The sequence below is a fragment of the Mucilaginibacter phenanthrenivorans genome, from assembly GCF_024721155.1.
In the GTDB taxonomy this organism is placed as follows: domain Bacteria; phylum Bacteroidota; class Bacteroidia; order Sphingobacteriales; family Sphingobacteriaceae; genus Mucilaginibacter; species Mucilaginibacter phenanthrenivorans.
On record NZ_JAHVAP010000008.1, the window covers coordinates 1 to 57671 of the forward strand.

At 41.5% G+C, this 57671-nt stretch carries 46 protein-coding genes (1 of these 46 running past the window's edge); 22 read left to right on the top strand and 24 right to left on the bottom strand.

The features are described from left to right. Positions 1-322 precede the first annotated feature (322 nt). From KXD93_RS19550 to trpS, 7 genes are all read right to left on the bottom strand, one after another. Positions 323-1690, bottom strand: coding sequence for an exonuclease domain-containing protein (locus tag KXD93_RS19550; protein WP_258139036.1), 1368 nt, complete (start codon positions 1688-1690; stop codon positions 323-325). Between the two features lie 195 nt (positions 1691-1885). Next, positions 1886-3739 (bottom strand): membrane protein insertase YidC, encoded by a 1854-nt coding sequence (yidC, locus tag KXD93_RS19555; protein ID WP_258139037.1) that lies wholly within the window; start codon positions 3737-3739, stop codon positions 1886-1888. A gap of 21 nt (positions 3740-3760) precedes the next feature. Further along, the gene (pyrG, locus tag KXD93_RS19560; protein WP_258139038.1) at positions 3761-5371 is read right to left on the bottom strand and encodes a CTP synthase; all 1611 of its coding nucleotides are present in this window, start codon (positions 5369-5371) and stop codon (positions 3761-3763) included. 202 nt (positions 5372-5573) lie between these two features. Continuing rightward, entirely contained in the window at positions 5574-6203 is a 630-nt protein-coding gene (locus KXD93_RS19565; RefSeq protein WP_258139039.1) for a hypothetical protein, read from the bottom strand. An 8-nt stretch (positions 6204-6211) separates the two neighbouring features. Continuing rightward, positions 6212-6946, bottom strand: coding sequence for a 3-deoxy-manno-octulosonate cytidylyltransferase (gene kdsB, locus KXD93_RS19570; protein WP_258139040.1), 735 nt, complete (start codon positions 6944-6946; stop codon positions 6212-6214). A gap of 124 nt (positions 6947-7070) precedes the next feature. Then, positions 7071-7685 (bottom strand): deoxynucleoside kinase, encoded by a 615-nt coding sequence (locus tag KXD93_RS19575; RefSeq protein WP_258139041.1) that lies wholly within the window; start codon positions 7683-7685, stop codon positions 7071-7073. 182 nt (positions 7686-7867) lie between these two features. Then, the gene (gene trpS, locus KXD93_RS19580) at positions 7868-8863 is read right to left on the bottom strand and encodes a tryptophan--tRNA ligase (RefSeq protein WP_258139042.1); all 996 of its coding nucleotides are present in this window, start codon (positions 8861-8863) and stop codon (positions 7868-7870) included. A gap of 37 nt (positions 8864-8900) precedes the next feature. Here trpS and KXD93_RS19585 point away from each other — a divergent pair, with 37 nt between their 5' ends. From KXD93_RS19585 to KXD93_RS19600, 4 genes are all read left to right on the top strand, one after another. Beyond that, entirely contained in the window at positions 8901-9629 is a 729-nt protein-coding gene (locus tag KXD93_RS19585) for a lysophospholipid acyltransferase family protein (RefSeq protein ID WP_258139043.1), read from the top strand. A 106-nt stretch (positions 9630-9735) separates the two neighbouring features. Continuing rightward, positions 9736-10467 carry a lysophospholipid acyltransferase family protein gene (locus KXD93_RS19590; protein ID WP_258139044.1) on the top strand — a complete coding sequence of 244 codons (732 nt, stop codon included), beginning with the start codon at positions 9736-9738 and terminating at the stop codon, positions 10465-10467. Continuing rightward, the gene (gene gatC / locus KXD93_RS19595; RefSeq protein WP_258139045.1) at positions 10464-10769 is read left to right on the top strand and encodes an Asp-tRNA(Asn)/Glu-tRNA(Gln) amidotransferase subunit GatC; all 306 of its coding nucleotides are present in this window, start codon (positions 10464-10466) and stop codon (positions 10767-10769) included. The genes KXD93_RS19590 and gatC overlap by 4 nt, the downstream gene beginning before the upstream one ends. A gap of 194 nt (positions 10770-10963) precedes the next feature. After that, positions 10964-11689, top strand: a complete 726-nt coding sequence (locus KXD93_RS19600; RefSeq protein ID WP_258139046.1) for an ABC transporter ATP-binding protein — start codon at positions 10964-10966, stop codon at positions 11687-11689. Between the two features lie 7 nt (positions 11690-11696). Here the strand turns inward: KXD93_RS19600 and KXD93_RS19605 are convergent, their stop codons facing one another. The 4 genes from KXD93_RS19605 to KXD93_RS19620 all read right to left on the bottom strand — a co-directional run bounded on the left by KXD93_RS19605 (position 11697) and on the right by KXD93_RS19620 (position 14808). Next, entirely contained in the window at positions 11697-12125 is a 429-nt protein-coding gene (locus KXD93_RS19605) for a hypothetical protein (protein ID WP_258139047.1), read from the bottom strand. Positions 12126-12240: 115 nt separating this feature from the next. Further along, positions 12241-12864, bottom strand: coding sequence for a hypothetical protein (locus KXD93_RS19610; RefSeq protein WP_258139048.1), 624 nt, complete (start codon positions 12862-12864; stop codon positions 12241-12243). Positions 12865-12921: 57 nt separating this feature from the next. Beyond that, on the bottom strand, positions 12922-13701 hold the full coding sequence (locus tag KXD93_RS19615; protein ID WP_258139049.1) for a hypothetical protein: 780 nt from the start codon (positions 13699-13701) through the stop codon (positions 12922-12924). 117 nt (positions 13702-13818) lie between these two features. Beyond that, on the bottom strand, positions 13819-14808 hold the full coding sequence (locus KXD93_RS19620; protein WP_258139050.1) for a chitinase: 990 nt from the start codon (positions 14806-14808) through the stop codon (positions 13819-13821). A gap of 180 nt (positions 14809-14988) precedes the next feature. Between KXD93_RS19620 and KXD93_RS19625 the strand changes: the two genes are divergently transcribed. The 3 genes from KXD93_RS19625 (at position 14989) to KXD93_RS19635 (ending at position 16260) form a co-directional block, all read left to right on the top strand. Beyond that, the gene (locus tag KXD93_RS19625) at positions 14989-15540 is read left to right on the top strand and encodes a cob(I)yrinic acid a,c-diamide adenosyltransferase (protein WP_258139051.1); all 552 of its coding nucleotides are present in this window, start codon (positions 14989-14991) and stop codon (positions 15538-15540) included. A 233-nt stretch (positions 15541-15773) separates the two neighbouring features. Further along, the gene (locus KXD93_RS19630; RefSeq protein ID WP_002996718.1) at positions 15774-15995 is read left to right on the top strand and encodes a DUF2795 domain-containing protein; all 222 of its coding nucleotides are present in this window, start codon (positions 15774-15776) and stop codon (positions 15993-15995) included. Positions 15996-16110: 115 nt separating this feature from the next. After that, the gene (locus KXD93_RS19635) at positions 16111-16260 is read left to right on the top strand and encodes a lmo0937 family membrane protein (RefSeq protein ID WP_143167258.1); all 150 of its coding nucleotides are present in this window, start codon (positions 16111-16113) and stop codon (positions 16258-16260) included. 73 nt (positions 16261-16333) lie between these two features. Here KXD93_RS19635 and KXD93_RS19640 read toward each other — a convergent pair whose 3' ends face one another. Both KXD93_RS19640 and queA read right to left on the bottom strand, forming a co-directional pair. Next, complete coding sequence (locus tag KXD93_RS19640) at positions 16334-17020, bottom strand: 2-C-methyl-D-erythritol 4-phosphate cytidylyltransferase (protein WP_258139052.1); 687 nt, start codon at positions 17018-17020, stop codon at positions 16334-16336. Positions 17021-17136: 116 nt separating this feature from the next. After that, complete coding sequence (queA, locus tag KXD93_RS19645; protein ID WP_258139053.1) at positions 17137-18186, bottom strand: tRNA preQ1(34) S-adenosylmethionine ribosyltransferase-isomerase QueA; 1050 nt, start codon at positions 18184-18186, stop codon at positions 17137-17139. A 282-nt stretch (positions 18187-18468) separates the two neighbouring features. Between queA and KXD93_RS19650 the strand changes: the two genes are divergently transcribed. Next, the gene (locus tag KXD93_RS19650) at positions 18469-19716 is read left to right on the top strand and encodes an ABC transporter permease (protein WP_258139054.1); all 1248 of its coding nucleotides are present in this window, start codon (positions 18469-18471) and stop codon (positions 19714-19716) included. Between the two features lie 101 nt (positions 19717-19817). Here the strand turns inward: KXD93_RS19650 and KXD93_RS19655 are convergent, their stop codons facing one another. Beyond that, on the bottom strand, positions 19818-23141 hold the full coding sequence (locus tag KXD93_RS19655; protein WP_258139055.1) for a PAS domain-containing hybrid sensor histidine kinase/response regulator: 3324 nt from the start codon (positions 23139-23141) through the stop codon (positions 19818-19820). A gap of 107 nt (positions 23142-23248) precedes the next feature. Here KXD93_RS19655 and KXD93_RS19660 point away from each other — a divergent pair, with 107 nt between their 5' ends. Further along, positions 23249-24535 carry a citrate synthase gene (locus KXD93_RS19660; RefSeq protein ID WP_258139056.1) on the top strand — a complete coding sequence of 429 codons (1287 nt, stop codon included), beginning with the start codon at positions 23249-23251 and terminating at the stop codon, positions 24533-24535. Between the two features lie 206 nt (positions 24536-24741). Here KXD93_RS19660 and KXD93_RS19665 read toward each other — a convergent pair whose 3' ends face one another. From KXD93_RS19665 to KXD93_RS19675, 3 genes are all read right to left on the bottom strand, one after another. After that, positions 24742-25791, bottom strand: coding sequence for a SusE domain-containing protein (locus KXD93_RS19665; protein WP_258139057.1), 1050 nt, complete (start codon positions 25789-25791; stop codon positions 24742-24744). Between the two features lie 79 nt (positions 25792-25870). Continuing rightward, positions 25871-27466 (bottom strand): RagB/SusD family nutrient uptake outer membrane protein, encoded by a 1596-nt coding sequence (locus KXD93_RS19670; protein WP_258139058.1) that lies wholly within the window; start codon positions 27464-27466, stop codon positions 25871-25873. 28 nt (positions 27467-27494) lie between these two features. Then, positions 27495-30464 carry a SusC/RagA family TonB-linked outer membrane protein gene (locus KXD93_RS19675; RefSeq protein ID WP_258139059.1) on the bottom strand — a complete coding sequence of 990 codons (2970 nt, stop codon included), beginning with the start codon at positions 30462-30464 and terminating at the stop codon, positions 27495-27497. Positions 30465-30810: 346 nt separating this feature from the next. On the opposite strand from KXD93_RS19675, the gene KXD93_RS19680 reads away from it, so the two are divergent. After that, a complete protein-coding gene (locus tag KXD93_RS19680; protein ID WP_258139060.1) occupies positions 30811-31947 on the top strand; it encodes an alpha/beta hydrolase in 1137 nt (378 codons plus the stop codon). 96 nt (positions 31948-32043) lie between these two features. Here KXD93_RS19680 and KXD93_RS19685 read toward each other — a convergent pair whose 3' ends face one another. After that, positions 32044-35280 carry an amidohydrolase family protein gene (locus KXD93_RS19685; RefSeq protein ID WP_258139061.1) on the bottom strand — a complete coding sequence of 1079 codons (3237 nt, stop codon included), beginning with the start codon at positions 35278-35280 and terminating at the stop codon, positions 32044-32046. A 151-nt stretch (positions 35281-35431) separates the two neighbouring features. On the opposite strand from KXD93_RS19685, the gene KXD93_RS19690 reads away from it, so the two are divergent. Then, complete coding sequence (locus KXD93_RS19690) at positions 35432-37327, top strand: RecQ family ATP-dependent DNA helicase (protein ID WP_258139062.1); 1896 nt, start codon at positions 35432-35434, stop codon at positions 37325-37327. Between the two features lie 425 nt (positions 37328-37752). Beyond that, the gene (locus KXD93_RS19695) at positions 37753-38355 is read left to right on the top strand and encodes a GIN domain-containing protein (protein ID WP_258139063.1); all 603 of its coding nucleotides are present in this window, start codon (positions 37753-37755) and stop codon (positions 38353-38355) included. Between the two features lie 130 nt (positions 38356-38485). Here the strand turns inward: KXD93_RS19695 and KXD93_RS19700 are convergent, their stop codons facing one another. After that, complete coding sequence (locus KXD93_RS19700) at positions 38486-39364, bottom strand: DUF6515 family protein (protein ID WP_258139064.1); 879 nt, start codon at positions 39362-39364, stop codon at positions 38486-38488. A gap of 187 nt (positions 39365-39551) precedes the next feature. Further along, the gene (locus tag KXD93_RS19705) at positions 39552-40070 is read right to left on the bottom strand and encodes a DUF892 family protein (protein ID WP_258139065.1); all 519 of its coding nucleotides are present in this window, start codon (positions 40068-40070) and stop codon (positions 39552-39554) included. A gap of 345 nt (positions 40071-40415) precedes the next feature. Between KXD93_RS19705 and KXD93_RS19710 the strand changes: the two genes are divergently transcribed. After that, positions 40416-41021: a GIN domain-containing protein gene (locus KXD93_RS19710; protein WP_258139066.1), complete on the top strand. Its 606-nt coding sequence runs from the start codon at positions 40416-40418 to the stop codon at positions 41019-41021. A 90-nt stretch (positions 41022-41111) separates the two neighbouring features. On the opposite strand, the gene KXD93_RS19715 is transcribed toward KXD93_RS19710, so the two are convergent. Then, positions 41112-42590, bottom strand: coding sequence for a gluconokinase (locus tag KXD93_RS19715; protein ID WP_258139067.1), 1479 nt, complete (start codon positions 42588-42590; stop codon positions 41112-41114). A 363-nt stretch (positions 42591-42953) separates the two neighbouring features. On the opposite strand from KXD93_RS19715, the gene KXD93_RS19720 reads away from it, so the two are divergent. From KXD93_RS19720 to KXD93_RS19755, 8 genes are all read left to right on the top strand, one after another. Next, positions 42954-43562: a GIN domain-containing protein gene (locus KXD93_RS19720; protein WP_258139068.1), complete on the top strand. Its 609-nt coding sequence runs from the start codon at positions 42954-42956 to the stop codon at positions 43560-43562. Between the two features lie 104 nt (positions 43563-43666). After that, complete coding sequence (locus KXD93_RS19725; protein WP_258139069.1) at positions 43667-44395, top strand: head GIN domain-containing protein; 729 nt, start codon at positions 43667-43669, stop codon at positions 44393-44395. A gap of 103 nt (positions 44396-44498) precedes the next feature. Beyond that, entirely contained in the window at positions 44499-44948 is a 450-nt protein-coding gene (locus tag KXD93_RS19730) for a VOC family protein (RefSeq protein ID WP_258139070.1), read from the top strand. A 128-nt stretch (positions 44949-45076) separates the two neighbouring features. Further along, the gene (locus KXD93_RS19735) at positions 45077-46036 is read left to right on the top strand and encodes a c-type cytochrome (protein ID WP_258139071.1); all 960 of its coding nucleotides are present in this window, start codon (positions 45077-45079) and stop codon (positions 46034-46036) included. Positions 46037-46603: 567 nt separating this feature from the next. Further along, entirely contained in the window at positions 46604-47956 is a 1353-nt protein-coding gene (tig, locus tag KXD93_RS19740) for a trigger factor (RefSeq protein ID WP_258139072.1), read from the top strand. Between the two features lie 344 nt (positions 47957-48300). Further along, complete coding sequence (locus tag KXD93_RS19745; protein WP_258139073.1) at positions 48301-49038, top strand: ATP-dependent Clp protease proteolytic subunit; 738 nt, start codon at positions 48301-48303, stop codon at positions 49036-49038. A gap of 124 nt (positions 49039-49162) precedes the next feature. Beyond that, positions 49163-50401: an ATP-dependent Clp protease ATP-binding subunit ClpX gene (clpX, locus tag KXD93_RS19750; protein ID WP_258139074.1), complete on the top strand. Its 1239-nt coding sequence runs from the start codon at positions 49163-49165 to the stop codon at positions 50399-50401. Between the two features lie 116 nt (positions 50402-50517). Next, complete coding sequence (locus tag KXD93_RS19755) at positions 50518-51378, top strand: AMP nucleosidase (RefSeq protein ID WP_258139075.1); 861 nt, start codon at positions 50518-50520, stop codon at positions 51376-51378. Positions 51379-51457: 79 nt separating this feature from the next. Here the strand turns inward: KXD93_RS19755 and KXD93_RS19760 are convergent, their stop codons facing one another. Genes KXD93_RS19760 through KXD93_RS19770 form a run of 3 tightly spaced genes read right to left on the bottom strand, consistent with a single transcriptional unit; the run spans position 51458 to position 57191 of the window. Continuing rightward, positions 51458-52528, bottom strand: a complete 1071-nt coding sequence (locus tag KXD93_RS19760; RefSeq protein ID WP_258139076.1) for a phosphatidylinositol-specific phospholipase C1-like protein — start codon at positions 52526-52528, stop codon at positions 51458-51460. Positions 52529-52538: 10 nt separating this feature from the next. After that, complete coding sequence (locus KXD93_RS19765; RefSeq protein WP_258139077.1) at positions 52539-54131, bottom strand: RagB/SusD family nutrient uptake outer membrane protein; 1593 nt, start codon at positions 54129-54131, stop codon at positions 52539-52541. A 21-nt stretch (positions 54132-54152) separates the two neighbouring features. Beyond that, positions 54153-57191, bottom strand: coding sequence for a SusC/RagA family TonB-linked outer membrane protein (locus tag KXD93_RS19770; RefSeq protein ID WP_258139078.1), 3039 nt, complete (start codon positions 57189-57191; stop codon positions 54153-54155). A gap of 416 nt (positions 57192-57607) precedes the next feature. On the opposite strand from KXD93_RS19770, the gene KXD93_RS19775 reads away from it, so the two are divergent. Next, positions 57608-57671: the beginning of a pyridoxal-phosphate dependent enzyme gene (locus KXD93_RS19775; protein WP_258139079.1), read on the top strand. 1295 nt of this gene lie beyond the right edge of the window; only the first 64 of its 1359 coding nucleotides appear in the window; its start codon is at positions 57608-57610; its stop codon lies beyond the right edge, outside the window.

The following is a 57671-nucleotide window of genomic DNA, read 5'->3' on the forward strand; positions in this document are numbered from 1 at the left end:
CCTGCGTTAATCAAAATCGAGCATACGAAAATAATTATCATAAATTACTTGCATAGATCATAGAAATCGAAGTTTTTAAAACTTCGTAAGTTTTAGGAGTTCAATTCATTTAATAGAGATATTACATCTTTCAACTCAATCTTCACTTCCTGGTACAATTTAATTTCTTTAAAAGATTTCTTCAAGTTATTAAAAAGACGCTGCTCAGCCTTATTAAGTGGACGATTCTCCTCCTTGGTATTGGCGTTTAATTTCTTCATCATTTGAGTATTATACATTCAAATTTACGAAGTTTTAAAAACTTCGTAAATTGATAGTTTCTTCACCCGGCAAACACCATCTTCCTGTCCGGATATTTTACCGCATAACTATCAACCATATTCCTGATATAATCATTGCCCGGATACGGGGTAAGGTGGTTTTTAAGCTGATCAAGGGTGTCAGCATTAAAATAGTGAGAGATATAACCCATGCCGTAAAACTTCCCTTTTTCAACTAGAAGGCAGCTGTGTTCATCATCTGTTCTGCCGGCATCGCGGATGGCAAAGGTTGGTAGCGCTTTGTTCAACTCACTAATCGCCATGTACACTTTTTGGTTATAATCATCAACCGACTCATGGCCCTCACACGCGCAGTGAGCAATCTTCGCCCTGGTACATTCGGCAATGGTGCTTTGGATGAAACACAATTTAGGACAAAGTTCAAATGTATCTATCAGCTTTAGTAAAATACTACGGCCCTCAAACAGTGTATTGCAACTGTAGATGGAGCCGGTCATTTTGCGGTGTTTATCAACCGCCAGGCGCAAATAGCCACGCTGGTCCTCGAAGGCATACAAACTGTAAGTCTGTTCAAAGCGTTTGAGCGACCGGTTATACTTAGGCCACAGGCGTTTTATCTCAACAGCCTCCAATACAAAGGCAACCAGCTCGGTACCACAAACCTGGAACGTTATGTTATGGATATTACGCAAAAACTCCTGTCGCTGTACTCCGGGGTTATTACCGGTGAAATGGCTGCAAACGCGTTTCTTCAAATTTTTAGCCTTGCCTACATAAATAACCTTTCCTTTTTGATCATGAAAGTAATATACACCCGGTGATTGCGGCAATGCATCCACATCTTGTTTGGGTAAATTGGCAGGCAGTACTTGCTCCTTCGAGTTTTGTTTTAAGGCCTGCGGGATGTGGTTTCCCTTATCCTGTTGCAACAACAGTGTGAAGATCTTAGCGGTAGCCTCCGCATCACCGGCTGCGCGGTGGCGGCTTTCGTTTTCAATCCCTAAATGACGGCACAGCTTGCCAAGGCCATAGGAGGGAAGCCCCGGCATTATTTTACGCCCAAGCCGTACGGTACACAATTTATTGCATTGTAACTCGTAACCCACCGCTGCTAAATGATGGCGCACAAACGAGTGATCGAAGTTTACGTTATGGGCTACAAAGATCTTATTGTTAAGCAGGTGGTATATGTCGTGTGCTACATCTTCAAATGGTGGCGCATTTTCCACCATCTCATTTGTTATGCCAGTTAATGCACTGATATAGATCGGGATGTCACGGCGCGGATTAACAAGGGTTGAATAGCGCTCAATTACCTTTTTACCATTGTGTATGCAAATAGCTATCTCGGTAATGCCGTTTCCGCTGGCATGCCCCCCTGTTGTCTCGATATCTACAATTGCATACATGGATGTAAATGTAGAAACTTTTTGCTAATAAAATTAGTTAAATTTTAAAGTTCATAGTTGATGGTTCATAGATCATGGTTTTAGAAGCATATTTTATTATTTGTGCAAAAAAAGGCCAAAATCCTTTCAACGATTTCGGCCTTTTCTATTTAATATCTGGCTATGATCTATGAACCATCAACCATGAACTACTCCTTACTTCTTCTTAGCCGGAGGCAATTGTTGCTGTTGCTTCTGGCGCATCATTTCTTCCATGCGTGCCTGGAAACCACCTGTTTTCTTTTTAGGATCCTCCGGTTTCTTTTTGTTTTCCTGGATCTGGGCGTGGATCTTTTTATCGTCAACCATTAAACGGATAATGTATTGCTGTAAAAAGGTCAGCATATTTGCTAAAAAGTAGTAGTAGTTTAAGCCTGATGGATAGCTGTTCAGCGCACCAAGGAAAATGATAGGGGTAATGTACCCAATGTATTTCATCTGGCCGGTTGCACCCGAGATTTGGTTATTGAAATAAGTATATATGAGCGTCGATATCGTCATCAACACGCACATTAAGCTTAGGTGGTTACCAATGAACGGAATATTTGTACCGAAAGTAATAAACGAATCGTAGGTCGATAAGTCATGCATCCATAGGAAGCCTTGTCCGCGGAGTTCAAACAAACTCGGGAAAAAGCGGAAGAATGCAAACACAATAGGCATCTGGATCAACAACGGCAAACATCCGCCTAATGGATTTACCCCTGCCTTTTTATAGAGCTTGAGATATTCCTGCTGTAACAATGTAGGATTGTCCTCGCCAACCTTTGCCTTTATCTCATCCATCTCCGGCTTCAGCACACGCATTTTGGCCATTGAAAGGTATGATTTGTAGGTAAGCGGCGAAAGGAATAATTTAAGTGCAAGCGTTAATGCTAATATAATTAAGCCATAATTGCTGGTGAATTTGCTCAGGAAGTTAAATACCGGCAATACAGAAAACTTGTTGATATAAGCAAGGAATCCCCAGCCCATATAAACTTGTTTTTCTAAATGATAGCCCTGTGTTTTCAGGAAGTTGTATTTGTTAGGACCGAAATAAAACTCCATCGGGTAGGTGCCGTCGGCGCTTTTAGGGATCACTAAACCGGCAGTCATTTGTTTGATGTTGGTGGTGTCGGTAACATCAGTATTCACCGCTAAGTTCGATTTGGTGAAACCTTCCTTTGCAATCAGCACGCCCGAGAAGAAGTGAGCCTCAAAGGAAACCCATTGCATCTTTTTGTCTGCTATTTCTTTTTGGTCATCCTTACCTTCGCTCAGGTAATCAACATCATTATCTGTATTTAAATAATAAACGGTTGTATACCTGCGTTCCTGGTCTAAATCTTTTTCCTGCCTGCGCATACTGGCGGTCCAGTTAACGTTAAGGGCGTTACTGTTGGCAATCACCTGCTCCAGCCCGGTTGTTTTAACTGTTAAGCCCACTTTATAACCTGTGCCGTTTAATGAGTAGATGTAATCTACATACTGGGTTGCGCTATAATTTAAACGCATGGTAATGCTTGACGAATCCTTATCGGCAACCTGCAGATTGCCTGAAGTAGGCGTAAAGTAAAGCTTGTCGGTATTGATGCTGTTGCTACCTGCGGTGAACGTTAAACCAAAGCGGTTTTTATCGCCATCAAATAAAATCAGCGGCTTTTTGTTGAACGTTTTGTAATCCTTCAATTCAACCGAGTAAACCTTACCACCCTGTGTGCTCAGCTTTACAATAATGTCCTTATTTTCAAGCGTAACGAACTTTTGCGTGCCAACAGTAGTTGCACCAAATGGCATTTTTAACAAGGCGGAGTCAACTGGCTTGTTCGCTTCAGCCTTTGCCTTTGATGTGTCAACGTATTTTGCTGTAGTTATAGCGGGCGATTTGATTTGCCCTCTCTTGATAGAATCAGCATGCGCCTTTATTCTTTCTTTTTTGATTTCAGCTTCATTGGGCCTCATAAAAAAGAATGAGGCACCCATGATGATCATGATCAGGAATAATCCTGTAAACGTATTTTTATCCATTTCTAAGTATCGTACAAATATCTACTGCTTGCGGGCATACGCCATCGAAGCGGCGACAAAGTTAATAAAAAGTGGATGCGGATTTGCAACTGTTGATTTTAATTCCGGGTGAAATTGTGCCCCCACAAAAAACGGGTGATTTTTTAGCTCAACTATCTCAACTAAATTATTTTCAGGGTTAAAACCGGTTGGCAATAGACCTGCGTTTTCATAGTCCTTCAGGTAATCGTTATTGAATTCATAACGATGTCTGTGGCGTTCGCTTATGCGGGTTTTACCATAGAATTTTTCGGCTTTACTTCCCTTTTTAAGTTCGCAACCATATGCGCCAAGACGCATGGTGCCGCCTTTGTTAACCACCTTCTTTTGCTCCTCCATCATATTGATAACCGGATGCGGAGTTTCCGGGTTCATTTCGGTGCTGCTTGCATTCTTAAGGCCAAGCACATTGCGACCAAATTCAACCACGGCGCATTGCATACCCAGGCAGATGCCGAAGAACGGAATGTTATTTTCACGTACATAACGGATCGCCTCTATTTTACCTTCAAAACCACGCTCACCGAAACCTGGCGCAACAAGCACACCGTGCAGCCCCTTCAAACGTTCAACAGCGTTGCCGGGCGTTAACATCTCAGATGGAATATATTCTACTTTTACCTTTGATTCATTTGTTGCACCGGCATGGATGAATGATTCAACTATTGATTTATAAGCATCAGGTAATTCAACATATTTACCAACTAAACCAATTCGTACTTCTGAGGTTGGATTTTTCAGGCGGCCCAAAAAGCTTTTCCAGTTTACCAATTCAGGTTCAACTTTATGAGGCAGTTTTAATTTGGTAAGTACTGTTTTGTCCAGTTGTTCCTTAAGCATCAGCAATGGTACATCATATATAGATGGCGCATCAATTGATTCAATAACTGCATTTATATTAACATTACAGAACAAGGCTATCTTTTTGCGGATGTCGGTATTTAAATGATGTTCGGTACGGCAAACCAATATATCAGGCTGGATGCCGTATTCCAATAACATTTTAACGGAGTGCTGGGTTGGCTTAGTTTTTAATTCGCCCGCAGCGGCCAGGAAAGGAATCAGCGTTAAATGGATCACCAGTGAATTACCGGAGCCTACTTCCCATCTGAACTGTCTTACTGCTTCAATATATGGTAATGACTCAATATCGCCTACGGTTCCGCCTAATTCGGTTATTACAATATCATAATCACCACTTTCGCCAAGGATGCGGAAATTTCTTTTTATTTCGTCGGTAATGTGAGGTACTACCTGTACAGTTTTGCCAAGGAATTTACCTTCACGCTCCATGTTGATCACATTCTGGTAAATGCGGCCGGTGGTAATATTATTTGCCTTTGATGTCGGGGTGTTTAAAAAACGCTCGTAGTGACCAAGATCCAAATCGGTTTCGGCACCGTCTTCGGTAACATAGCATTCGCCATGCTCATAGGGATTCAATGTTCCAGGATCGATGTTAATATAAGGGTCGAATTTTTGGATGGTTACACGATAACCGCGCGATTGGAGTAATTTAGCTAAGGAGGCTGATATAATGCCCTTCCCTAATGACGAGGTAACGCCACCCGTAACAAAGATATATTTAGTCATGATTTTTGTGTGCTTGGCCCGGTTTTAAGGCCGGAACAAATTGTTTGTGTACGGGATACAAAAGTAAGAAAATTATTGGAGTTTGGGTTGGAGAAGTTGTAATTGTTGAAAAGGTTGTAAGTGTTGAAAGAGTGATTTGAAAAATAAATTTATAAGCAGGAATCCCGTAGAATATAACAACCCAACAAATACTGTATATTCATCAGTTTCCGTTAGGATTAAAGCCTTCTGATTCAGGTTCTGGTTTCACATCCTCATAAAGTACTTTTCCTGTATTATATAAATGAATAAGATTTCTGATTCGTTCAAAGCTGAAACTATTTTCAGCCATGTATTTATCATAAACAGTTTTATTGTCTTTAATCATTTCTTTAAAATCATCTTTACGGGCCTGTCTTGATCTTGAGGAAAAAAGGCTGCTGGTTTTTAATTCATTTACCGTATCGGAACCTTTGCTAACATAATAAACTTTTGAAGAATAACCTGCCTGCCCATTAAATCCTGTGGATGTGTATATCATTTCATAAAGGTTTATCTTTCCCTTTTCAATGAGCGGTAAAAATCCAAAGTGCTGGTTTGCTGCAACAACAACAGCGCGATATGCCACTTTTTTCCTTGTTATACAATATTCTCTAATTTCTTCAGGCAATATTTTTTTAGACTCGGCCATACCATCTTTTTTGTATTTAGCAGCTCCCATAAAGGGGATGGTAATTTTACAGGCAATTGAGTCGTCAGCATTGGTAATTATATAATCTTGCTGTGCCTGTGCCACATGCGTTAAAGCAATTAACCAAGTGAAAATAAATGCTTTTGTAATAAGAGGTTTCATAAATGGGGTTATTCAATATGTCTTAATTTCTCTAAATCTTCCGGCGCATCTATTGCATGAGTTTCCAACTCAGTTTCTGCAACTTTTATGCGATAACCGTTCTCTATCCAGCGGAGTTGTTCCAGACTTTCTGCTTTTTCGAGCGATGATACAGGTAGTTTGGTGACCTCCTGTAAAACATCGGCACGGTATCCGTAAATGCCGATATGTTTAAAGTAAGTGAAATGGCTCAGCCAGTTTTGTTGTTCCTGTCCCCGGATGTGTGGTAGCGGCGAACGTGAAAAGTAAACGGCCTCGGATAGTTTATTAACAACAACTTTTGGCGAGTTCACATTGAATAACTCCTGTTCAGTCAGTACTTTTTTTACTAAAGTGGCAAGTTGGGTATCGGGATTATTAAAGCAAGCTGCCAGTTTGCTAATTTGCTCCGGGTCGATATAGGGCTCATCCCCCTGGATATTAATAACTACGTTGTATTGCGGGTGCTGTAATGCTACCTCCGCGCAACGGTCGGTACCGCTTTGGTGATCTGGCGAGGTCATTATGGCCACACCGCCAAAGTGCAGCACATGGTCGTAAATGCGGGTGTCATCGGTAGCAACAATAACTTCGGTTAGATGAATACACTTTTTTGCCTGCTCGTAAACCCTTTGGATCATGCTCCTGCCGGCAATATCCACCAACGGCTTACCCGGAAAACGGGAAGATGCGAAGCGGGCCGGAATGATGCCAAGGATTTGCATGGATTGATTACCGATGATAATAAATAATTGTCATTGCGAGGAACGAAGCAATCGCGAACTGTACAAGTCCGTCCTGTATAGCATGCGATTGCTTCGTTCCTCGCAATGACATGATGGTGTTACCCTAAAATAACCCGTTCAATTCCCTCTCCACCAACTGAACAATAGTCGCCAAATCTTCGGTGTTATTGGCAAAGTCTATATTATCCTTATCAATGATTAGCAGCTTGCCCAGTTTGTAGCCCTTGATCCATTTATCATACTTGTCATTCAGTTTTGATAAATAATCAAGCCTGATGCCGCTTTCATATTCACGGCCGCGGCGCTGGATGTTATTAACTAATGTTGGGACTGATGCCTTCAGATAGATCAGCAGATCAGGCGGTTTTATAAATTCAGTGATGTTGGCGAATATAGCAGCGTAGTTTTCATAATCGCGGGTAGTCATCAAACCCATATCGTGCAGGTTTTCTGCAAAAATATAGGCGTCCTCGTAAATGGTACGGTCCTGGATCAGGTTGTGACCATTTTTTTGGATGTCGATGATCTGGCGATAGCGTGCGTTTAAAAAGTAAATCTGCAGGTTAAAGCTCCAGCGCTTCATGTCGCTGTAAAAATCTTCCAGGTATGGGTTATTATCAACGGCTTCATATAGAGGGTCCCAGCCGTAATTTTTCGCCATTAATTCGGTAAGGGTAGTTTTACCGGCGCCTATATTTCCTACAATAGCAATGTGCATTTTTAGCTTGATAGTTAATGGTTCAAAATTGTTAGTTCATGGTTCATAGCTGTTGATCTGGTAAATCCATCTATGTCCTCCTGAACGTAACCCGGCCTAAGATACATTATGGACAACTAACTATCAACTATGAATTGCTTTTTTTACAGCCGTGAACCATGGTCCATGAACTGTGAACGAAATCAAAAGTTTTTAAAGCCTATAAGTTCCCTAACTTCTTTAATAGTCCGTTGCGCACTTTCTCTTGCTTTAATAGCGCCGTGCTTAGCAACCTGGCGTAAATACTGTGAATCGCCGGCAATATCATTTATTTTTTCGCGGATAGGTGCGGTGGCTATAATGATATCTTCAGCAAGCTGTTTTTTTAGATCGCCGTAACGGATCTGGCAGGTGTTGTACAGGTTGTCGAAATGCTCGTAAGTATCAACTGATGAAACAACTTTTATAATATCGAACAGGTTCTGGATCTCTACAGGTTTTTCCTGGTTCTCGGTTGTCGGCCCGCCATCGGTAACGGCGCGCATTACCTTCTTACGAATAGCCTCAGGTGAATCAGAAAGGTAAACCGCATTGCCTTCGCCTTCCGATTTGCCCATTTTACCCTTACCGTCAAGCCCGGGGATCTTTACCAGGTTGTCGCTAAAGTTGAAAGCGTAAGGCTCTGGGAAATAATCCTTGTTATACAGCCTGTTAAAGCGGTTGCCGAAAGTACGGGCCATTTCCAGGTGTTGTTCCTGGTCCTTACCAACAGGCACTTTGGTGGCTTTGTGGATCAAAATATCGGCAGCCATTAAAACCGGGTAGGTTAATAAGCCTGCATTAACATTATCAGGGTTTGCGCGTACCTTATCCTTAAACGAAGTAGCGCGTTCCAACTCGCCTAAATAGGCGTTCATATTTAAATAAAGATACAGTTCAGCAGTTTCGGGCACGTCTGATTGTATGTAAATAGTGGCCCTTTCAGGGTCGATGCCCGCAGCAAGGTACTCTATCAACACCTGTTTAATATTACCGTGCAGGTCGGCAGGGGTAGGGTGCGTAGTTAACGAATGCAGATCCGCAATAAAAAAATAGCAGTTATATTCATGCTGCATCTTCACGAAGTTTTGTATAGCCCCGTAGTAATTTCCTAAGTGTAAGTTCCCGGTTGAACGAATTCCACTAACAACAGTTTCCATGGCGCGAAAGTAAGTAATTTTTATATTTTTGATGGTGATGAAATTGATCTTAAAGAAGGTGCATGTTTATTTATATGTGCTCAGCGTAGCCTTATCCTACTTTTTTTTCTGGCCGCTTTTTAAATATTTCTCTATAAAACCAGGCCGCTACCGCAACATGAACAGGCTTCGCCGTTATTGGGCAATCATCAGCTCCGGCCTTGTTGGATTCTTTTATCGTTTTGAATATGAGGAGGCTATCGACTGGAATAAGACCTACATTGTTTGTCCTAACCACACCTCAAACCTGGATATTTCGGCCATGTGTGTTTTGGTAAACAGCAATTGCAGCTTTATGGGGAAGGAAGAGTTGAAGGACGGATTGGTTACCGGCTTGTTTTTTCGATCGGTGGATATTCCTGTAAATCGCGATAGCAAAATGTCGTCATACCGGGCTTTTAAAAAGGCAACCCAAAAGTTAAAAGAAGGCACTACACTGATCATTTTTCCCGAAGGGAAGATCAGCGACGATTACCCACCTACGTTACATGAGTTTAAGAATGGCCCGTTCCGGCTGGCTATTGATCATAAAATACCAATTATTCCGGTTTCCTCATCAAACACGTGGATGCACCTTTGGGATGACGGAACTAAATACGGCACCCGCCCCGGAATCTGTAAATTTCACGTTCATAAACCAATAGAAACGGCCAATCTTACAGTTGATGACGAAGAGAAATTAAAGGACCTGGTATATGGAATTATAAGTAAAGCTTTGGTTTATTGAGTTGATTAGGTTGGGTTAAGTTGAATAAGTTCTGAAAATAGCGAACTCAATCTAACCTATTCAACTTATTAAACTCAATCCAACTTTTTCCTTAAATTCGCCCACCATGAAACTCGTTTTAAAAAGGATCCATACCCACTTTTACAGGTATAGTGTAGCCCTCTTTTTTTTATTGGTTTGGCCAATTCTGTTTTTTCTCTCGCGTAAGCAAACCCATTATAAATATATCAATGGCTTTAGGCGGTTCATTATTTTTTGCAGCACGCTTATTTCCGGGATCTTTTTTAATGTAGATTACGAAGTTCCTATTGACTGGAAACGTACCTATATAATAGTGGGGAACCATACTTCCAACCTCGACGTTTCCGCAATAAACCTGGCAGCTAAAAATAACCATTGCTTTATTGGCAAAGAGGAACTGCTGAGTAACCTGGTACTCGGCTTCTTTTTCAGAACGATAGATATTACTGTGAACCGGGAAAGCAAAATGTCATCATTCCGGGCTTTTAAAACCGCTGCCGAGAGGATTAAAAACGGGGTAAGTGTAGTGATCTTCCCGGAGGCCACCATTCCGGAGGACTATCCGCCGACTTTGCATCCATTTAAAAACGGCGCGTTCCGCCTTGCAATTGAATTGAAGGTTCCTATAATCCCGATAACTTCGCTTGATACCTGGAAGGTTTTATGGGATACCGGCAGTGAATATGGCAGCAGGCCGGGGATTTGTGATATATTTGTACACAAACCAATCGAAACTGCGCATTTAACGGTAGATGATGCCGATACCCTGCGCGACCAGGTTTACGATATTATTAAACAAAAATTGGCGACAGCATGACCATTGACCAGGAAACAGTAGATAAGATAGCCCATCTTGCGCGCCTTGAGTTGAGCGGCGACGAAACGCAGGAAATGATAAAGGATATGAGCAAGATCCTTGATTTTATGGCTAAACTGAACGAAATAAATACAACCGGCGTTGAACCGCTTGTTTACATGACGAATGAAGTAAATGTTTTGCGTGAGGATGTGGTAAGGCAGGAAATAACCCACCAGGAAGCCCTGCAAAATGCCCCGAAGCATGATGATGACTACTTTTTAGTAGCAAAGGTGATCGATTTGAAGTCCGAAAGTCAGTAACGTCGGAAACGACGGGAAGTCAGTAAAGTCCGAAAGACTGATGCTAAATCTAATTAAGAAGTCCAATAGTTTATATTAAATTTCTAATTTTTAGCCGGTTAAACAAATAATCTTCCGGACTTTCGGAGTTTTTCGACTTTCGGACTAAAAAACTGTAACAAAACCTACCTCATTGCAGTCAAATCAGAAAAAATATGACACCACTTATCACCCTTAAGGATATAGGACGTAAATATGTTATCGGTACAGAAATAATTCATGCCTTAAAGTCTGTTACGTTAACTATAAATAAAGGGGAGTTCGTAGCATTGATGGGGCCATCCGGGTCAGGAAAATCAACACTGATGAATATTTTGGGCTGCCTGGACACACCATCAAAGGGAGAATATATTTTAAATGGCATCAACGTAAGCCATATGACGGACAATGAACTGGCCGAAGTAAGAAATACCGAGATTGGCTTCGTATTCCAGACATTTAACCTGCTGCCCCGCAACACGGCGCTTGACAACGTGGCGTTGCCATTGGTATACGCAGGGATTAACAAGGAAACCAGGAAGGCCCGTGCTAAGGTAAGCCTGGAAAATGTGGGTTTAGGCAACCGTATGGATCATAAACCAAATGAATTATCCGGAGGTCAGCGCCAGCGTGTAGCCGTTGCCCGTGCCCTTATCAATAACCCCTCAATTATTTTGGCCGATGAGCCTACAGGTAACCTGGATACCAAAACCTCGATCGAAATAATGGGGCTAGTGGAGGATATTCACGCAAAGGGAAATACCATTATTTTAGTAACACACGAAGAAGACATTGCCTTGCACGCCCACCGCATTGTACGCATGCGTGATGGCCTCGTGGAGAATGATTACGCCAATACCAATATCCAAACGGTTGACAGGCATAGTATTCCAGCGGTGTAACAATTGTTTATTCCAGCTTTAGTCTGAACACAAAACGGTTATGCTGAGCGTCAAAATAATAAAAGTCAAGATAATTCTTATTAGCTATTTTAGCTTGATTCAAAATCTCGTTTAAGGGTATTTTTATCGGCTTGAAAGTGCCCTTACTTTTTGACAGTAATATTCTTTTTCTATTTTTATCTAACAAATATAAGCCTGTTTCGCACTCAGAACATGGTGTGTCGTCACCATAAGAAAAACTTAAAATATCATTTGGTTTGATCTTGCTTCTTTTAATGGTTATCGGTGGATTTTTATCCTGTTGATTATATAGTGCAATAGTTTTGTTATTGTAGAGTATATGCCAGAAGTCTGTGGTATCGACAATGGTTTTTGCCAACCCCGAAAACGGTAAGGATATTACTAAGCCAATAATAAATAATGTAAATTTTTTCATTTCCAGTTATTTCATTCCCGTTGCTTCAGATTTCCATTATCCACCTACTCCCAGTACAAAGTGAAGCCTATGAGTTTGGCAGTTTTAAAGCGAACATCAGACCATTTTATCATATTTACCAGCAATGTGAGCAGATTCTTGTAATAAATTCAGCCATGTGAATTGTTTTTTCGGGAGAAACGGGATCGTAGTCGCCTATAATAAGTGAGTGCTCAACCACTTCGATCATGAAATTATCCATCCGTACATCCATTACCGCATTTCTGAAATTCCGATCAATGGCACGGGTTGCCTTTTCCCGGTCGTTGATTAACACATAAAAAGTATCGCTAAAGGGCTTATCCTCATCAAAGTCGAGCTCAACTGGGTGAACCAGTTCAATAATCTTATCAGCCAGTGTTTCACGACGAATTAATACCCGGCCAAAATCGTTTTTCAAATAGGCGAGCGCCCAAACCTGGTATTTAGGGATCTCAGCTATGCCTTGCCTGCCCGCCACCCGCGACACGGTTTCAACAAAAAGAATGTAACAATCATTATTATTATCCTGTTTAATAACAAATGAGCCCCGGATGTTTATGCTGACATAACCCCGGAAAACCTCGAATTGCTCAAGCTGGAAATTTATATCGTAAGTTAACTGAATTCCAAATTTTGCCTTCAACGCTGTGTAGGTATCATTATACCAGTCAATTGTATCCGATGTTAGCGCAATTGTATCAAAAGGGGAGTTGTCCATTAAAAATTTAGTGTTTCTCAAAAATACTTAATGAATGTTAATAAACAAAAGACATGCTTATTTCCACCATTGTATCTCTCCCGGTTTTTTAGCATCCTTGTTTGCAGCCATTTCAGTAGCCAGGCCCTGCCAACCGTTTTTTAAATATTTTGCGTTAGGCGAAAAATCACCCGCGCCGATATCAAGGTCGCCACTATTTGGGATTCTGAAATCGCCCCAGTTACAGCGCTGGATCAATCTTTCATTATAGGAACGCCACTCGCCAATAAACTGGTTGTTAGTAAAGCTATCTGAAGCGGAATCTATATCATCATATTTTGCGTTGCCATCCTTGTCAACATAGAATTTTGATATGAATACCCCCTTAAATTTTCCTGAATGCCTTTGTTTTTTATCTTCAGAAAATGAATAATCGCCAACTATAACAAATTGCCCCTTTATCCCCGTGTTTTTATACATGTCATCAACTCCGTTTGAGGTCACTTTGCGCTTCCTGATGTTTGAGATGGTGACGGAGCCCCGAAATTCTTCTATATTGGTTTTAACCATCGATTTACCATATACATAGTAAGTATCGGCTAATACATTGCTTTTTGTGACCGATATAAACTTAATGCGGATTCGCTCATAAGTATTGCCGATAAAACCATAAACAATAGCATTGTCGGTCTGGGTAAATAGTTTTGAAAAATCAAAACGGATAAGTTGCCCCTTCAGTTCGGGTGGGGCAAGGTCCTGGGCCTGAAGTTGCTTTTTTTTAAACAATTGGGGCTCTGATTGCCCAAAGGCAAAAAAACAATAAGCAAGCAGGATGAAGGTAAATAAGGTGTTTTTCATGCTTAGGTAGTTAGAAGTTACACGATTTACAAATTCAATTCTGAAGTTAAATACTATCCCCCTTTTAAAATTGGGATAAAAGAGCCTTAGCCTTGCGCTTAGGTGCTACTAAGTTAATTAAAAAGGCTTCATTTTTCCGCATGAACAGGCACAATTTGCGTCAGAAATCCCAAGTTCCTTTAAAAAATGCTGGTAGAATCCTATCCGGTCGGTCATGCTAAAGATATTTTCGCCTTTATTACATTCTACTTCGCCATTTATAATATTGATGGTCATGCCAAAGCCGGGCACACGGTTTGCAGCCTTATCGGCGGCGTTGGGTTGCCATTTACCAATCATTACGTCGTGCGCAGATGGTTTGGCGGTTTGGGGCGTCATCCAAAAATAGATTGCTGTTTTAAAAGCTGCAACCGGGTCTGTCTCTACCAGTTCAGGATTATTCAATAATATTTTTTTATCGCCGAAAATACAATCAGACGCATAGCCGTAATTGCCATTGTAGCTAATTTGCAGCGGTCCGCGGCCATAATATTTCTTTCCGGGCACGGCAGGGTAGGCGTCATTATCAGAAATATAGGGCAGCGATGTATTGTTTTCATGGATGAACATTAAACCATCGTCGTATTTGCCATTTTCACCATGACGGGTTTCATGTGCTATATTGGCAAAAAATGCGGCTAATTCCTTTTTGTTGGTTTGCAGGTCCTTTTCGGCGCAGAAGTTTCCGTAATTTATCACATAGGTGCTATCTGGTTTCTTTTTGGCCCAATCCTCGTTCCAATCTTCATCCTGGCGGATAGTAGTTGATTTACCGGTACTTTTATCGGTGCGGATGAACTGGTAGATGGAAATACCACGCCGGGTTACCTTAACGCTTACCTGGCCCAATTCGTTTATAGCCTTTACAAAGGCTGTATAGGTATAAAACTTATCTCGTTGCGGAAATAGTGCGTTGAACTGCGACTCGCTTAAAAAGCTGGTTACGGGAGTTCTGGGAGCCGCAACGCTATCAGCTGTTTTGGGATTGGTTGTCCCGGCACAATTTAAACCGGCGAATAATATTACAGCAAGTAAAAATGGGGATATACTATAGAGGGATTTTTTCACGGTATTATTTTTAATACTCAAAGTTGGGAATAAAATTTATATAACGCTCAAAAGGGTGTAGTGTTTCCTTTTATGAAACTATGTAAAATTTAAACCCAAAATGAAAACATCCCGAATCAAAGTCATAAATTCGATCCCGGTGATTATCGGGACGAACATCCGATATCCGATTTCAAAGAAATGAAGATATATACAAAAACGGGAGATAAAGGCCTTACATCATTAATTGGTGGCACGCGCGTGGCAAAGTATCACATCCGCATTGAAAGCTATGGCACGGTTGATGAACTTAATTCTTATATTGGCTTAATAAGCGACCAGGAAATTTCGGCGCATGATAAAAAGATCCTAAAGGAAATACAGGACAGATTGTTTACTGTTGGTGCATCCCTGGCAGCCGATCCGGAAAAATCAAAAATGGTGATACCAGATCTTCATATCGAAGATATTGAATTGCTTGAGCAGGAAATGGATAAAATGAATGAAACCCTGCCGGAGTTGAGGCATTTTATTTTGCCGGGTGGCAGCAATACCATATCTTATTGCCATATTGCACGCTGTGTATGCCGCAGGGCTGAAAGGATAACGGTCCATCTTGCTGAGGAAAGTAAGGTTGATGAAAAAGTGACTATCTATTTAAACAGGCTAAGCGATTACCTGTTTACACTGGCAAGGAAGATAGGGCATGAAAATAACGTGCCTGAAAATAAATGGATGCCAAGGAGTTCATAGTTAATGGTTGATAGTTCATGGGTGGAAAGAAAAAAGTTAGTAGCGTAGGGTGAATTGCGATGATCCATGAACAGCAGGCCATGAAATACACCATACAATTGCCATTTTTACTATGAACTATGAACCATTAACCATGAACTGAAATTAAATGAGAAAAAATATTGATAATCGAATAAAAAATATTATACTTTTGCGAAAAAGTAAATTTACCGAACAAAAATAAATTATAGAATATGTATTGGACACTTGAATTGGCATCACACCTTGAAGATGCGCCCTGGCCTGCAACAAAAGATGAATTGATTGACTACGCTATCCGTTCCGGAGCGCCTGTTGAGGTTATTGAAAACTTACAGGCATTGGAGGATGACGGTGAGCCATACGAGAATATTGAAGAGATATGGCCTGATTACCCTACAAAAGATGACTTCTTTTTTAACGAAGACGAGTACTAAAGTGCTTGTAAACAGCTAAAAACCTTGCTCAGCAGGGTTTTTTTGTTGGCGCCCCTTTTTGGAATGGTTTTGGTTAATGTGAAAATGTAACATTATCAACTAAAACTTTTACAAAATGAGAAGCTTACTTTATTTAATCGCAGTTATCCTGGTAATAGGATGGATCTTTGGATTTTTTGTTTACCCGGTTGGCGGGGGACTTATCCACGTTCTTTTAGTAATAGCTGTAATTGCCTTGCTTTTAGGGATAATCAGAAGGGCATAGTTCTTTTAGTTCATAGTTGATGGTTCATAGTTTATGGTAGAAAAGATTTAATCCAGCTATGAACTATGAACCATTAACTATGAACTTTCTTCAAAATCACCTCCGCAATAGCCAAATCTTCAGGGAATGTGATCTTAATGTTTTGATGACTCCCTTCAACCAGGTTTATTTTTAACCCTATCTCTTCAATTACACTGGCATCGTCAGTAAATTTTGCTTTGTACGGCTGCAGGTACGCTTTTTTTATTTGTGCCGATTGAAATGTTTGTGGCGTTTGTACCAGGTAAACATGATCTCGGATTAAGCTTTTCGAGTTTTCGTTCTCCACTAGTCTCACCGAATCTCGGCTTTTAACAGCCACCACTGCGTTGCCGTGTTCAGCAGCATGTTTGTACGATTTTTCAATAATGTTAGCGCTGATCAAAGGCCTTACCGCGTCGTGCACCGCTATTAGTGCATCTTCATCATTGCTTATTAAATCCAGTCCGTTTTTTACTGAATGGAAGCGGGTTTCGCCGCCGGTGACCAATGAATGTGGGATGGTGAAATTATACTCAACACAAAGCTGTTGCCAGTAATCATGGTATTCAGCCGGAAGCACTAAAATGATGACTGGCTTTAGCGCCGATCCATAAAAAGCTTCAATGGTATGCATTATAACGGGTTTATCGCCAAGGAGTAGGAATTGTTTAGGTACAGCAGCCTGCATCCGGGTTCCCGAACCACCTGCCACTATTATTGCATAAGATTTAAAAGTCATTGACATTATCGTTCAAAGCTAAAAATCAATCGGGATTAAACATGAAAAAGCCCCTTTTAATTTAAAGAGGCTTCTTGTATTTAAAAAATCCGAAATCGAAAATTCGACTTCCGAAATTATATGATCAGCATGGCATCGCCATAGCTGTAAAAACGGTATTTTTCTTTAACCGCAACTTCGTAAGCGTTCATTACGTTTTCGTAACCGCCAAAAGCACTAACCATCATCAATAAGGTTGATTCCGGTGTGTGGAAGTTGGTGATCATTGAATTGGCAATGCTGAAATCGTATGGCGGGAAAATGAATTTGCTGGTCCAGTCGTTTGCTGATTTCAAGGTTTTATTTGCAGATACTGCTGATTCAATAGCACGCATTGAAGTGGTGCCTACCGCACAGATCCTGCTTTTACGTTCAATTCCCCTGTTTACAATATTTGCCTGCTTTTCCTCGATAATAAATTGCTCCGAATCCATTTTGTGCTTGGTCAGATCCTCAACCTCTACAGGGCGGAAAGTGCCTAAGCCAACGTGAAGCGTAACTTCTGCAAATTCAACGCCTTTAAGTTCAAGGCGCTTCATTAGCTCACGGCTAAAGTGCAAACCTGCTGTAGGCGCCGCAACCGCACCTTCGTGCTTTGCGAAAATAGTTTGGTAACGCTCTTTGTCTTCGCTTGTTGCCTTGCGTTTGATGTATTTTGGTAGCGGTGTTTCGCCAAGGATCTCGACATTTTTGCGGAATTCCTCATCGGTGCCGTCAAACAAAAAGCGAATAGTGCGGCCACGTGAAGTAGTATTGTCAACAACTTCAGCAATTAGCAGGTCGTCATCGCCAAAATATAGTTTATTGCCTACGCGGATCTTGCGTGCCGGGTCAACCAATACATCCCATAAACGCAGTTCTTTATTTAGTTCACGTAATAAGAAAACTTCGATAGTTGCACCGGTCTTTTCCTTATTACCATACATCCGGGCCGGGAATACTTTGGTGTTATTAAGGATCATTACATCCTTGTCATCAAAATAATCCAAAACATCTTTAAATATTTTGTGCTCAATTTTGCCTGAATCGCGGTGTAAGACCATTAATCGTGCTTCGTCGCGAATTCCGGCAGGGGTGTGGGCAACCAGTGATTCGGGCAGGTTGAACTTAAATTGAGATAATTTCATGTTAAATGATATGAATTTTCAAGGGCGCAAATGTACGGAATTATTTTTGATTTTACCGATTGTAAAAATGATTGCACCGATTGAGTATAAAACGATTACGTAGAATAAAATAACTATTGCATTGGTTGATTATAAATTACACAGATTTTTAATAATAGTTTGCAATGTTGTAACTTAATTACAATTGGATGGTCTAAAAGTATCGAATGTTGACTACTAATCAATAATCGCTGTCCCGATGACTTTCGGGGTGAATGCTAAAATCTGTGTAATCACAATACTATGCTGTTTTTAAAACTTTTCAGGGAGAGCTTTTTATTTGCCTACGATGCCTTAAGGCAAAATAAGCTGCGCACCTTTTTGTCATTACTTGGGGTTACCATTGGGATTTTTACCATTATTTCTGTTTTTTCGGCGGTCGATACTTTGAAAAATAATCTGCAAAAGAGTGTTAACAAGTTGGGTAATAACAGTATTTATATTCAAAAGTGGCCTTGGGTAAATAACGAGGATTCACCCTGGTGGAAATACCTGCAGCGCCCTGATCCGAAACTTCGCGAGTTTGAAGAATTGCAAAGACGCAGTCAAACCGCTATAGCAGTTTCCTACGAGATAGATATTGATAACCGGATAGTTAAATACCAGAGCCATACCGTAGATGGTGCACAAATAAGCGCAGCATCACAGGATCATGATAAAACCTTTAATTTTGATTTTGAAGACGGCAGGTATTTTACCGAATTAGAATCAAGGTCCGGTAGTCCGGTTACCGTTATAGGGCACAGTATAGCTGAAGATCTTTTCCCCGATGGTGGGGCCGTTGGTAAACAGCTGAAGATAATGGGCCGTAACCTTATGGTTATTGGCGTGTTTAAAAAGGAGGGCCAGGATATTTTAGGGATCTCCAGCGATAAGCAGATCTTATTACCATTGAATTTTGCCAAAAATGTTATTGATGTTCAAAGTGGCAACTACGGCCCTAACATAGTGGTTCGCGGAAAACCGGGAATAACTGATGTTGAGGTTGAAAGCGAGGTAAGGGGTATAATGCGCTCACTGCGACGGTTGAGACCCGATGTTGAGGATAATTTTGCTTTAAATAAAACAACCATTCTTTCAAACCAGCTCGATATAGTTTTTGGTGTACTTAAAAAGGTAGGGTTTATTATCGGTCTTTTTTCAATACTCGTAGGCGGTTTTGGCATTGCAAATATTATGTTTGTTTCTGTTAAGGAACGCACCAATATCATTGGGATTCAAAAATCATTGGGTGCAAAAAACTACTTCATCTTATTGCAGTTTTTAATTGAGTCGGTGGTTTTATGCCTGATGGGGGGCATAATAGGTCTCTCAATGGTGTTTGGGGCAACTGCCGCCGTTAAAGCGGCTGCTGACATACAGGTTGTACTTGATATATCGAACATCATTTTTGGTGTGAGCCTCTCGATAGGCATTGGAATTATAGCTGGTATCATTCCGGCATATTTTGCAGCCAGGCTTGATCCTGTTGAGGCAATAAGGAGTAATTGAGGGAGTCAGTAAAGTCTGAAAGATTGTAAAAGTTGTTACGGTTTATTTTTAATATAAGACCTTTACAACTTTTACAACAACTACAACCTTTAAAGCATAAATCAATCAACCACTTTCTCAACCGGATTATAATACCCGGAAACCTTCTCATATAAAGTATCAGGTACAAATGGCTTGGTTAAGTAGTTACACATGCCTGCCGCCAGTGCTTTGTTACGCGTTTCGGGCATAGCATCTGCTGTAAGGGCTATAACGGGTGTATCAGCGTTTGTTTTTCTTATGAGCCTGGTAGTTTCAAAGCCGTCCATTACCGGCATTTGCAGGTCCATTATGATAAGGTCGTAATGGGTGGCAGCAGCCATTTCAATTGCCAACTCGCCGCTTATTGCTTCGTCAACTTCCACGTGCCATTTCTTCAGAAATTTTGATGCTATCATCAAGTTCATCTTGTTGTCATCAACAACCAGCACCCGCATTCCCTGCAGGCTGCGCCCGATGTTGGTGTTGGCCGCCGGTGATAGCATGTTGTTATTTTTATCTTCCTGTTTAGCTATATGAAACGCAATTGAAAACGAAAATTGTGTTCCCTTGTCCAATTCACTTATCACTTCAATATTGCTTTGGTGAAGCTCAATCAGTCGTTTGGTAATGGCGAGGCCTAACCCTGTGCCTCCGTAATCATTTTCATGGGTTTGCGATTCCTGCATAAACGGATCGAAAATTGAGGCGAGGCTTTGTGCCGATATCCCTATCCCTGTGTCGGTAACAGTAAATCTAACGGTAACCTGCTCCCCGCGGATGGCTTCCTTTTCCAGTTGAATGCTTACCTTTCCTTCATGTGTAAACTTAACTGCATTGCTTAACAGGTTATTCAGCACCTGGCCGAGACGCACCTGGTCGCCGATCAAATATTCCGGGATGCTGGAGTCTATAATCAGGTCGATCTCGAGGTCCTTTTCTGCTGCCCTTGCATAAAACGATTGTTTTATTTTCTGCGCCAGGTTAAAAACACTGAATGGTAATGGATTTAGCGCCAGTTTTCCAGCTTCAATTTTATTATAGTCTAAGATATCGTTAATGATCGCCAACAGGTTCTCGCCCGAGAATTTGAGGATATTTAAATATTCAAGCTGTTCCGGCAATGGGTTTTCGCTCAGCAAAAGGTTGGTTGTACCAATTACAGCATTCATCGGCGTCCTGATCTCGTGGCTCATGATGGACAAAAATTCCGATTTAAAATGCGACGATTTTTCGGCCTCTTCTTTCGCCGAGATCAAAGCCTGGGTGGCCCTTTGCCTTAGCGTGATATCCTCTCCAATACTGGTAACTTCCCTTATCGTCCCGTTTTCGTCATAGCTTACAGTATTTTGCCAGTTGATGTTGCGTACCTCGCCATTTCGGCATATCACAGAACTGATGTATTGCGCCTCAAAGCTTCCGTTGATGAACCACCTTGCCAATCCGTGTCTTTGATCCTCTGGTAAAAATTTTTCTAACCAGTTTAAGCCTAGTATTTCATTCTGATCATAGCCTAATATATGTGCCATGAATTTATTGCAGAATATAAGGGTCCCTTTTTTATCAACTGATATTGCCGGCATTTTGATGGTTTCCAGTACCAGTTTATACTTATTTTCGGTACGGAGGTAATCTATTTCGGCTTGCTTCCGGTCTGTTATATCTTGTATGGTGCCGATAACCTTGCGCACTACGCCATCGTCGCGGCGCAATAGCTTACCAATAATAATGCTCAGGTACTTTATGTTTCCCTTTGGCGTAATTATTCTGTATTCGTACGAAGTGTGGGTAATATTTGAAATATCCTTTAAATGCTGTTTCAGAATATGCCTGTCGTTGGGATGGGCGTACTTTACTAATAACTTAATGATGCTGCCCTCGGTAATGGTTTCCGGGTTAACTTCAAAAATATTGTTGATCTCATCGCTCCAGGTTAGCTTGTTTAGAGCTATGTCCCACTTCCAGTTGCCTATTTTGGCAATAAGCTGTGCTTCTACCAGTTCAGCCTGGCTTCTTTTTATCTTTTTTTCGGATAATTTAACTTCGGTGATATCCTGCAAAATTCCAATAATGCGTTTTACACTACCATCGCCAGCCCTCAGGAATTCGCCCTTCAAAATCTTAATATACTTTAATGATCCTGATGGCGTAATCAGCTTATGTTCAAATTCTTTGTTATCAATTTTATGAATATTGGTTAGGTAGTTGTATGCCTCCTCCCGGTCATCAGGATGTACCAGGCCTAAATAATATTCAAATTTTTCAACGTTTTCCGGGATGCTGCCAATTTCTAAAATGTTTAATAAGCTTTCTGATAAAAATGTTTCCCGTGTTATTATATCAAAATACCAGTTGCCAATTTTGGCAATTGATTGAGCCTCGAGCAACAGCGTTTCGTTCTCCTTTAGCGCATCAGCATATTTTTTCTGTTCGGATATATCAGTTACCGATGCCGAAACGCGCGATGTGTAATTTCCGTTGCGGTCATACACCGGAACTAGTTTTGCGACAAACCACCGACCGGTACCGAAATCGGAAGGATAAGTTATAGAAACAGGTTTGTGATGTTCAATAACATAGTCCATTGCATCGTCAAACTTTTTGGCTTTTTCAGGGCCTAAAACATCTACCAGCCTTTTACCTATACACAATTCGGGATCAATTACCCGTCCCTCTACCCGGCTGAACCAGGTATTAAGGCAAATTTTATTTTCGTCGAACTCGAAAATTATATCATTCAATGAATTTATAAGTGCGTCGAGTTTTTTGCCGCTCTGGCGCAATTTTTCTCCGCTGGTCAATAAGCTTTTATTCAGCTCGTTTACATTACCTAAAGCCTTTTTAAACCTGTGGTTATAGGCCATCCTAACCAGGAACGACACGTACGCAATAAACGTGAATGCCGTCAGCATGGTTGCCAGTATCGTAACGGATATGTGCGGTGCTGCTGAAGTGATATAAGCGGTTGAGGTGATCAGCAGGTTAAGCGCACAAAGTGCAATAAACTCCCATCGCTTTTTACAAAGCAACGTAAGCACTATAAAGATGGCTACCGAACTGAATAAGTATACGTGTTCAAACCCATTCAGGCTGAGCAGGATACCGTTGTTGATTATTAGAAAAGATACGATGGTGAGATACCGGCTGGCAGTACTGAAAAAACGTTTGGTATAAAATGAAAGGAGCAGGGCCACTAAACAAATTGCACTATTTATTGCACGCAGCCAAAGAGGATCGAACGATTTATAGAAACACAAGTAGTGAAGCGCGGGGCTGGTAATCAGCAGGCCTGTTAGCAATAACTGGCAAACAGTATTATCGTTTTGTATAAATGGTAATAACCTGCTTTTAAGTGGCATATTAGCCTGTTTTTTTAATGAATTATAGATAGTGGTTGTAAATGGCATCAAGGTTCGGTTAAAGATATTGCATGAAAATTTTACAAAATGTCAATTATCTTAAGGGCTATTAATACGCAGATTTCGTTACATTTGTTGCAAATAAATATTTTCCTATGTCGGAGACAGCACAATTAAAGATTGGCGATAAAACTTATGATCTTCCCGTTATTGAGGGTACCGAGGGTGAAAAAGCAATTGATATTTCAAAATTACGCGACCAAAGCGGTTATGTTACCTTTGATACCGGCTATAAAAACACAGGCGCAACCAAAAGCGCAATTACATTTTTAGATGGTGAATTAGGCATTTTAAAATATCGTGGCTACCCGATAGAGCAGCTTGCCGAAAAATCGAGCTTTATTGAAGTTGCCTATTTACTTATACATGGCGAACTGCCAAGTGAAAAGGAGTTAAGCAATTTTCAGTACGAAATAAGCCGTCATACCCTGGTACACGAGGATATGAAGAAGTTTTTTGACGGTTTTCCGTCAAAGGCACACCCTATGGGTCAGCTGTCTTCGCTGGTTTGTGCGTTGTCTGCATTTTATCCGGAATCACTAAAATCAGTACAAACCGAGGAAGAGCTTCATTTAAGCATTATAAAAATGCTTGCAAAAATGGCTACCGTAGTTTCATGGATCTATAAGAAGTCATTGGGACATCCGCTGATCTATCCGCAAAATAAATACGATTATGTTACCAATTTTCTGCACATGACCTTTGGTCAGCGTACGGAAGATATTCAGATAGACCCGGTAATTGTAAGTGCGATGAACACATTGCTGATATTACATGCCGACCATGAACAAAATTGTTCAACTTCTACGGTACGTATCGTGGGATCGTCTGAATCTAATATTTATGCTTCTGTTTCTGCCGGTATTTCTGCATTATGGGGCCCGTTGCATGGCGGCGCAAACCAGGCAGTAATTGAGATGTTGGAAAAGATCAAAGAGGATGGGGGAGATACCGACAAATGGATCGCCAAGGCCAAGGATAAAAACGATCCTTTCCGTTTAATGGGATTTGGTCACCGCGTATACAAAAACTTCGATCCGCGTGCCAAGATCATTAAAAAGGCATGTGATGATATTTTAGAGAAACTGGGTATTGATGACGAAGTGCTGGAGATAGCAAAGAAGCTGGAAGAAGTAGCCTTGAAGGATCCGTATTTTGTTGAGCGTAAGCTTTACCCGAATGTTGATTTTTATTCGGGCATTATATACCGCGCACTTGGTTTCCCTACCGATATGTTTACCGTACTGTTTGCACTGGGCCGCCTGCCGGGCTGGATTGCACAATGGAAGGAAATGAAAGAAAACAAGGAGCCTATTGGCCGCCCGCGCCAGATTTACGTAGGCGCTGTAAATAGGGAATACGTTGATATAAAGAACAGGTAATTTCCCTTAATTTATAAACATGATGGTTCATAGTTTGCGAAGGTAAATTGTGAACCATTTTTGTTTTTTGAGGATTACATCAATTTTTTGAAAGGATATCTAGCTTAAGCTAATGATCAATGCGTTTATTTTCAATTGATAATCGTAAGTAATAAAAAAGACCCGCTGGTTTTCACCAGGCGGGTCTCTCAATCAAACTCTCCGTACTATTGTTTAATTAGCCTGTATATATAATATGCAGGATGACTTAGGTCTAAAGTTATTTTATAAGTACCTGTTTCGGCTACAGGGATATTTTCTCCGCCGTATTTCAAAACTCCGTTTGCAGGTTTGTTGTCGCCGAGATTTATATCCCATGCATCATTTGCTCTGAATTTTACAAATAATCCACCTGTAAGAGTTACAGTGGCTGACCAAACCTTATTGGTTGAGTCATAGGTAAGCGGCGTACTGCTGTTCCAGCCGTTTGGCGTAGCATCACCAATTATACCCCATGCTGTTTTGGTTACAGACCAGGTTTTGGCATTAAGATCGCCCTTCAATAAAAAATATCCGGTTGAAGGAACTTTAAGATTGCCGGCACCACCGTCAGTACTTAAAGAGCCTGCACCGCCATCGCCATAGTTGGTGTGATTCCAATCCGGATCACTAGTATATTTAAATTCCAACGAACCAGCGTCACTAAAGTTCACATAACCTTCATAAGTTTTATCATCTTTAACCGAAGATATTCTTTCAGCGGTAGGCGGGGACCACCCCTGGTACGCTCCGGGCACGTAAAGAGACGGATATGTAATAATAGAAGCATATGGCGTAACTGTAATAGTAAGAACATTTGAATATGCGGCGCTAACGTTTGTTCCCAATTCGGATTTTATACGTGCTTCAACTTCAGCAGTTGTTCCGGGAATTAACCCCATGTTAACTAATGCATTATTAAAGTCTGAAACTTTGTAATCAAATGACTTACCGCTCACACTAACATTAGTAGCTTTTGCAAAATTGTCACCTTTTACATCAACTTGTAAAGTGTAAGTTATTGCGGCTTTGTAACCGTAACTACTTGGGGTAAAATTGAAGGATAACGCAACATTATCAGCGTTTGCGCTGGTCAATACCACATTGTCTGCCGTCGCTGTTAGCGCACCGGGTTTGCCGTTAGTTGCCACAACTTTTGTTTCATCCTTTTTACAGGACGACAGCATAAGCAGTAATATACCGCTAAATGCTAAAAATTTTGTAAAAATAGTTTTCATATTCCTTTTTGATATTTATTAAATCATTTAAACAATAATCAAGCAAGGACAATAATAATCGCCCTTGCTTACGCATTTCTTATTTGTAACCTGGATTTTGAATCAAAGTTGGATTGTTAACTAAATCGGTTGAAGGAATTGGCATTAGGTTCAGGTCAGATGAAACACCTTTACCATCCTTAACTCCGCCTTTCCACGCCCATAGGTAGCTGGCATCAGTGAACTTGCCAAAACGGATTAAATCAGTCCTTCGTTGCATTTCGAATAGCAGTTCACGACCGCGTTCATCCAAAATGAATTGAAGATTTAAATTGCCGGAAGTAATATTACCCGAATTACTGCCATCATAAGCACGGGTACGCACAAGGTTAACATAGTTGAGGGCCGTAGCTAAATCTCCACCTGATCCTCCACGTAATACTGCTTCAGCATAAATAAGGTATACGTCAGCTAAACGGAACATTGGGAAATCAGTGTCAGGGAAGTTGCCGGTAGGATCAGAGCCGGTAACGCCTGTCGAACTAACGTTTCTGAACTTTTGAATTGCATAACCATCCGTAAACGTGTACTCATCGTTTATTTCGATGTTTTGGCCCGTTGTGAAGAATAGAGCTCTTTGGTCAGTTGCTCCACTTGGGTCCGAAAATAAACCAACATATTGTTTGGTGGTGCGTAACCCGGCCCAGCCGCCGTTAATACCAAATTTTGCAGGATCCATTTTGCCACCAACCTGGGCGTGTACAAGATAGGTCATTCCGCCATATCCCTGGGTGTGGATGCCATCAGATTCGATAGGGAAAATTATTTCCTTAGAATTATTATTATCTGCCAGGAACAAATTTTTATAATGTGGCTCAAGTGTATAGCCAGCCGCGATAACCATTTTAGCATAGGTAATTGCGTCTGTGCTGCGATCGGTACCAGTGTACACCTTCGCATTTAGATAAAGTTTTGATAAAAGCGTCCAGGCTGCGGCTTTATCAGCCCGGCCGTATTCAAAACGAGGGTCGCCCATATCGCCTTGAATTGCTTTCAATTCACTTTCTACATAAGCAAATAACTCCGCACGCGATTTTTGTTTCGGAAAAAAAACACCCACCTTGTCGTTTTCAGTTATAAATGGTACACTTCCGTAAAGGTCAATTGCGTGATAGTAGGCAAGAGCCCTTAGAAACCTGGCCTCTGCGCGGTATTGTTTGGCTAGTGTTAAATTATTGCCAGTTATACCATTGGCGCTTAGCTGCGCATCGGTAGTTTGGCGGATAAATTCATTATCAACAGCAATCTCATAAAAAATGCGATCATACATTGCCCTGATAAATTCGTTTTGAGCAGTCCAGTTCATGTCGTGCAAATCGTGCACAGTTCCATCGTTCCAAACAATTTGTGCCTCGTCCGTAGTAAGTTCTTCCATATTGAACAACTCACGCAGGTAATTCGAGAAGCCCTCGTCAATTCCAACTATATCCGCATTGCCGGCAGGGCCTTGTTGGCCGCTTAGTGCGAATGCAGTGTATAACTTGGCTAAAATTTGTTTGTAATTGGAAAAATCCTTGTAAACGTTTGCGCTGGTAGACTGACCGAGCGGCTGCAAATTCTTTTTACAGGATGTAATGGTGACTGCTATGCCAATAATTAAAATGGCTAACAGCTTTTTTAAATGTTTAATTTCCATAATACTTTATATATATCTTATATTCTACTTAAAAAGTAACATTTACACCAAGCGAATAAACTCGCGGTCTTGGGTAGATGTTGTTATCAATTCCTGTTGAAACTTCCGGATCAAGGCCTGTGTATTTGGTTACAACAAATACATTTTGAACATTACCTGTGATTCTTAAGCTGGCTGCACCCGCAATTTTTCCGAAGTTGTAAGTCAAATTAGCATTATCCATGCGTAGGAACGATGCATTTTCAACATAATAGTCAGAGTAGAGCTGGTATTGTGAAAAATTGGTTTTCAAAATACTGTTCGGAATATTATTCAGATAGCCCTGGAATTTTAAGCCTGCATACGCACCGTTACTGGCCTGCACCGCGTTGTATACGTAGTTGCCCAGGTTAGCGCGTAATGTGAACCCAAGATTCCATTTTTTATAGTTAAGATTTGAATTGAAACCCATAAACACCGAAGGGTTCGGTTGTTTGTATAGATATTTATCGTCTGAGCTCGATCCGTTTCCGTTTCTGTCAACGTATACACCATTCAAAGGCATGCCGTTTGAACCATATACTTGTTGATAGACGTAGAATTGATAAGGGGTATACCCTGCTTTAAGCAATTGAATAGTATTTCCTACTCCACCGGGAATGCCACCAACCTGGATTATCTGGTTGGGATCATGTGTTGCTGAAATATTATCAACAGTTATTTTATTGTAAGATATGTTATAACCAACTGTCCAGTTTATATCCTGCGTAGTAATAGCATTTACATTTATGTTAAAGTCGATACCTTTTGTGTGGAGGTTGCCAATATTTGCAATTACGTGGTTTGTTAAGTTTGTACCGTCCGGAACTGGCGTGTCAAATAAAAGGTCTTTGGTTTTTTTGTAATAATACTCTAAACTACCGTTAATTTTACCGTTAAGAAATCCGTAATCAATAGCTAAGTTGGAGGTAGCTGTAGATTCCCATTTAATGTTTGTGTTGTATGCGTCGGGGCGAAGTGTGTTTATATAACTGCCGCCAAACTGGTATTGGGCTCCAATATTGCTTGGGTCATATACAGCAAGGTAAGCAAAGTTTGGACCAATATCTTGCTGGCCTGTAACACCATAACTGCCACGTAGCTTTAAGTCAGATACGAAATCAACACCCTTTAAAAAGTCTTCCTGTTTAAGGCGCCATGCTAATGCAACTGATGGGAAATAGCCATTGCGGTTTGCATTTGAGAATTTTGATGAACGGTCATCACGAATCGTGGCGGTTAACAAGAACTCGTCATTGTAATTGAAGTTTAACCTGCCAAATGGCGATTCAATATAATATTGTCCCGGGAATATAGCTGCCGCTGCACTTGTAACAGTTGTTTTATCTGCTGCATATGAAGCATAGGGCTTGGTGTAAAAATGGAAGTACTGGTAAGAATAACCTGCCTGTACATCCAGGTGACTTTTTATTTCCTTAAAATCCTTGGCGTATTTTAGGTAATAATCGGTGTTATAAGTATAGTTTTCGCCAAAATATTGGCTGAATGATCCTTTTTGGGCAAAGCTTGCAGCTGCTGTTGCAGGAACAAAAGTTTGGCCCTGGCCATCAGTAATGTCACCGCCAAATGTTGCATTAGCCTGTAGTTCCTTTAGGAATGGGAAAATATAATTCAATGATAAACTTCCTAAGCCTCTCTTAGTGGTTCCTCTTGCCTGCTGTTCGTTCAGCAAACCTAATGGGTTGCGTGGTGCCAATGTACTTGGGTTGCCATTTCCGCTAACATCAAGCCATTCAAAATAACCGCCATATTTTTGATTGCCAGAATAAACAGGCTGTGTAGGATCGAATCCAACTGCGGCACCGATTGCACTTTGATTTGCAAAATGCCTGTCGGTATAAGTGCCTTTTAAATTGAAATCAACCTTCAAGCTGTTACGTAGAAAGTCGTGATTTAAATTTAATGCAACAGTAGTCCTTTTTAAGTTGTCTCTTTTTAAAACGCCATCCTGGTCTAAGTAACCGATGGCCAGGCGATAGGGTAGCCCCTTTACGCCGCCTGTGAAACTAATATTATTATCCGTTGAAAATGCCTGGCGATAGATAAGGCTTTGCCAATCGGTATTAGAAGTACCCATTTGAGCTTTTTGAGCATCGGTTAAACCAGCTTGCGGGCTGTTTACTACGCTACGAAACTGAGCCGCTGTTAAAGAGGGAGCTTCCTTGGTAATTTTTGATAATGAGTTGAGTGAGCTAAAATTAACAGTAAAAGGCTCATTACCCTTTCCCTTTTTGGTGGTAACTATTATTACACCATTTGAAGCGCGTGAACCGTAAATAGCAGTTGCAGACGCATCTTTTAAAATATTGTAGGATTCAATGTCATTTGGGTTGATAGTAGCTAACGGGTTATCAATACCTGGAATGCCTGAATTACTGATAGGTACACCATCAATTACGATAAGTGGATCATTACTGGCGGTAATGGATGCACCACCGCGGATGCGGATAGTACTTCCGGCACCTGGCGCACCACTGTTTGAAGTAATTTCAACACCCGATACCTTACCGGTTATTAATGCTTCTGGAGTAGTAATCGGCCCCTGGTTAAAATCCTTAGACGAAACGGATACCACAGAACCCGTAAGGTCTTTTTTCCTTTGGGTGCCATAACCAACAACAACAACTTCGTTCAAATTGTTGTTCGCTGGTTTTAAAGCAAAATCAATGGTAACAACAGAAGTACTGACAGTTACTGTTTTGTTGAGCGCAATGTAGCCCAGAAATTTTGCAGTAACTGTATAATTCCCGGGTTTTAAACCAGTAATCGTATAATTACCACCAGCGTCGGTAACGGTCCCGGTGGTAGTCCCGTCAATGCTAATGGATGATCCAGGCAGGGGTTGGTTTGTTTCATCAATTACCTTGCCTTTTATGCTTCCTGTTTGCGCAAATGCCATCGCCGACAGCATAAGAAAAGCGCACAGAAGAACATACTTTTTTGAGTAGTTTTTTCTCATATAATTCTTAATTTAAAAATAAAAAATGGGACACCTGGTGCCTCGAACAATTGGTTTGTTATTTTTGCTGTAACAGCATTGGCCTAATTTACATTTAGAACTAACAAAAGCAAATATTATATAAAAGATAATTTTAATAATCTTTTTCGTCTCATAATTAACTTTAAAGAAATGTAAAAACCGCAAATAAATTTTGAAGAAATCGTGGTTTTTTAGCTATAAATTTGTGAAAAACGAAGTTTTTTTAATTTCAGAGTGTTTAAATTACACAATTGATAATTTTACTTAAAGGTAACCCTTTTCCGGGAACGTTCCCGGAAAATAACTGTTAGCGTAACAATTAAAAATGGATAAAAAGAAAATTTTCTGCGCGTTTTGGCTTTTTGCCCAAAGTTTTTTGATTTTCGGGCAACAAAAAACAACCTTTAAAACAGGCAATTTATACCCTCTAAATCAGGCTGGCGAACGCCTTTTTCTGGCCGGTGATTTTAACGGTTGGAACCCCGCCGATAAGGCCTGGGAATTAATGCCGGATGGCCCCGGTTCGTACAAACTTTTAAAGGATTTGCAAAGAGGTATTTATCATTTTAAAATTACCCGCGGCGGTTGGCAAACTGTTGAATGTACAAAGGCTGGTAACGCCGTTGATAACCGGGCCATAAATATTTTGAATGACACAACCATTGTGATGAATGTTGAAAATTGGCAGGACAATTTTGCAACCCAGCCAAAACAACATACAGCCAGTGCACAAGTACACATCATCAGCGAAAAGTTTGGTATGCCGCAATTGGGCAGGCAACGAAGGGTTTGGATCTATCTGCCTGTTGATTATCAGTCCTCCGCCAAAAAATTCCCGGTAATATATATGCATGACGGACAAAACTTGTTCGATAGCTTCACATCCGGCTATGGTGAGTGGGGGATTGATGAGATTCTTGATAAACTTGGTGACAAAAAGGAGTGCATTGTGGTAGGGATTGACCATGGCGGCGACTATCGCATAACCGAATACGACCCTTATGATTCCAAATATGGCAAGGGCAGGGGCGACGATTATGTGGATTTTATAGTGAAGACGCTTAAGCCTTATATCGATTCACACTATCGAACTAAAACTAATGCCATAAATACAACTATTGCGGGCAGTTCAATGGGCGGACTTATTTCTATGTACGCTGCATTAAAATATCCACGTGTATTCGGCAATGCCGGAATCTTTTCGCCGGCATTTTGGATAGCGCCAGATGTCTATAAATTTGCTGAACAGCAAAAATTGCCGGCCACATCCCGGTTCTATTTTGTGTGCGGCGATTCGGAGGACGAAACCATGGTAGCTGATATGAAAAGAATGGTAACTATCATTCGCAGTAAAATCCCTGATAAGAAAAGATCGCCAGTGATAATTATAAAAGGCGCCAGCCACAATGAAAAACAATGGAACGGCGATTTTCCGGGATTTTATAGTTGGCTGATAAAGTAGTCGGAAAGTCCGGAAGCCGGAAAAGTCCGAAAGACAAGAAACTTCAGAAGTGTGCTTTTCATCTTTCGGACTTTACTGACTTTTTCGACTTTCGGACTAATCACCGTCCTGCGTGGTAAACTGGTAGGTTTCGGTGTTGCGAACCGGCAGATCAGAAATTGCACCGCGGTTTAGCTGCCACCAGAACGGTTGCCTGGCTTTTTCGCGGTTACCTATCTCGTTCATCGAGTCGGCATCGTACAGGCGGCCATTAACCATTACATATTTTATTTTTTCGCTGTTGCGGATGTCATCTAACGGATTGGCATTCAATACGATCAGATCGGCAAGCTTACCCAATTCCAGCGAACCTATCTCCTTATCCATTCCCAAATAGCTTGCGCCGTTCATGGTGGCGCACCTTATGGCCTGCATAGGCGTCATGCCGCCCTGGGCAAGCATCCAAAGTTCCCAATGTGCGCCAAGGCCCTGTAATTGTCCGTGTGCACCTAAATTCACCTTTGTTCCGCCATCGGCAATCTGCTTCACATATTTTGATACTTCTATGTGGCCGTAATCGCCGTATTCCGAAGTGCTTCTGCGCCTCGAACGTGCATCAACAATTGACTGCGGGGTAAAACTTAACAGATGTTCATTTTTCCAAACCTCGGTACGATCGTACCAAAAGGTTTCGCCAAACTGGGTGCCGTACGCCACAATCAGCGTAGGAGTATAGCCTGTTTTACTGGCGTTCCATAACGATTTTACATCCTTATAAATTGGCCAAACAGGGATGTTGTGCTCAATGCCTGTGTGTCCGTCCAATATCATGTTCATATTGGTAAAAAAGGTTGATCCGCCTTCAGGAACAACTTCCATCTGAAGTTGGCGGGCGGCTTCAATAACCTGCTGACGTTGCTCACGGCGGGGCTGATTATAGCTTTTTACGGAGAATGCGCCTACAGCCTTTAACCTGCGGATATTTGAAAGTGCGTCGTCAAAATTGTTGATCACCGCCTTGAAATCGCCATCGGCGCCGTATAAGATGGTGCCGGTTGAGTAAACGCGCGGCCCGACCATATTACCGGCCTTCAGCATTTCGTTCTGACTGAAAACCATTTCCGTATTGCTCGACGGATCGTGCGATGTAGTTACGCCAAAGGCAAGGTTAGCATAATAATGCCAGTCCTGCTGCGGCGAGATTCCATCAGGACTTGTTCCCAGGTGTCCATGCACATCAACTATGCCGGGCATAATGGTTGAGCCTGAAAGGTCATAAACCTTAGCACTGTCAGGCACCGCAATTTCGGTTGATTTTCCTATTGCAGTGATTTTATTTTGGGAGATGATCATCGTGCCTTTCTCAATCACTTCATCGCCCTTCATCGTGATTATCCTTGCGTTTTTAAATACAATTATGCCTGTAGGCACATCTGTTTTTAATTTCAGGTTGATATCTGTTCCGGCGGTGTCAATTGGCGGGGTTTTATCTGGTGCGCCATCAACAAATGGGAATGCATTTCGGATATCCCTCACAAAATACTTAGGCCCAAGTGTCCACATCAGCTTCTGGCTATCCTTGCTCCAATGGATATAAGTGCCGGCATCGCGGGTAAGCTTACTTAAAGGCAGCGCCTTATTAGTAGCCGACAAGTCCTGCGGACTACCGGTATAGATCATCGGTGTGATATAGCAATTAAATAACTCCGTGAAGGCCATCCATTTACCGTCGGGGCTTGGATTAAATTGTGTTGCGTATTTTGATGTGTACAAAGTTTGCTGGTTAGCTCCCGTGGTATCCATCACTTTATAGGCTTTTTTATCGCCCTCATTACTTTGGTAATAGATCTTCGAATCATCAGCAGAATATTGCGGGTAGATGCCATTGTCGATCACCATTTTTGGAGTGCCGCCATTTGCAGGGATGGTATAAATGCCCGGGTTTTTACCAAATGAATAGCCAGAAGTGCCATTTCCTTCGCCTTTTCTAAAAATTATCCTGTCGCCCTTGTTCGAAAATTTTGGTGAGTAATAATATCCTTTTTCGGCTGTGAGCCTGGTTACCAGGCAGGTGGTAAGGTCTATTTTATTGATGGATCCCTTTAGCTCGTCAGTCCAGTCGACATAAACCAACGACCTGCCATCAGGACTAAATGCCGGCTCATACTCAAAATCAGGGGTTGCTGTTATCCTGGTCGGTTTGCCATCCGGCAGGCCTTTTATATAAATGTAGCCTGCGGCGTTAAAGGCAATAACCTTTCCGTCAGGGGATGTTGTTACCTGGCGGATCATTTTTACCGGGAACTCATCCTGGAAAACCTTTTGCTGAAAATGCAGCGCATCAGTAATCGACTGTGTTGAAGTAACCTCGAACGGGATTTGTGTTGCATTTAGCGAAGTAATATCAAGGTTCCAGATCTTGCCCTTTGCGTAGAAAATAATATTGTTGCTGTTTGGCAACCAGTTAAAGTTTGGATATACGCCGAAAATCGCCCATGTTTCCTGCTGGTCATGTGACAGGCCATCATAAACCGGCCATTCCTCGCCGGTGCTTAAGTTGTGAATAAACAATACAGATTTAAGCCTCACCCGCTTTACAAAAGCCAACAGCTTACCATCCGGCGAGATCTGCGGACGGCAAGCGCCGCCGGTGCCGCCTGTAACCGTTTCAATATTCCCGTTCTGACGGTTTAATCTTTGGATGGCGTAAATTCCCTGGTTAGGGTCCTTATTATATTGAAAGCTGGGGCCGGGAGTAACGTCCTCGCTCCAATAAATGTATTTATTGTCAGGCGATACTATCGGCTCGCCTGCATCCTGCTGGTCGTTTTTGCGTTTAGTTAGCTGGATGCCGTCGCCGCCGGTTTTGTGGTAAAGCCACATTTCGCCTGCACCGAGGGAACGGAAACCCGTAAAATGTTTGCGCGCAACCAGGTACTGACCGTCCGGTGTCCACGAAGCATTATTTAGCAAGCGGAAGGTTTCCTTGGTAATAGAATGCTTGCCGCTGCCATCTGCATTCATAATCCAAATGTTATCTCCACCCTCCTTATCACTGGTGTAGGAGATGGACTTTCCATCGGGGCTGAAGCGGGGTTGTACTTCCCAGGCTTTGCCGCCTGCGATCAGCGTGGCCTTTCCGCCGGTAGCGGGGATGGTATAGATATCGCCCAAAAGATCGAAGGCTATTGTTTTACCATCGGGACTAACGTCAAGGTTCATCCATGTGCCTTCATCAGTAGTGATGGTTACCTTTTTTTGTGGAGCGTTGGGTGGGTTTTCCACGTTCCATTTTTGGGCTGATAAACCAAGCGAAAAGGATAAGAATATAAGAGTAGCGTAAATTACTTTCATGTGTGCGGGGATAATACGTCGCGAATTTATGAATATTAAAGGATTTCGGATTTCGGAATTTCGATTTCGGAATTATTTATAAACGTATTTTGAATTTTAGATTCTCGATTTGCCATTTATCTTTACCAAATCCGAATTCCGAAATCAATAAATGACGCTACAGGAAATATTAAAACAATATTGGAACCATGACACCTTCCGGCCTATGCAGGAAGAGATCATCAAGTCTGTTTTATTGGGCCATGATACATTGGCGCTGCTTCCAACCGGAGGGGGGAAGTCTGTATGCTTCCAGGTGCCGGCATTGGCGAAGGACGGGATCTGTATTGTTGTTTCGCCGTTGATAGCATTAATGAAGGACCAGGTTGAAAACCTGAAGGCAAAAGGCATCGAAGCGGTTTCCATTGTATCGGGCATGAGCAAGCGCGAAATTGATATGGCGCTGGACAATTGTATTTATGGCGAGGTAAAATTCCTGTACCTCTCGCCTGAGCGGTTGTTGTCAGAACTGGTACGTGAGCGGATCACTTATATGAAGGTTAATTTGATAGCGGTTGATGAGGCGCATTGTATTTCGCAATGGGGATATGATTTCAGGCCGCCTTACCTGCATATTGCTGATCTGCGCGACCTGCACCCGGATGTGCCTGTACTGGCGCTTACAGCAACAGCTACCGCCGATGTTCGGGAGGATATTCAGCAAAAATTGCGGTTTAAGAATCCGGTTGTTTTTCAAAAAAGCTTTGAAAGGAAGAATATCAGTTATGTAGTCCAAAATACGGAAGATAAATTCCGGAAACTGCTGGATGTTGCAAGGGGCGTAAAGGGCAGTGGAATTGTATACGTGCGTACCCGCAAGGAAACTGCGGAGATTGCTAAGTTTTATACAGACAACGGAATTAAGGCTGATTTTTACCACGCGGGCCTTGAATCGGGTTTACGCTCAAAAAAACAGGAGAGCTGGAAAACTAATAAGACACAGATAATAGTTGCTACCAACGCGTTCGGGATGGGGATTGATAAGCCGGACGTAAGATTTGTGATCCACAAGGATATGCCTGAGAGTTTGGAAGCCTATTACCAGGAAGCGGGCCGCGCCGGGCGCGATGAGCACAAAGCTTACGGGGTATTATTATATAACTATGCTGACAGGCTAAAGCAGGAAAAGAAATTTGAGTTGAGTTTCCCCACCATTCCCGAAATAAAACAGGTTTATCATTATTTGGCTAATTATTACAGTTTAGCCTATGAAGCGGGAGAGGGGGTAAGTCTGGATCTGGACCTGGGCGATTTCTGCAGCAGGTTTAAGCTGGATAGTATAAAAACCATTAACGCGTTGAAGTTTTTGGAACTGGATGAATACCTCTCATTTAATGAAAGTGTTTTTCTGCCATCGCGGTTTAAGTTTGATATACAGAATGAGGAATTGTATAACTTCCAGATCCAGAATCCCGGCTGGGATCCGTTTATAAAAACGATATTAAGATCGTACGGTGGGGCATTTGATAACTATGTGCGCATCCGGGAGTTTGATATTGCCCGCCGGAGCCAGATGAATGTGCAACAAGTTATAGAGGGGTTGAAACAACTAGACGGATATAATATTTTAAGCTATCAGCAACAAACCGACATGCCACAGGTTACCTGGTTAAAGCCGCGCCAGCACAACGATGCGGTTTACATCAACAAAAAAACTATTGAAGACAGGAAGGCTACCTATCGCAAAAAAATGGAAGCCGTATTTGCCTATGCCGAACGCAGGCTATGCCGCAGCCAGCAATTGTTAACCTATTTTGATGAGCCCAATGCCGAAAAATGTGGCGTATGTGATGTTTGCCTTGATGAAAAGCGGCAAAATAATGCTGCCGACATCTTTGATGAGATTACCAATGAGCTTATTGAATTGCTGAGTACCTCGTCTCATGACTTGGGTTCACTGGTTTCTGCAGCCAAAAGTGGAACGGAAAAGGAACGAATTGATACAATACGTTTATTACTTGATGCAGGGAAAATTAAGTTCGCGGGGGAGAAATTGGTGATTGGTTAGTCAATCCAATGTCATACTGATCACAATCTTGCAAGTTTGACGGCTCCCAAAGTTCAAATTCAGAAAAAAAATTCACTCCACCAGGCGGTTTTACGCCGCCAAAAAACTCAAAATTTCATGGGATAGCCTCTCGGTAGGGTGAAAAAAGTAACAAAAAAGGGTCCTTGTTTTGATATAATTAACTGTAAATCAATGAATTTACATCCGATTATTACTCAAAAAACAATTTAATAGAAGCGGTGTAATTATTACACTAGGATGAGAAATGTTGGTGGATAAAAATAGCACCTTTGCAGACGAAAACAAGGCGTTGGTCTATTAAGTAAAGTTTTACTGTAACGTTTTAAAATAACCGCCGTCTTATGGTTGTATTTAAAAAATAGAAGAATACAACAATTGGAATCACAATAATAATAAATAAAAAAATGAAAACCAAATTTTTTTCCGCAATTACAATGATGATTGTAATATTAGGATTAACAAAAACAACCTCTGCCGCCACAATTAACGACGACAACAATTACACTGTATTAAATAACATCAGCGCTATTAACAAAATTGAAGTTCACGGAAACGTTGAGCTGTATGTTTCTGACGCATCTTCAGACCAGGTAAAAGTTTACAACAAATACTACTCTGAAAGTGCCCTGGTACAAAACAACAATGGCGTTTTACGTATCACCTCATACAAAGCTGAAAAGCTGGTAGTTTGGGTAAGCGCTAACGATTTGCGTTCAATTTCTGCTTATGATAACGCTCAGGTTAAATCATTCGGTAAGATGTCAAAAATTGAGTTTAATGTTGACTTACATGATAATGCTGAAGCAAGATTAAACATGGATACCTTTAACGCTGATGTAACTGTAAAGGATAATGCAAGAGCTGATTTAAATGGTTCTGCAAATCAATTAAACCTTAACAGGGATATCGAGTCGAATGTTAAAAGGAACAACTTTACTGCTGTTCATTACAACGAAAATAAAATGCCATTCTCTGCTGAAATCAGCAATGACGTGATCGGCATGTAATTATCACCGCGACTTTTGCAAAAGTCCATCATATATTATGGAAAGCTATCTGTTTGAACAGGTGGCTTTTTTTATGATATAAGATTTGTCAACTTTAAAAAAGTTGACAAATCTATATTGGTATTTGAAACTACTGTTGTTCCTGCATATCCACCACCTCGTAGCCATTTTGGCCGTTTACAGCTACCGGCTGGTAATAGGTTCCGTTATAATACAGGTATTGATTACCATCTACGGTAGTTGTCTCGGCGCCATCTGGTAAATTGGTTACAAAGGCGCCAATCGGAGCGGCCATTACCTGGTAGCCGTCATTTATTCTTACATAAAAATCACCACCATAATAATAGTAATCGGTTCCGTCAACCTGTGTGGTGCTGTAACCTGATGGCAGCGCATTTACGGTTGCGCCAACAGGGGCAGGAACAACCTTATAACCGCCGTCTGCAGGCTGGTAATATACACCATTGTCGTAATGGTAATCCTGGTTATTTACAGCAATAATTATAGCGGTAGTTGCAAGCGCCGCAGCAAAGAAGCCAAGCGGATGCCATGATGGTCCCCAATAATAAGGTTGGTAAGGATGGTAATAATAACTGTAAACCGGCCTGCGATGAATAAATACAGGGCGTTGCGGCCTGTAAATAGGTGGCCTGTGCCCGCCTGGTCTGCCTGGTCGGTTGCCGGTTGGCGGTCTGTGTCCGTTGCCTGGTCTGCCTGGTCTGTTCCCTGTTGGCGGCCTGTTAGCCGGCGGGCGCACACCTACGGGTGGCCGTGTAACAGGCGGGCGTTGCGGATTGCTTGGTGGCCTTGTTGCAGGAGGCCGAACGTTTCCGGCCGGGCGTTGCGGGTTACCTGGCGGCCTACGATTAGCCGGCGGCTGTTGTGGCCGCGATGGTCTGCTGCCCGGCCTTGGGTTTTGTAAAAAGGCGGCAAAAACAGGGTCGAATGTCATAACAAATGTTGCTGCCAATAATATTGCAGCAAGCAACCGGGATGGATGTCTTTTCATAGGTCTATAAGGTTTAAACTCGTTTTTTAAAATCAGGTTTTTCAAATAATAGTACCATTAAAGCTGTTATATAGCTTCACGAACTGAGAATGATTTGAGCTGCCTGTTATAAATGTCGGTAAGTTTATTTAGAAAAGACAAATTTGACGCGAATAACAACGTAACTTTTTTGTTCCGGTAGGCTTGGTTAACTGGTAACATACTTGGCTGTGATCAGCAATAAGAGCATCCGGTCGTCTTTCGCCTCATCAAGATTCTCCTTTAATAGCTGCAATATTTCCGGATTTTTCATTTTTACTGCCATCATTTGTAATACCTGGAATGACGCTACCTCAATGCTTTCCATATTTTGCATATAAAAAAGGATGGCCATATCCCGTAACGCTTTGTCATCTTTTTGCTCACCGATGGCAGTGAATGCCTCCTCAATCATCCCGGCGAGGCCGTTACATCCGGTTGTGGTATTTTCGGCGCCAAGGCGTGCATAGATCTCATCCATCCGGACGATCTGTTTTTTTACATCATCCACAGTTTCAAGGATCGCCTGGTTGAGATCCTCAAAATGTGATTCGTTTGCAATCTCCGGGAACCGGGCCACCATATGCTGTTTGGCGCAATAGATCTTGTCAAGGTTACTGATGAAGAATTTTAGCAGGCGGGCATCGCCTAAATGTATGAAGCGGGAACGGGCAGGTTGAGTTTCCATAGGTTGATTTAATAAACTGACTTATCAGATTATCAAAAACCGCTCCGTTGCATTTTATAGGGAGGATGGGAGACGCTATTGTGCTTTATTCTGTACGGTTGTATCAAGAAATACATTGACGCCATATTAACTTTCAAAGGCCAAACTTTTTACAAGGTACTATTCACCGCAAACCTTCAATCTTCCCCGGAATTTTCACCGACATTTTTTCCGCACTTACCGACTAAAACCGCCTCTATACCTATTACAGGGCATATTGCTGTAACGTTTCCTGGGTGGGATCGTCATATAGGTGTATTTAAAATTTAGAAAATATAATTAATTGACAATCAAAATATAAAGATCATGAAAACCGCATTTTTATCCATATTCTCAGCCTTAGTTTTAGTGTCAGGAATAGCAAACTCAACATATGCAGCCACTGCAAAAAACGATGACAATACTTACACCGTATTAACCAACATCAGCGCCATCAACAAAATAGAAGTTCACGGAAATGTTGAGCTTTACGTATCTGATGCATCAACCGACCAGGTAAAAATTTACAACAAATATTATTCAGAAAGCGCCCTGGTGCAAAGCTCAAACGGCGTACTGCGTATCACCTCATACAAAGCCGAAAAACTGGTAGTTTGGGTTAGCGCAAACGATCTTAGATCAATCGCCGCTTATGACCACGCCGTAGTAAAATCATTCGGTAAGCTATCAAAAATTGAGTTTGATGTTGAATTGCATGACAATGCAGAAGCCAGGTTAAACTTAGATGCTTTTAATGCTAATGTGGTAGTAAAGGACAATGCTAAAGCAGACCTTAATGGTTCAGCAGATCAGTTAACCGTTAACAGCGATATCGAATCGAACGTTAAAAGGAACAACTTTACTGCTGTGCACTTCAAGGAAGCACCTGTAAGCTTTACCATCGCAAATAACGATGACTTGGCCCGCCTTTAATAGCTATACGTAAAATCAATATATATATAATAATGGGAGCCGCCTGCTTAGCAGGCGGCTTTTTTGCTTTAAAGAGGACTGTCAATTGTACTAATTGCCTGATTCGTAAATTCTGTGCATCGTCTCCTTCAAATCGGAATACAGCTGCCTGTAAATGGAAAAGTTTTTAATATGGATAGCAGTATTTGCGGCATCCGGCTCAAAAGTTCTCAGTCCAGCAGAATTTGTGATTGGGTATTCCTTTATCATTCCAATACTTTTCAAAGCCATAAAAGCCGCACCAATAGCCGACGCATCGCCGCTTTGAACAATTACTAGTTTTTTACCGGTGATATCTGCCAGGGTTTGTACCCATAGGTCCGATTTTACGATACCGCCGCTAACATTTATTTGGGTGATAGGTGCTGAGTTTTCCTGTACGGCATCAAGCACATCCTTTAAGGCATAACAAATCCCCTCTAAAACCGCCCTTGAAAAATGAGCATGCGTATGCTGCAGCTTTACGCCGAAGAAGTTCCCACAGGCTTCGCTGTCCCAAATAGGTGCGCGTTCCCCTGTCAGGTAGGGTAGGAATAGCAACCCGTCGCTGCCTGCAGGGATGGTGGCTATTTGTTGAAACAGGTGGTCATAATCAAGGTTAGTGGGGTTGGGGCTGATGCTTTTTAGCCACCATTGCAGTGCTATGCCGCCGTTGTTGATTGGTCCGCCGCAAATAAAAGTTTGTTTATCCAGGATGTAACTGAATGTCATTGCCTGCGCATTAGGTAGCTGTTTGCTGCTTGCCACGCGCACCGCGCCGCTTGTGCCGATGGTTATTGCAGCGATGCCCGGCTTGTCGGCCATGCTGCCCAAATTGGCCAAACAGCCGTCACTGGCGCCGATGATAAACGGTGTATTTTGACTGAGAAAATTTAATTCGGTGCCGCTGTAATTTTTAACATGGTCTGTTGGAACAACTTTGGAAAGTGATCCCGGTGTAATACCTGCCAGTTGAAGTGCGTCATCAAGCCAGTTTAATCGCCCGATATCAAATAACCCCGTGCAGGATGCACCTGACTGATCCAGTTCGAATTCACTAAATAAATTATGCCAGATGTGTTCCTTTATGGAGATGAATTTATAGGTGCTGTTAAATAATTCCGGGTCGTTTTCCTTTATCCAGATGATCTTGCACAGTGGCGACATGGCATGCAGCGGTGTCCCTGTTGCTTTATAGATAGCCATGCCTGCGGTTGTTGCCCGTAACCGCTTAGCTATCCCGGAACTGCGGCTATCGGCCCAGGTGATCATGGGTGCTAAAGGAGTACAAGCTTCGTCTACCGGAATTAAGCTGTGCATGGCGCTGCTCAGGCTGACTGCAAGGGGAGGGTTGCCAATTTTTTCAACAACCCCTTTTATACAATCACGGAGTGCCTGCCAGATCAATTCCGGATCCTGTTCGTGATAGCCCGGTTTTGGCGAGCTATAGGAATAATACACCTGGTTGTCGGCAAACGAGTTGCATTGCAGGTTTACTGCAACGGCCTTCACGCTGCCGGTACCAATATCAACACCTAAAACATATTCCATAGCTAACAATTGTGATGGCAAGATAAGGAAAGTTCATGGTTCATAGTTCATGGTTCATAGCCGGAGCTCTTAGGCGGGGCGATATTAGTTAAGTAGCTGGCAATCCTTTTTGCAAACAGGCTTGCAGCTAACAAAAACAATGAACCATTAACTTCTTCCATCAAAATTGCAGCTACCATGAACTATCAACCATGAACCATGAACTTCCCAGAACTTTCACCGACAAAATTTCCGGCTTAACCGAGTAAAAGCCCCTCCACACCTAATACAGGCTATATTGCTGTAACGAATTTTTACCCGGATCGTCTTATTAGTGTATTTAGAATTTATAAATAATTACTTGACAATCAAATCATAACCATCATGAAAACTCAAATCATAACCATCTTCTCAGTGTTAGTTTTAGCATTAGGAGTAACAAATTCAACCAAGGCAGCAACCGTAAAAAATGCTGATAATAACTATACAATTGTAACAGACATCAGCGCCATCAATAAAATTGAAGTGCGCGGTAATGTTGAATTATATGTATCTGACGGCGTTGCCGACCAGGTAAAAGTTTACAACAAATATTACAATGAAAGTGCTTTGGTACAAAGCAAAAACGGTGTGTTAAGGATCACCTCATACAAAAATGAAAAATTAGTAGTTTGGGTAACTGCAAACGACTTACGTGCCATCTCAGCTTTTGATAACGCCGAAGTTAAGTCATTCGGAAATATCTCAAAGATTGAGTTTGATGTTGACCTGCACAACAATGCTACTGCTAAATTAAACATCGATGCCTTTAGCGCAAGTGTAAGTGTAAGTGATAACGCAAAAGCCCGCTTAAGCGGCACCGTAAATGAATACGCTTACAAATGTGATTGCGAAGAAAATGTAGATCACAAGGATTTAGTTGCTACCCACTCTTCAAAAATGCTAACACCGGTAGTTGTTGCAGCAAAAACATTTGATATTGCTGATCTTTAATCTTCAAACAAAAACACAACATATAAAAGCTGTCGGAATGTGGCAGCTTTTTTTAATTTTGATGTAACGTAACTCACTTAAACATCGTCCAAAAAATAAAAATCATGAAAAAGCTACATTTTGCAATATTGGGATTAGTTGCCATTACCGGCCTGGGCACTTTATCAGCATGCCGGATGCATTGCATAAGAGGATCTGGAAACCAAATTACCGAGAACCGCAAGGTTGATGGCTATACCGCAGTTGAAGTTTCCGACTCATTTAAGGTTATCATTAAACAGGACAGTTCAAGTTCATCAACCTTAAATATTACTGCGGATGATAACATTATTAAATTTATCAGGACCTCTGTTGAAGGTGGCAGGCTGCATATTTATACCAGGAAGAATTTTTGCAGCAGCGGCGTAATAGTTATTAAGGTACCTGTACATGTACTTGACGGCTTAAAGGCATCAGACGCAGCTGAAATTGTTGCCGACGGCAAATTAAATGCCCAAGACATTACCCTCCATCTTTCTGACGGTGGCAGGATTACCATAGACCTAACAGCCAAGCACGTAAATACACATGCAAGTGATGCTTCTGAATTAACCTTAACCGGCCAGGCTTCATCAAACGATATCCAAATAAGTGATGGCGCCAAAGTGTACGCCAAAGGTTTTATAAGCGGAACAAGTTCAGTTAAGGCATCCGACGGATCATTCGGCGAAGTGAACGTTTTGAATACGCTTAATTTCAGTGGTAGTGATGGTGCGTCATTAAAATATTACGGTAACCCGTCGAGTGTTAATACCAACAAATCGGACGGTGCGTCTGTAGAAAAAGGCAATTAATTATGTTTTAAATACAACCGGAAGCTGCCCCGAAAGGGGCGGCTTTTTTTGCGTGATTTTGGCAGGCATAAATAATTATATTGCGATCCCTAAATACTGACTAATGAAAAAACAAACGCTGCTGATACTTGCCTTGCTATTGATAACCAAAATTGGTTTGGCCCAAAAGCCCTATGCCGCATTTAATCACGTTTCCCTGTATGTAAGTGATGTTGACAAAAGCGCGGCCTTTTACCGCAAGCTATTTCACCTGGACACCACTAAGATCCCGGTAGCCGGACAGCGGGTTAAGTGGCTAAAAATGGGCAAGTATATGCAGCTGCATTTGATAGAGAGCAAAAAGGATCAGTTAACCGTTGCTCAAAATAATCATATTGCATTTAGTGTGCAATCGCTGGCTGATTTTATCCAGGTATTAAAGAAAGAAAATATAAAGTTTGGTGGGGCTGAAGATAATGACTGGAGCTTTGTGGAGAGGGCCGATGGTGTAAAGCAAATTTATTTTAAAGATCCGGATGGCTATAGGGTTGAAGTGAATGATGCTGCCTATTGATTTGTGAAGCCCGGACTTTTAAGCGGTATGCTGTGGGGACACAGCACTGGGGGTTTGGTGTGGTAATGTGTTGACTGTTTGATTTTTATAAAATTATTTTTATGTTTACGGTTCAACCAAACCGTTAAATGAAAAAAATCAGGAAGATACTGTTATATACGGTGATCACAATTATTCTTGTTGTAGTTATTGCAGTTTCCTACATTACTTTGGCCCTGCCAAATGTGGGCGCACCTGAGGATATTAAAGTAGAATTAACCTCGCAGCGGATTGCCCGTGGTGAGTACCTGGCAAACCATGTAAACATGTGTATGGACTGTCATTCGAAGCGCGACTGGTCGAAACCTGTTGGGGCCATATCGGCAAGTAGCCTTGGCGGCGGCGGGAATGTTTTTGACGCCAGTGAAGGGTTTCCCGGCAAAGTACCGGTGCCCAATATCACACCATATAAATTGAAAGACTGGACTGACGGCGAGATCTTCCGTGCGATAACAACCGGTGAACGCAAAGATGGCTCTGCAATATTTCCGCTGATGCCCTGGCCTTATTTCTCTAAAATGGATAGGGAGGATGTGTATTCGGTAATTGCTTATTTGCGCACCTTGAAACCTATAAAAGTTGATTATGCAAGGGGAGTTCTCGATTTTCCTTTAAATATATTGGTGCATACTATGCCGCAAAAGGCCACTTTGAGTAAATTGCCATCACCCGCTGATACCATTAAATATGGCGAGTATATTGTGCGCTCAGCCGCTTGTATGCAGTGCCATACGCAGGACAAACAGGGGAAGCCTAAAGCCGGACTGGAATTTGCCGGCGGGCATGAATTCAAAATAGATGGCAAGCCTGTCTATTCAGCCAACATCACCCCTGATAAAAATACGGGGATAGGTAGCTGGTCGAGAGAGGCCTTTGTTGAGCGGTTCAAGTCCTTCACCGATTCTTCTAAGAAACTTAACCCCGCCGCGGCAAAACTGGTAACTGTAATGCCATGGTATGACTATAGCGGAATGACAGAGAGCGATCTGAAATCGGTATATGCCTATCTCAGAACTATAAAGGCTATTCATAATAAGGTGATTAATTAACGTATTTAATTTATTGTGGACTAAATGATTCCGGTCCAGATAACTGGAAAGCCACTGGGAAATATCAGGTCCTTCTGATATTGCTGGATTTGTAAGTTGGAGGTATTGTAATAAAAGGCTATATTAGCTTCAGGGAAAAAACTTGAAATATATGACCAAATCGAGGAAATATTTTTTAGCCTTTGTTGCATTTGCTTTAAGCATTATGCTTGTAAATGGCGTTGAGTATGTATTTTGTGATAATTTAACTCCTTTCAAACTTACTTTTCCACTTATTTTTATACTGCCTGCTTATACCATTTTGCTTTTTCGCGTAAGCAAAGAAAAAAGCACCGACAAATAATAAATAAGCCAGCCGCCGACCATGGAAAAAGGACTCCTAGAGATTTTTTTCTGGGTAGCGCCCTTATAAGATTAATTTAAAAACTGATACACTACCGACTTTACTGACTTTTCGAATTTCGGGACTTTTTTCCTACCTTTGCCCCTCCAAAAGCAGGCGCAATTATTTCTGTGTTTTTTTACAGGTGCCGGCACATAAAATTTAAGTTTAAATACCTTTAAAAGATGAATATTTCACAGGAAAAGATTGATAACCTGAATGCAGTTGTAAAGATCAATATTAATCCCGAAGACTATCAGCCACGCGTTGAGAAGGCCATTAAGGATCAGGCAAAAAAAGCAAAAATCCCAGGGTTCCGCCCGGGAATGGTGCCTGCATCACACATAAAAAGAATGTATGGAAAAAGCATTTTGGTTGACGAGATCAACAATTTGCTTTCTGATACTTTGAACAAATACCTGGAAGACGAGAAAATTCAGGTGTTAGGTCAGCCTTTGCCAAAAGAGGGTGACGAGAAGGAGTACAACTGGGATTTCGCCGATAACTTTGAATTTAACTACGAAGTTGGTTTGGCTCCTGATTTCAGTATCGACTTTTCATCAAAGGATAAAATAACGCAATACATTATCAAAGTTGATGACGAAACGCTGGCTGCCCGTATAAAAAATATCCGTAGAAGCTATGGCAAAATGACAAATCCTGACGTATCGGCAGACGATGATGTGCTTTACTCTGATTTAGTTCAACTTTCGCCTGATGGTTCTGTTTTTGAGGATGGAATTACCAATACCGCATCTGTACGTTTGGATCAGATCAAGGATGAGAAAATAAAAAAATCATTGATCGGCTTGAAAAAAGGAGATGAGGTAACGCTGGATATTCAGAAGGCTTTTGATAACGACGCAGCTAAGGTTGCAGGCTTATTAAAGATTGACGAAGAAACAGCAGCAGATCTGAAATCAACTTTCCGCCTAACAGTTAAAAATGTTAACCGCTTAGAGGAAGGTGATCTGAACCAGGAGTTCTTTGACAAATTATTTGGTGAAGGTGTAGTAACCACCGAAGCAGAATTTACCGCTAAGATCACAGAGGAAATTGAAACCATGATGCTGCAGGATTCTGAACGCAAATTGCAGGATGATATCTATCAATACAGTTTAGGAAAGGTTAATTTCGAATTGCCTGACGAGTTTTTAAAGCGCTGGTTGAAGGTAACCAACGAAAAGCTTTCTGAGGAAGAACTAACCGGTGGATATGCAGATTTTGCGAAAAACCTTAAATGGACACTGATAGAAAACAAGATCATCACAGCAAACGAGATCGAGATCAAATACGAAGATGTTTTCCAGCTTGCAAAATTACGTTTAGAACAACAGTTTAAAATGTACAGTCCGCAGGGAATAGCTGAAGAGCAATTGGGACAATATACTGTTCAGTACTTACAAAGCAAGGAAAACGCCAACAAGATCTTCGAAGAGGTTAAAGCCTTAAGGGTATTCGATTATATAAAAAGCGTTGTTACGTTAGAACAAAAGGAAATTCTTTATACCGATTTCACGAAACAGTTTGCTGCGTAAGTCGGGAAAGTCCGAAAGTCAGTAAAGCCCGTAAGACGGAAATAATGACTTGAAATACTTAAGAGTCCGAAAGTGGGAGAATAGCTTCTGTTTTCGGACTTTTATATTCTTGCAATATTGCTTTTATAGCGATGGGTTTCAAACCCATCGCTATGGAATAGCCTCTTGCTGATTATAGTGACATTGCCGGCTTGTTATTTTTTCTTCCGGTCTTTTCGGTCTTTCGGACTTCCGGACTTCCTCCACCAAATAAATTTACTTTCAAAAAACTTTCTGTTACAAAAAGTATTTAAGTAACAACTATATTTATCGCGATTAAAACCCGCACATTTAACAAAAAAATCATGAGCAGTAATATCGATAAGAATGAATTTCGGAAATACGCTGTTAAGCATCATCGCATTAACAGTTTACACGTAGATAGATTTATAACAGGCGTTGAAAGAAACGCAGGCCCCTCAGGAATTGCAACAGGCGCGGGCTTTACCGGCATGACCCCATATATTATTGAAGAGCGGCAGCTAAATGTTTCTCAACTTGACGTGTTTTCACGTTTGATGATGGACCGCATCATTTTTATGGGCGAAGCTATATATGAAGGAATGGCCAATGTTATCCAGGCGCAGTTATTATTCCTGCAGTCGGCAGATAACAAACGCGATATCCAGATCTATATCAACTCACCAGGCGGTTCGGTTTATGCAGGTTTAGGGATCTATGATACTATGCAGCTGATCTCGAACGACGTTGCAACCATTTGTACAGGTATGGCAGCATCAATGGCTGCTGTATTATTAGTTGCTGGTACCGAAGGAAAAAGGGCGGCCTTGCCGCACTCAAGGGTAATGATCCACCAGCCATCGGGCGGTGCGCAGGGTCAGCAATCTGATATCGAGATCACCTACCACGAGATCACCAAGTTGAAGAAAGAATTATACCAGATCATCGCTGATCATAGCGGTGCACCATACCAGAAGGTTTGGGATGCTTCAGACCGTGACTACTGGATGATAGCAGAAGAAGCCAAGGAATTTGGTATGGTTGACGAAATTTTGAGAGGTAACAAAACAAAGAAGTCCTAATTAGGTTCTGTATTAAGTCCTTAGCTTGCAGCCAGGTTCCAGAACTTAAGGTTGTGCGCTAAGGGCTTCTTACTTTGTTAATATCATATCAAATTCGTAAATTTGTTTAATAAAATATTTCGCAATGAATAAAAACAGCAAGGAGATCAGGTGTTCGTTTTGTGGTGCAGGTAAACAAGACTCCCTGATGCTGATAGCGGGATTAGACGCACATATCTGCGATAAATGCGTTAACCAGGCTAACGAAATACTGGCCGAAGAATTAAAGGTACGGAAGGTGAAAACATCGCCGTCGGCACCATCAGTTTTAAAGCCAGCCGAAATAAAAACTCACCTCGACCAATATGTTATTGGCCAGGATGACGCTAAAAAGATCTTAGCCGTTGCAGTCTACAACCATTACAAACGCTTAAATCAAAGGGTTGAAAAGGATGATGTGGAGATTGAAAAGTCGAACATCATTATGGTAGGCGAAACCGGTACCGGTAAAACCCTGCTTGCAAAAACCCTTGCTAAGATCTTGAACGTTCCCTTTTGCATTTGCGATGCTACTGTGCTGACAGAGGCTGGCTATGTAGGAGAGGATGTTGAAAGCATACTGACCCGCTTGCTGCAATCTGCTGATTATGATGTGGCTACTGCCGAGCGCGGGATTGTTTACATTGATGAGGTGGATAAGATAGCCCGTAAGAGCGACAATGCTTCTATTACGCGGGATGTATCGGGTGAAGGTGTTCAGCAAGCTTTATTGAAGATACTGGAAGGTACCAATGTTAACGTACCGCCGCAGGGAGGACGTAAGCATCCTGATCAGAAAATGATAACCGTTAATACCAATAACATATTGTTTATATGCGGCGGTGCTTTTGACGGGATAGACAAGAAAATAGCAAACCGTTTACGCACACAAACAGTAGGGTATAAGCTTAAAGGGAACGACGGAGAAGTTGACCTGAAAAACCTGTACAAGTATATTACACCACAAGATTTAAAATCATTTGGGTTGATCCCTGAGCTGATTGGCCGCTTGCCGGTGCTTACTTACTTAAACCCCCTTGACCGCGAGGCATTGCACAATATTTTAACCGAGCCCAAAAATTCATTACTTAAACAGTATAAAAAATTGTTTGAGTACGAAGGTGTAAAGCTGGAGTTTGAAAATGAGGTGCTTGACTTTATTGTTGATAAGGCAGTTGAGTTTAAGCTTGGCGCACGTGGTCTGCGGTCAATATGCGAGGCGATCATGATCGACGCGATGTTTGAGTTTCCGTCGAAGAAGGATATCAAGCGACTGAATGTGACGCTGGACTATGCTTTGGAGAAATTTGAAAAATCAGACATTAAAAAATTAAAAGTGGCTTAATAAAGAGCACACTACCAGTACTTATATTTAACGAAACAACACAAGCCCTGGTTAACGCCGGGGTTTGTTGTATAAACCCGTGGCCCCCGATGGGAGACTAATATATACACATTACTATGAACGAACAATTAGATGTAAAAAAAGACCAGCCCGCAGTTGACGCGAAGAAGGCAAAGGAGATCCACTCACCCGTTACGCCGGGTTTGAAAACCAAGGAGGGTATTGTTACCAACTGGCTGCCGCGGTATACCGGCAGGCCGCTGGCTGATTTCGGCCAATACATTATTCTTACCAATTTTTCAAAATACATTCAGCTGTTTTCGCAGTGGAATGATAACGCGCCAATTTTGGGTATCGATAAACCAATGCAAAGTGTTACGGCTAACGGCATAACCATCATCAACTTTGGAATGGGTAGTTCTGTGGCTGCCACTATAATGGATCTGCTGACAGCCGTAAAGCCTAAAGCAGTTATATTTTTAGGGAAATGCGGTGGGTTAAAGAAGAAGAATAACGTGGGCGACCTGGTGCTGCCGATTGCAGCCATAAGAGGCGAGGGTACATCAAATGATTACATGCCTGCCGAAGTGCCCGCCCTGCCTGCCTTCGCCTTACAGAAGGCCATATCAACTACCATACGCGACTTTGGACGCGATTACTTTACCGGTACCTGTTACACCACCAATCGCCGGGTTTGGGAGCATGACAAAGAGTTTAAAAAGTATTTGAAAAAACTAAGGGCCATGGCTGTGGACATGGAAACAGCTACAGTTTTTACCACTGGCTTCGCCAACAAAATCCCAACCGGGGCGCTACTCCTGGTGTCTGACCAGCCAATGATTCCTGAAGGTGTTAAAACAGCCGAAAGCGACTCCAGTGTAACCGAGCAATATGTGGAAACACACTTGAAGATTGGAATCGAATCGTTAAAGCAGTTGATAAATAATGGATTAACTGTGAAGCATTTGATTTTTTAATTCACTGCCCCATTAAATACGATCCCTGGTTATTAAAAAGCCTGTACTCAATCGAGAGCACAGGCTTTGTTTTTTATGTTTACTTAAACAAAGGATTCGGACGAAAGTATGTGCCATCAGTAAAACTAACCACATAATCTGATTTAAAATGTGTGCTTTTTTGATAGTAATCGGTAGTGATGATCTGCGCATCGGAGGCTATCGCTGCCTCAAATGTTGATTTGTCATTATTCCTTGCCTCTTCGGTATCACTATCAGCCCGGGTACGGATTATATATCCCTTTTTTACGAGTGCCTTTATTTTATAAAGATCCTTTTTAGGGTTATTCATTATGTGTATTGCAGATTCTGGCGTACCGGGTTCGGAATCGGTAAAAAGAATCCGTTTCTTTAACGAAGGGTGCCCTGCTATATAAGCTGCCCTTTTTCTTCCCACCTCATCCAGTACAAATATAAATTTACCTTTTGCCTGTTTTACCTTGGGCCAGTTGCCATGTAAAACTGCGCTTTGCAGGGTTTTATATTTTCCTCTTACATCATCCGGGGTAATAAGGTTCTCCCTTCCCAGGTTTTCTACAAGCGCCTGGTCCAGCTGATCAAAAATTGCACTGTTAAATTGTTCAGGAACCGTATAGTATGGTTTTTTCATGCGCTCATCCTTCGCATTCATTGTAACGAAAATTACTTCATGATCTTTATGGTTATCAGACCATTGCCTAAGCTCCCTCAAACATTGTTTAAAGGTTAAGCAGTTACTTCTGAAATCAATATCCTGGATATGCAATACTTTAAACCCAGGTTCATTCATTACTCCTTCTTTATCAAAGGGGGCCTGTCCGGGAGCCCAGGTAAGTCCTTTTGGATGGGCATATTTACCGCCTTTTGTGTCGGCATAAATATCAATTTCAAGATCCAGCAACCCAAGATCTAATTGCTGTGATAACGTGATATGACTATAATCTATTTTTTTTGACCCAACCGAGTCTTTTTGCTGTATAAATTTAAACAGAACCGGATCAATAGATTGTTTATAGCTGTTATGTGAACCAATTACCTGGACGTGGTTTATAGGGAGATCGTCAACGTTAGGTATCCCTGCCATAAACGGCAGAGATACTATGGCTAAAGTGCTTAGAAATAACCTGATCATAAAAAATAAATTAATAGCCCGGATTTTGAGTTAATTTAGGATTAAGTTTAATTTCGGTTGATGGAATTGGGTAAAGCCTTCTCCTTACATCTTTATTCATTGAAAGCGGATCATTGGCCAGGGGATAATCAACTTCAAACTGCCCGAAACGGATCAAGTCATTCCTGCGCCAGGCCTCCCATGAAAGTTCCCTCGCCCGCTCATCAAGTAATGACGGCAGATCAACCGAAGCAGCCGGTGCCGCGCCTGCGCGAACCCTGACCTGATTAACCAAATATAAAGGTGTTTGCAGCTGGCCATTTACAGATGTAGCAGTAGCTCCTCTTAATATGGCTTCGGCTTTCATCAGCATAACATCAGCTAACCTGAATACCGGCACATCATTACCATTTAAACGCGTTGCCTGGATAATGGCTGGGTCAGGATAATACTTCATTGACCGGATCCCCTCAGACTGGCTTGCGATGGTATTGCCTACGTCCATTGGTTTTGGAGGTACGAGTACAAGGTCTGGGGTAATAACTATTTGTGTAGTTGTACCCGGGTAATAAGCAGGTTGCGAAGTATAGCCGCCATTGCCATCAGGTAAATATTGCGGCCCCACCAGCCAGGTATTAGTCCTTGTGTCGCCCGGTAAATTAAACCTGTTATAAAATTCATGCGTTGTGCTCATGGCAATGCTCAAACCTACATTCATGCCATAATATGACGATAAATAATAAAAGAATCCAAACCTGGTAAATTGGTTACCCGGGATTTGCTGATCATAAGGAATTGCAAATACAGTCTCTTTTATCTGCGGCCCGTTGTTTGGCAAAAATATATCTCGGTACTTTGCATCAAGGCTGTAATTCTGATTCTTCATAACGCTGTCAGCCATAGCTACAGCATCATTATAACGTTGTGTTCCGGTGTATACTTCTGCATTCAGGTACATTTTTTCAAGTAGGGCAAATGCCATTTCTTTAGTAGGGCGCCCGTATTGCAAAACGTTGGTTGCCGCAACACTTGATTTGGACGGGAGCTGTTGGATAACACTTAACAGATCCGTCTCTATAAACTTAAATACATTGGCCCTTGATTGAGTTGATGGCAGATCATTTACTGGAAAAGTGTTGATAATGGGTATATTACCATACAGGTCCATCATAAAAAAGTAATACAAGTCGCGCATTGCAGTAATTTCGGCAATACCTGAAGTTTTTAAAGCTGCACTTGATCCTGAGGCTTTAACCAGGTTAAGTAGGCGGTTACAGTTATTAATACCACCAAAGCCCCATTGCCATACGCCTATAACGTTTGGATGGTCAAAAGTCCAGGTGTGATAATGAAGCTGCCTGTATTGGCCGCCATCATCATAGTTGCCATCCCTTGCAGGGATGATAGCCTCATCAGTTGACAGTTCCTGCATACGCCAGTAGGGCACCGCATAATTTGAAGATAAGTTGGAATACATTGTACCTAATAAGGCAATATAATCTGCCTGGGTCACCGGGAAATTAGATTTTACATATTGAGATTCAACGGGCACATCTAATTTTTTACAGGAGTTTATGGTGATTATCGCTGCAACCACCGCTAAATATATTGTTATTCTTTTCATCTCTGTTGCGTTAAAGTTTAATTAAAATGATGTGTTTAAACCAAAAATGAACGTACGGATACGCGGGTAATAATTTTGGTTATCAATACCGGGGGTTAATCCGCCTATATTAACTTCCGGATCAATGCCCCTGTATTTGGTAATTACAAAAATATTATTGGCTGATAAATACAGGCGGATGCTTTTGATAGCCTGGATCTTTGGTTTAATAGTATAGCCAAGCGTTGCGTTATCAAGGCGTAAGTATGATCCGCTTTCTAAAAAGCGATCAGATATTAAATAGCCGTTAATGTCATTAAATGATTCACCGAGGGTGAACCTTGGGATGTTTTGTATTTTTGAATCGGCAGGGTTATTAAGTGAAGCCAGCGTAGCATTCAGGATCTTGTTTCCCCAAACACCCCTGATTAAAAAGTTAAGATCAAAGTTTTTGTAGAAAAAGCTATTGGTCCAGCCATATATAAAGTCTGGCTGGGCATTCCCAGCTACCCTTTGATCGGTAGTTAAAGGCTGGGTGGCAATTACCTGCCCGGAAGCATTTTGATAAGTACTTACTCCGGCAGCATTTTTACCCACGTAATGCCATAAATAAAAAGTTCCCAAAGCATCTCCGGGTTGAACAATCTGGCTATAGTTTCCTGACTGCCCTTTACCACCTAATTGTGCTGTTTGGATATAAGGCGTTGCATATAATGTGTTGGATAAGGTTTCAACAACGTTTTTGTTGTGCGAGATATTAAATGAAGTTTTCCATGTAAACGCCGAAGTTTTTACCGGTACAGCATTTAACACTACTTCAATACCGCTGTTTTTTATTTTGCCAACATTTGCCGTGATTGTGGGCACAAAAAATTGGGTGGTCGATACCAGGTATTGATCATAGATCAGATCGGAAGTTTTTTTAATGTAATAATCAACCGAGCCCGTAATACGGTTTTTTAGTATACCAAAGTCTAAACCAATATTGGTTGTTGCAGTACTTTCCCACTTTAAATCCCGGTTGTCATTTCGTACCGGCCCTAAAGCGTTGGTTATATTGCCGTTGTATAAGAACTTACTGTTCCCTGGAGGAGTTCCATAAATTAATAATGCCGAGAACGCATTAAACCCTAAACTATTACCTGATACCCCGTAACCAGCCCGTAGTTTTAAGTCGCTAACCACAGGCACGCTTTCCATAAATTTTTCGTTGATGATCCGCCATCCGGCAGATACAGCGGGGAACAAACCATAACGTTTATTTATACCAAATGCCGACGAACCATCGTCCCTTAAGGATGCCTGGAACAAATACTTGTCGGTGAACTGGTATTGAACACGGCCATAGTAAGATATTAGCCTCAATGTTGATATCACATTAGGATTAAAAATTATTTGCGCAAGTGAGGAAGGATTTGACAAGGACAAATTATTATAGGTTAAATTGTCATTTGAAAAATTTTGAGTCTGCAAACCAAAACCATCATTGGTTCTATCCTGCTGATAAGAATATCCGGCTAATAGCTTAATGCTGTGCTGGCCAAAATCCTTGTCGTAATTAAAATACGACTCAAATACCTGGCTGGTATTTAAATATGCACTTCTGTTAGCTACTCCATTCGCACCAACTGCCAGGCCAGATGCACTGTTTTCGTACGCGTTAATGTTATTTTGATCTTTTTGGGTTGACCCGGTAAGTGTAAACCTTAAGCCTGGTAAAATATCAACCTGTGCAATTCCATTAATTAAAGTTTTAGCATCGTTGGTTTTAATAAAGTTATTATTTGCCAGCGATAGCGGGTTTAATGGCCCGCTTCCGGTCCTTGTATAGTTTTCCTTGTAGCTGCCATCAGGGTTAAAAGGGCTTACCGTAGGTAAATAGAATAACATGCCGGATATTACATTTCCCTGCGGCATGCCGTATGGCATATTACTTCCTTGCGGAATGTCATTGCTATTGGTAGTACTATTTGTTAAAGTAATGCCCAGTTTCAGTTTATCATTAAAAAAACGCTGGTTAATATATCCCCTGAAAATGGTGCGCTCAAGGCCAGTGTTTATTAAAACCCCGTTATTTTTTAAATAGTTAACGCTTGCACCATACTCCGCGCTTTTTGATGCCCCACCATATGATAAATTATGGTTTTGTGAGTAGCCTGTCCGTTCTACCAGGTTTTGCCAGTTAGTATTTGACCCATCATCGTCAGTTGGCTTGGTAAGAGGCTTTACGCCGTTGTCGCTTAAATATTTGCGCAGTTCATCGCCAGTCAGCATATCGATTTTTTTCGATACCTTTTCCATTGCCACATAAGCGCTGTAGTTGAGCCTTGTTTGCCCGGGTTTTGCTCTTTTGGTGGTAACTATAATTACGCCGTTTGCAGCCCTTGAACCATAGATAGCTGTTGAGGAAGCATCTTTTAACACGTCAATACTTTCAATGTCATCCGGTGCAAGCAGATCAATTGAAGCACCCGGTACTCCATCAATAACATAAAAAGGTTCTTGTGCACCGCCTTCGCGCAGGGTTGAAGGCCCTCTTAAAATAGTAGCAGGTTGTTTATTAGGGTCGCCGCTTTTTGTGACGTTTAAACCCGCTACCTTCCCCTGCAACAGTTCTGCCGGAGTTGTTATTACACCAAGGTTAAAATCTTCGGATTTTAACGAGGTGATGGCACCTGTAACATCCTTACGGCTTGAAGTGCCGTAACCAATTACTACAACGTCTTTCAACTGTTTGGTGTCTGGTATTAAAGTAACATTCAGCGGATTGGTAGTGCCTGCAGGTATTTCCTGCGTTACAAATCCTAAAAAAGTAAAACGGATCACATCGTCATTTCCGTTAACCTGGATTGAGAATTTCCCGTTTACATCACTTGATGCGCTTTTACCGGAACCTTTTGCAGCTATTGTAACACCAGGTAATGGTAAATTTTTGTCATCCGTAATCGTTCCATTAATTACTCTTTGAGATTGCTGCGCTGATGCATTTATTGCAAAAAGCATAATTAACAGCATAAACCGGGCGGCTTTATGTTTTAATTTAATAAATGCCCGCAAATTCAGGTTGTACATTTTTTCCATAGTTATACGTTAAGTTGACCAATAATTAATGTCAAAGCAACGGTATAAATGTTAGAGAAAAATAAACCAGATGTTATGAATAACCACGTGGTTGAAACAATATACAGGGTATATTATAAAAATAAGTTACTTATAGTCAGTATATTATAAAAATATTAGCAATGATATATGAAATATATGTTAACTATAAGTAAATGAATAATTGCTTAATTGTAAAATGATATAAAAGAGATTAAGAGAACCACCAGCTATCCAAAATACAAAGTAATTATCTCCTTGAGGGAATCCGCATTTGCGACTAGCTGAATCTTTAAATAAGGGACTGTTTTTTAATATGTTTCTGAAGAATATATCACAACATAAAGCTAATTTTGAGTCCTAATCGGTTTCTATACTAAATTAGTAGAATTTAAATTATGTGGTACAATAATATACTGGAAACCGTTGGCAATACGCCAATGGTGAGATTAAATAAGGTAA

Bases quoted from the DNA above. Each gene is read 5' to 3' on its own strand.
- KXD93_RS19550 (WP_258139036.1), bottom strand. From the start codon at position 1,690: ATGTATGCAATTGTAGATATCGAGACAACAGGGGGGCATGCCAGCGGA.
- yidC (WP_258139037.1), bottom strand. From the start codon at position 3,739: ATGGATAAAAATACGTTTACAGGATTATTCCTGATCATGATCATCATG.
- pyrG (WP_258139038.1), bottom strand. From the start codon at position 5,371: ATGACTAAATATATCTTTGTTACGGGTGGCGTTACCTCGTCATTAGGG.
- KXD93_RS19565 (WP_258139039.1), bottom strand. From the start codon at position 6,203: ATGAAACCTCTTATTACAAAAGCATTTATTTTCACTTGGTTAATTGCT.
- kdsB (WP_258139040.1), bottom strand. From the start codon at position 6,946: ATGCAAATCCTTGGCATCATTCCGGCCCGCTTCGCATCTTCCCGTTTT.
- KXD93_RS19575 (WP_258139041.1), bottom strand. From the start codon at position 7,685: ATGCACATTGCTATTGTAGGAAATATAGGCGCCGGTAAAACTACCCTT.
- trpS (WP_258139042.1), bottom strand. From the start codon at position 8,863: ATGGAAACTGTTGTTAGTGGAATTCGTTCAACCGGGAACTTACACTTA.
- KXD93_RS19585 (WP_258139043.1), top strand. From the start codon at position 8,901: ATGAAATTGATCTTAAAGAAGGTGCATGTTTATTTATATGTGCTCAGC.
- KXD93_RS19590 (WP_258139044.1), top strand. From the start codon at position 9,736: ATGAAACTCGTTTTAAAAAGGATCCATACCCACTTTTACAGGTATAGT.
- gatC (WP_258139045.1), top strand. From the start codon at position 10,464: ATGACCATTGACCAGGAAACAGTAGATAAGATAGCCCATCTTGCGCGC.
- KXD93_RS19600 (WP_258139046.1), top strand. From the start codon at position 10,964: ATGACACCACTTATCACCCTTAAGGATATAGGACGTAAATATGTTATC.
- KXD93_RS19605 (WP_258139047.1), bottom strand. From the start codon at position 12,125: ATGAAAAAATTTACATTATTTATTATTGGCTTAGTAATATCCTTACCG.
- KXD93_RS19610 (WP_258139048.1), bottom strand. From the start codon at position 12,864: ATGGACAACTCCCCTTTTGATACAATTGCGCTAACATCGGATACAATT.
- KXD93_RS19615 (WP_258139049.1), bottom strand. From the start codon at position 13,701: ATGAAAAACACCTTATTTACCTTCATCCTGCTTGCTTATTGTTTTTTT.
- KXD93_RS19625 (WP_258139051.1), top strand. From the start codon at position 14,989: ATGAAGATATATACAAAAACGGGAGATAAAGGCCTTACATCATTAATT.
- KXD93_RS19630 (WP_002996718.1), top strand. From the start codon at position 15,774: ATGTATTGGACACTTGAATTGGCATCACACCTTGAAGATGCGCCCTGG.
- KXD93_RS19635 (WP_143167258.1), top strand. From the start codon at position 16,111: ATGAGAAGCTTACTTTATTTAATCGCAGTTATCCTGGTAATAGGATGG.
- KXD93_RS19640 (WP_258139052.1), bottom strand. From the start codon at position 17,020: ATGACTTTTAAATCTTATGCAATAATAGTGGCAGGTGGTTCGGGAACC.
- queA (WP_258139053.1), bottom strand. From the start codon at position 18,186: ATGAAATTATCTCAATTTAAGTTCAACCTGCCCGAATCACTGGTTGCC.
- KXD93_RS19650 (WP_258139054.1), top strand. From the start codon at position 18,469: ATGCTGTTTTTAAAACTTTTCAGGGAGAGCTTTTTATTTGCCTACGAT.
- KXD93_RS19655 (WP_258139055.1), bottom strand. From the start codon at position 23,141: ATGCCATTTACAACCACTATCTATAATTCATTAAAAAAACAGGCTAAT.
- KXD93_RS19660 (WP_258139056.1), top strand. From the start codon at position 23,249: ATGTCGGAGACAGCACAATTAAAGATTGGCGATAAAACTTATGATCTT.
- KXD93_RS19665 (WP_258139057.1), bottom strand. From the start codon at position 25,791: ATGAAAACTATTTTTACAAAATTTTTAGCATTTAGCGGTATATTACTG.
- KXD93_RS19670 (WP_258139058.1), bottom strand. From the start codon at position 27,466: ATGGAAATTAAACATTTAAAAAAGCTGTTAGCCATTTTAATTATTGGC.
- KXD93_RS19675 (WP_258139059.1), bottom strand. From the start codon at position 30,464: ATGAGAAAAAACTACTCAAAAAAGTATGTTCTTCTGTGCGCTTTTCTT.
- KXD93_RS19680 (WP_258139060.1), top strand. From the start codon at position 30,811: ATGGATAAAAAGAAAATTTTCTGCGCGTTTTGGCTTTTTGCCCAAAGT.
- KXD93_RS19685 (WP_258139061.1), bottom strand. From the start codon at position 35,280: ATGAAAGTAATTTACGCTACTCTTATATTCTTATCCTTTTCGCTTGGT.
- KXD93_RS19690 (WP_258139062.1), top strand. From the start codon at position 35,432: ATGACGCTACAGGAAATATTAAAACAATATTGGAACCATGACACCTTC.
- KXD93_RS19695 (WP_258139063.1), top strand. From the start codon at position 37,753: ATGAAAACCAAATTTTTTTCCGCAATTACAATGATGATTGTAATATTA.
- KXD93_RS19700 (WP_258139064.1), bottom strand. From the start codon at position 39,364: ATGAAAAGACATCCATCCCGGTTGCTTGCTGCAATATTATTGGCAGCA.
- KXD93_RS19705 (WP_258139065.1), bottom strand. From the start codon at position 40,070: ATGGAAACTCAACCTGCCCGTTCCCGCTTCATACATTTAGGCGATGCC.
- KXD93_RS19710 (WP_258139066.1), top strand. From the start codon at position 40,416: ATGAAAACCGCATTTTTATCCATATTCTCAGCCTTAGTTTTAGTGTCA.
- KXD93_RS19715 (WP_258139067.1), bottom strand. From the start codon at position 42,590: ATGGAATATGTTTTAGGTGTTGATATTGGTACCGGCAGCGTGAAGGCC.
- KXD93_RS19720 (WP_258139068.1), top strand. From the start codon at position 42,954: ATGAAAACTCAAATCATAACCATCTTCTCAGTGTTAGTTTTAGCATTA.
- KXD93_RS19725 (WP_258139069.1), top strand. From the start codon at position 43,667: ATGAAAAAGCTACATTTTGCAATATTGGGATTAGTTGCCATTACCGGC.
- KXD93_RS19730 (WP_258139070.1), top strand. From the start codon at position 44,499: ATGAAAAAACAAACGCTGCTGATACTTGCCTTGCTATTGATAACCAAA.
- KXD93_RS19735 (WP_258139071.1), top strand. From the start codon at position 45,077: ATGAAAAAAATCAGGAAGATACTGTTATATACGGTGATCACAATTATT.
- tig (WP_258139072.1), top strand. From the start codon at position 46,604: ATGAATATTTCACAGGAAAAGATTGATAACCTGAATGCAGTTGTAAAG.
- KXD93_RS19745 (WP_258139073.1), top strand. From the start codon at position 48,301: ATGAGCAGTAATATCGATAAGAATGAATTTCGGAAATACGCTGTTAAG.
- clpX (WP_258139074.1), top strand. From the start codon at position 49,163: ATGAATAAAAACAGCAAGGAGATCAGGTGTTCGTTTTGTGGTGCAGGT.
- KXD93_RS19755 (WP_258139075.1), top strand. From the start codon at position 50,518: ATGAACGAACAATTAGATGTAAAAAAAGACCAGCCCGCAGTTGACGCG.
- KXD93_RS19760 (WP_258139076.1), bottom strand. From the start codon at position 52,528: ATGATCAGGTTATTTCTAAGCACTTTAGCCATAGTATCTCTGCCGTTT.
- KXD93_RS19765 (WP_258139077.1), bottom strand. From the start codon at position 54,131: ATGAAAAGAATAACAATATATTTAGCGGTGGTTGCAGCGATAATCACC.
- KXD93_RS19770 (WP_258139078.1), bottom strand. From the start codon at position 57,191: ATGGAAAAAATGTACAACCTGAATTTGCGGGCATTTATTAAATTAAAA.